50 protein-coding genes and 1 tRNA gene (1 of these 51 running past the window's edge) are annotated in these 57,671 nt (G+C 57.8%); 32 read left to right on the top strand and 19 right to left on the bottom strand.

The features are described from left to right. A protein-coding gene (locus GOB86_RS03705; RefSeq protein ID WP_194301062.1) for a YqgE/AlgH family protein crosses the window boundary here: on the top strand, positions 1–283 show its end. It extends 326 nt beyond the left edge of the window; 283 of the gene's 609 nt are visible here — the last part of the coding sequence; the start codon falls outside the window, past its left edge; the stop codon is at positions 281–283. Between the two features lie 60 nt (positions 284–343). Here the strand turns inward: GOB86_RS03705 and rapZ are convergent, their stop codons facing one another. Then, positions 344–1,315: an RNase adapter RapZ gene (gene rapZ / locus GOB86_RS03700; RefSeq protein ID WP_165991035.1), complete on the bottom strand. Its 972-nt coding sequence runs from the start codon at positions 1,313–1,315 to the stop codon at positions 344–346. Positions 1,316–1,558: 243 nt separating this feature from the next. Here rapZ and GOB86_RS03695 point away from each other — a divergent pair, with 243 nt between their 5' ends. After that, positions 1,559–1,957, top strand: coding sequence for a RidA family protein (locus GOB86_RS03695; RefSeq protein WP_165991034.1), 399 nt, complete (start codon positions 1,559–1,561; stop codon positions 1,955–1,957). Positions 1,958–1,978: 21 nt separating this feature from the next. On the opposite strand, the gene GOB86_RS03690 is transcribed toward GOB86_RS03695, so the two are convergent. Further along, complete coding sequence (locus GOB86_RS03690) at positions 1,979–3,760, bottom strand: ATP-binding protein (protein WP_165991033.1); 1,782 nt, start codon at positions 3,758–3,760, stop codon at positions 1,979–1,981. Positions 3,761–3,769: 9 nt separating this feature from the next. Beyond that, the gene (locus tag GOB86_RS03685) at positions 3,770–4,486 is read right to left on the bottom strand and encodes a response regulator transcription factor (RefSeq protein WP_086646319.1); all 717 of its coding nucleotides are present in this window, start codon (positions 4,484–4,486) and stop codon (positions 3,770–3,772) included. A gap of 190 nt (positions 4,487–4,676) precedes the next feature. Between GOB86_RS03685 and GOB86_RS03680 the strand changes: the two genes are divergently transcribed. From GOB86_RS03680 to GOB86_RS03640, 9 genes are all read left to right on the top strand, one after another. Next, positions 4,677–5,258 carry a nucleotide exchange factor GrpE gene (locus tag GOB86_RS03680; protein WP_165991032.1) on the top strand — a complete coding sequence of 194 codons (582 nt, stop codon included), beginning with the start codon at positions 4,677–4,679 and terminating at the stop codon, positions 5,256–5,258. 193 nt (positions 5,259–5,451) lie between these two features. Further along, on the top strand, positions 5,452–7,362 hold the full coding sequence (dnaK, locus tag GOB86_RS03675; RefSeq protein WP_165991031.1) for a molecular chaperone DnaK: 1,911 nt from the start codon (positions 5,452–5,454) through the stop codon (positions 7,360–7,362). 155 nt (positions 7,363–7,517) lie between these two features. After that, a complete protein-coding gene (gene dnaJ, locus GOB86_RS03670; protein WP_165991030.1) occupies positions 7,518–8,654 on the top strand; it encodes a molecular chaperone DnaJ in 1,137 nt (378 codons plus the stop codon). A 5-nt stretch (positions 8,655–8,659) separates the two neighbouring features. Next, positions 8,660–9,439, top strand: a complete 780-nt coding sequence (gene dapB / locus GOB86_RS03665) for a 4-hydroxy-tetrahydrodipicolinate reductase (RefSeq protein WP_165991029.1) — start codon at positions 8,660–8,662, stop codon at positions 9,437–9,439. Positions 9,440–9,627: 188 nt separating this feature from the next. Beyond that, entirely contained in the window at positions 9,628–10,815 is a 1,188-nt protein-coding gene (gene metK, locus GOB86_RS03660; protein ID WP_165991028.1) for a methionine adenosyltransferase, read from the top strand. Positions 10,816–10,833: 18 nt separating this feature from the next. Then, complete coding sequence (gene trmB, locus GOB86_RS03655) at positions 10,834–11,568, top strand: tRNA (guanine(46)-N(7))-methyltransferase TrmB (protein ID WP_165991027.1); 735 nt, start codon at positions 10,834–10,836, stop codon at positions 11,566–11,568. 95 nt (positions 11,569–11,663) lie between these two features. Then, on the top strand, positions 11,664–13,241 hold the full coding sequence (gene purH / locus GOB86_RS03650) for a bifunctional phosphoribosylaminoimidazolecarboxamide formyltransferase/IMP cyclohydrolase (protein ID WP_165991026.1): 1,578 nt from the start codon (positions 11,664–11,666) through the stop codon (positions 13,239–13,241). Positions 13,242–13,360: 119 nt separating this feature from the next. Then, a complete protein-coding gene (locus GOB86_RS03645; protein ID WP_165991025.1) occupies positions 13,361–14,119 on the top strand; it encodes an OB-fold nucleic acid binding domain-containing protein in 759 nt (252 codons plus the stop codon). A 122-nt stretch (positions 14,120–14,241) separates the two neighbouring features. Beyond that, positions 14,242–14,418, top strand: coding sequence for a DUF1328 domain-containing protein (locus GOB86_RS03640; protein WP_025826588.1), 177 nt, complete (start codon positions 14,242–14,244; stop codon positions 14,416–14,418). Positions 14,419–14,521: 103 nt separating this feature from the next. Here the strand turns inward: GOB86_RS03640 and glyS are convergent, their stop codons facing one another. Both glyS and GOB86_RS03630 read right to left on the bottom strand, forming a co-directional pair. Continuing rightward, entirely contained in the window at positions 14,522–16,582 is a 2,061-nt protein-coding gene (gene glyS, locus GOB86_RS03635) for a glycine--tRNA ligase subunit beta (protein ID WP_165991024.1), read from the bottom strand. Positions 16,583–16,586: 4 nt separating this feature from the next. Next, positions 16,587–17,471 carry a glycine--tRNA ligase subunit alpha gene (locus GOB86_RS03630; protein ID WP_165991023.1) on the bottom strand — a complete coding sequence of 295 codons (885 nt, stop codon included), beginning with the start codon at positions 17,469–17,471 and terminating at the stop codon, positions 16,587–16,589. A 233-nt stretch (positions 17,472–17,704) separates the two neighbouring features. Here GOB86_RS03630 and GOB86_RS03625 point away from each other — a divergent pair, with 233 nt between their 5' ends. Beyond that, the gene (locus GOB86_RS03625) at positions 17,705–18,466 is read left to right on the top strand and encodes a DUF2076 domain-containing protein (protein ID WP_165991022.1); all 762 of its coding nucleotides are present in this window, start codon (positions 17,705–17,707) and stop codon (positions 18,464–18,466) included. 101 nt (positions 18,467–18,567) lie between these two features. On the opposite strand, the gene GOB86_RS03620 is transcribed toward GOB86_RS03625, so the two are convergent. The 4 genes from GOB86_RS03620 to GOB86_RS03605 form a co-directional block, all read right to left on the bottom strand. Next, positions 18,568–19,080: a helix-turn-helix domain-containing protein gene (locus GOB86_RS03620; protein ID WP_165991021.1), complete on the bottom strand. Its 513-nt coding sequence runs from the start codon at positions 19,078–19,080 to the stop codon at positions 18,568–18,570. A gap of 135 nt (positions 19,081–19,215) precedes the next feature. Further along, a complete protein-coding gene (gene lnt / locus GOB86_RS03615) occupies positions 19,216–20,886 on the bottom strand; it encodes an apolipoprotein N-acyltransferase (RefSeq protein WP_242012486.1) in 1,671 nt (556 codons plus the stop codon). Positions 20,887–20,971: 85 nt separating this feature from the next. After that, positions 20,972–21,817, bottom strand: coding sequence for a GNAT family N-acetyltransferase (locus tag GOB86_RS03610; protein ID WP_165991019.1), 846 nt, complete (start codon positions 21,815–21,817; stop codon positions 20,972–20,974). Then, positions 21,814–22,305 carry a transcriptional repressor gene (locus GOB86_RS03605; RefSeq protein WP_165991018.1) on the bottom strand — a complete coding sequence of 164 codons (492 nt, stop codon included), beginning with the start codon at positions 22,303–22,305 and terminating at the stop codon, positions 21,814–21,816. Before GOB86_RS03605 ends, GOB86_RS03610 begins: the two co-directional genes overlap by 4 nt. Positions 22,306–22,466: 161 nt before the next feature. Here GOB86_RS03605 and GOB86_RS03600 point away from each other — a divergent pair, with 161 nt between their 5' ends. Further along, positions 22,467–22,751 carry a sulfurtransferase TusA family protein gene (locus GOB86_RS03600; RefSeq protein WP_165991017.1) on the top strand — a complete coding sequence of 95 codons (285 nt, stop codon included), beginning with the start codon at positions 22,467–22,469 and terminating at the stop codon, positions 22,749–22,751. A gap of 49 nt (positions 22,752–22,800) precedes the next feature. Here the strand turns inward: GOB86_RS03600 and rho are convergent, their stop codons facing one another. Next, positions 22,801–24,099 carry a transcription termination factor Rho gene (rho, locus tag GOB86_RS03595; protein ID WP_165991016.1) on the bottom strand — a complete coding sequence of 433 codons (1,299 nt, stop codon included), beginning with the start codon at positions 24,097–24,099 and terminating at the stop codon, positions 22,801–22,803. A gap of 249 nt (positions 24,100–24,348) precedes the next feature. Beyond that, positions 24,349–25,497, bottom strand: a complete 1,149-nt coding sequence (locus GOB86_RS03590) for a magnesium transporter CorA family protein (RefSeq protein ID WP_165991107.1) — start codon at positions 25,495–25,497, stop codon at positions 24,349–24,351. A gap of 268 nt (positions 25,498–25,765) precedes the next feature. Here GOB86_RS03590 and trpB point away from each other — a divergent pair, with 268 nt between their 5' ends. The 10 genes from trpB (at position 25,766) to GOB86_RS03540 (ending at position 38,497) form a co-directional block, all read left to right on the top strand. Further along, positions 25,766–27,010, top strand: coding sequence for a tryptophan synthase subunit beta (gene trpB, locus GOB86_RS03585; RefSeq protein ID WP_165991015.1), 1,245 nt, complete (start codon positions 25,766–25,768; stop codon positions 27,008–27,010). Continuing rightward, complete coding sequence (trpA, locus tag GOB86_RS03580) at positions 27,007–27,840, top strand: tryptophan synthase subunit alpha (RefSeq protein ID WP_165991014.1); 834 nt, start codon at positions 27,007–27,009, stop codon at positions 27,838–27,840. The genes trpB and trpA overlap by 4 nt, the downstream gene beginning before the upstream one ends. 19 nt (positions 27,841–27,859) lie before the next feature. Beyond that, on the top strand, positions 27,860–29,119 hold the full coding sequence (locus tag GOB86_RS03575) for a TIGR03862 family flavoprotein (protein WP_165991013.1): 1,260 nt from the start codon (positions 27,860–27,862) through the stop codon (positions 29,117–29,119). Continuing rightward, positions 29,116–30,597 (top strand): ATP-binding protein, encoded by a 1,482-nt coding sequence (locus tag GOB86_RS03570; protein WP_165991106.1) that lies wholly within the window; start codon positions 29,116–29,118, stop codon positions 30,595–30,597. Before GOB86_RS03575 ends, GOB86_RS03570 begins: the two co-directional genes overlap by 4 nt. A 51-nt stretch (positions 30,598–30,648) precedes the next feature. Then, on the top strand, positions 30,649–31,833 hold the full coding sequence (locus GOB86_RS03565) for an ATP phosphoribosyltransferase regulatory subunit (RefSeq protein WP_165991012.1): 1,185 nt from the start codon (positions 30,649–30,651) through the stop codon (positions 31,831–31,833). Between the two features lie 69 nt (positions 31,834–31,902). Continuing rightward, a complete protein-coding gene (locus GOB86_RS03560; protein ID WP_165991011.1) occupies positions 31,903–33,192 on the top strand; it encodes an adenylosuccinate synthase in 1,290 nt (429 codons plus the stop codon). Positions 33,193–33,443: 251 nt separating this feature from the next. Continuing rightward, positions 33,444–34,139 (top strand): phosphate regulon transcriptional regulator PhoB, encoded by a 696-nt coding sequence (gene phoB / locus GOB86_RS03555; RefSeq protein ID WP_165991010.1) that lies wholly within the window; start codon positions 33,444–33,446, stop codon positions 34,137–34,139. Between the two features lie 32 nt (positions 34,140–34,171). Continuing rightward, a complete protein-coding gene (locus GOB86_RS03550) occupies positions 34,172–35,431 on the top strand; it encodes a sensor histidine kinase (protein ID WP_165991009.1) in 1,260 nt (419 codons plus the stop codon). 177 nt (positions 35,432–35,608) lie between these two features. After that, positions 35,609–36,595, top strand: a complete 987-nt coding sequence (gene pstS, locus GOB86_RS03545; protein ID WP_242012484.1) for a phosphate ABC transporter substrate-binding protein PstS — start codon at positions 35,609–35,611, stop codon at positions 36,593–36,595. 159 nt (positions 36,596–36,754) lie between these two features. Next, entirely contained in the window at positions 36,755–38,497 is a 1,743-nt protein-coding gene (locus GOB86_RS03540; RefSeq protein ID WP_165991007.1) for an OprO/OprP family phosphate-selective porin, read from the top strand. A 239-nt stretch (positions 38,498–38,736) separates the two neighbouring features. Here GOB86_RS03540 and GOB86_RS03535 read toward each other — a convergent pair whose 3' ends face one another. Continuing rightward, positions 38,737–39,186 (bottom strand): glycine zipper family protein, encoded by a 450-nt coding sequence (locus tag GOB86_RS03535; RefSeq protein ID WP_165991006.1) that lies wholly within the window; start codon positions 39,184–39,186, stop codon positions 38,737–38,739. Positions 39,187–39,325: 139 nt separating this feature from the next. Further along, positions 39,326–40,648 carry a hemolysin family protein gene (locus tag GOB86_RS03530; RefSeq protein ID WP_194301060.1) on the bottom strand — a complete coding sequence of 441 codons (1,323 nt, stop codon included), beginning with the start codon at positions 40,646–40,648 and terminating at the stop codon, positions 39,326–39,328. 234 nt (positions 40,649–40,882) lie between these two features. Between GOB86_RS03530 and acuI the strand changes: the two genes are divergently transcribed. The 6 genes from acuI to GOB86_RS03500 all read left to right on the top strand — a co-directional run bounded on the left by acuI (position 40,883) and on the right by GOB86_RS03500 (position 48,698). Continuing rightward, on the top strand, positions 40,883–41,857 hold the full coding sequence (gene acuI / locus GOB86_RS03525) for an acrylyl-CoA reductase (NADPH) (protein ID WP_165991005.1): 975 nt from the start codon (positions 40,883–40,885) through the stop codon (positions 41,855–41,857). Between the two features lie 438 nt (positions 41,858–42,295). Further along, entirely contained in the window at positions 42,296–43,957 is a 1,662-nt protein-coding gene (gene cydD, locus GOB86_RS03520) for a thiol reductant ABC exporter subunit CydD (protein ID WP_165991004.1), read from the top strand. Beyond that, positions 43,954–45,699 carry a thiol reductant ABC exporter subunit CydC gene (cydC, locus tag GOB86_RS03515; protein ID WP_242012483.1) on the top strand — a complete coding sequence of 582 codons (1,746 nt, stop codon included), beginning with the start codon at positions 43,954–43,956 and terminating at the stop codon, positions 45,697–45,699. Before cydD ends, cydC begins: the two co-directional genes overlap by 4 nt. A gap of 39 nt (positions 45,700–45,738) precedes the next feature. Next, a complete protein-coding gene (locus tag GOB86_RS03510; RefSeq protein WP_165991003.1) occupies positions 45,739–47,334 on the top strand; it encodes a cytochrome ubiquinol oxidase subunit I in 1,596 nt (531 codons plus the stop codon). Positions 47,335–47,349: 15 nt separating this feature from the next. Next, positions 47,350–48,486, top strand: coding sequence for a cytochrome d ubiquinol oxidase subunit II (gene cydB, locus GOB86_RS03505; protein WP_165991002.1), 1,137 nt, complete (start codon positions 47,350–47,352; stop codon positions 48,484–48,486). A 14-nt stretch (positions 48,487–48,500) separates the two neighbouring features. After that, positions 48,501–48,698: a hypothetical protein gene (locus tag GOB86_RS03500; RefSeq protein WP_165991001.1), complete on the top strand. Its 198-nt coding sequence runs from the start codon at positions 48,501–48,503 to the stop codon at positions 48,696–48,698. A 271-nt stretch (positions 48,699–48,969) separates the two neighbouring features. On the opposite strand, the gene GOB86_RS03495 is transcribed toward GOB86_RS03500, so the two are convergent. Together GOB86_RS03495 and argC are read right to left on the bottom strand one after the other, a co-directional pair. Then, positions 48,970–49,701: an SDR family NAD(P)-dependent oxidoreductase gene (locus GOB86_RS03495; RefSeq protein ID WP_165991000.1), complete on the bottom strand. Its 732-nt coding sequence runs from the start codon at positions 49,699–49,701 to the stop codon at positions 48,970–48,972. A gap of 32 nt (positions 49,702–49,733) precedes the next feature. Further along, complete coding sequence (gene argC / locus GOB86_RS03490) at positions 49,734–50,654, bottom strand: N-acetyl-gamma-glutamyl-phosphate reductase (RefSeq protein WP_165990999.1); 921 nt, start codon at positions 50,652–50,654, stop codon at positions 49,734–49,736. A gap of 137 nt (positions 50,655–50,791) precedes the next feature. Between argC and mazG the strand changes: the two genes are divergently transcribed. Further along, the gene (gene mazG, locus GOB86_RS03485) at positions 50,792–51,703 is read left to right on the top strand and encodes a nucleoside triphosphate pyrophosphohydrolase (protein ID WP_165990998.1); all 912 of its coding nucleotides are present in this window, start codon (positions 50,792–50,794) and stop codon (positions 51,701–51,703) included. Between the two features lie 69 nt (positions 51,704–51,772). On the opposite strand, the gene htpG is transcribed toward mazG, so the two are convergent. Then, entirely contained in the window at positions 51,773–53,653 is a 1,881-nt protein-coding gene (htpG, locus tag GOB86_RS03480) for a molecular chaperone HtpG (protein WP_165990997.1), read from the bottom strand. Positions 53,654–53,791: 138 nt separating this feature from the next. Continuing rightward, positions 53,792–54,736, bottom strand: coding sequence for an N-formylglutamate amidohydrolase (locus GOB86_RS03475; protein ID WP_165990996.1), 945 nt, complete (start codon positions 54,734–54,736; stop codon positions 53,792–53,794). A 66-nt stretch (positions 54,737–54,802) separates the two neighbouring features. On the opposite strand from GOB86_RS03475, the gene GOB86_RS03470 reads away from it, so the two are divergent. After that, a tRNA-Val gene (locus tag GOB86_RS03470) sits at positions 54,803–54,877 on the top strand. A gap of 3 nt (positions 54,878–54,880) precedes the next feature. Here the strand turns inward: GOB86_RS03470 and GOB86_RS03465 are convergent. Next, positions 54,881–56,047, bottom strand: a complete 1,167-nt coding sequence (locus tag GOB86_RS03465; protein WP_165990995.1) for a tyrosine-type recombinase/integrase — start codon at positions 56,045–56,047, stop codon at positions 54,881–54,883. Positions 56,048–56,172: 125 nt separating this feature from the next. Here GOB86_RS03465 and GOB86_RS03460 point away from each other — a divergent pair, with 125 nt between their 5' ends. Further along, the gene (locus GOB86_RS03460; protein WP_165990994.1) at positions 56,173–56,322 is read left to right on the top strand and encodes a hypothetical protein; all 150 of its coding nucleotides are present in this window, start codon (positions 56,173–56,175) and stop codon (positions 56,320–56,322) included. 526 nt (positions 56,323–56,848) lie between these two features. Here GOB86_RS03460 and GOB86_RS03455 read toward each other — a convergent pair. After that, entirely contained in the window at positions 56,849–57,118 is a 270-nt protein-coding gene (locus GOB86_RS03455; protein WP_165990993.1) for a HigA family addiction module antitoxin, read from the bottom strand. Between the last annotated feature and the right edge of the window lie 553 nt (positions 57,119–57,671).

Below are 57,671 nucleotides of genomic sequence, written 5' to 3'. Positions count from 1 at the left end.
TAGCCTGCGGATTACAGATAACGTGGCCCTTACATCCAGTATGGATGTGTTGCAGGACATTGCCCAAGGCGCTGGCCCGCAGGATGCGCTGCTGGCTATGGGGCATGCGGGGTGGTCCGCAGGGCAGCTTGAGCAGGAAATTCTCCAGCATGATGCATGGCTGGTTGTGCCTGCTACGCGGGAGCTGATTTTTGGCATGGATCATACCGTAAAATGGCGGCGGGCTCTGGCCTCCATTAACATCGATCCCGCACGGCTGAGCGGGCAGACCGGCCACGCCTGAGCGGATTTCTGGCATGTTTTTAAGAGGCCATGCCAGAGTGCGGTATGGCCTTGGCGTGGCTCAGTAAGGTTCTATCCGTGTGGGTTCGGTCGGTTTTCTGGCCCAGCGCCAGGCACTTATGCCTTGGCGGGCCAACTCACGGTGCATGATCATGATCGGCCATTGGCCAGAGCCTTTGTAATGCCCCATGCCATCGGGGGCGGACAGGCGAGTGGCCAGTGCTTCCACAAGTGTGACCGAGCGGTGCCTGCCGCCGGAGCAGCCAATGGCAATGGTGGCGTATTTTTTGCCTTCCTGCACAAAGCGCGGCAGCACAAGCTGGAGCATGGCATGGATCTGGTTGAGAAAAGGCAGGTAATCCGGGTCGTGGGTTACGTAGGTCGCAACATCTGCGTCCAAGCCGGTTTTTGGGGCCAGTTCTGGCACGTAATGCGGGTTACGCAGGAAGCGGGCGTCAAACACAATATCCGCCTCCCGCGGCAGGCCCGCAGGGTATGCGAAGGACATCAGCGTTACGGTCAGCCCCTCGCCTGCGCCGCCCACCCATGGGCTAAAGCGGCTTTCCACAAACTGCCGCAGGTCTGGTGGCGGCATATCGGTTGTATCAATCACCAGATCAGCTGCGGCCCGTAGGGGGGCGGTCAGGGCCACCTCGGCCTCTATACCTTCCTTTACGCTGCTATGGGGGGCCAGTGGGTGCCGCCGCCGGGTGGCTGTGTAGCGGCGCAGGAGCACGCTTTCGTCCGCCGTGGCGTAAATCAGCTCCACGCGCAGGTGGGGGTTAACCCGCAGGCGGGCCAGCGCTGCGAGCACGGCGGATGCGTCAAACCCACGGGTGCGGGAATCGACCCCAATGGCAACAGGCCGCTCCGCGCGGGCGACAATATCGTCCAGCATGTGAAGGGGTGGGTTGTCGATCACCTCATGGTCAAGGTCTTCCAGAATCCGCAGAATGGAAGACTTGCCCGCCCCGGACAGACCAGACACCAGCAGAATGCGGCGCGGAACCGACGTATCATCCGCCATATGCATGGACGGCTCTTCCTTTTTACTGTCCAGATAGATGCACGCACCGACCGGGCGGTTGGTGGCATATGGTGTGCACTTCGGATGCGGCGTGAGTTTAAAGCAGTTTTATAGAGTAAGAGAAGGCGTTCTGCTCAGACCAGCTATACCGGATGTTAACAAATATGGCCCATAGGCCGATGCTGGTGCATTTGTTACGAAAGGGAAAATTGCGGTTCCCTGCCCTCTGCCTTACATCATCATTCCGTGATGAAAGATAAAACCCTGACACGGAACGCACGTTCCGTCGCCAGTCGCCCGCGTGTCGTGCAAACGACGGGCGGCTTTGTGCTTGCCGGGCTCCATGCCCCCCAGTTCCGGGGTATGGAACTGGCCGATCAGTGCCGGATCGCCTTTGAGGAAGCCGTCACCTTGCTAAAGGCCCATGACCTGAGCTTGAGTGATGTCAGCCGTATTGTCTGCCACATTGCGGACGCGGATGAGTTTCCCGCCAGTTTTCCGGTATTTCGCCAGTTTTTTCCCTCCACATCACCGGGTATGACCATGATGTGGGTTAAAGACGCACCCTCTTCCGTGCCCAAAATCGTGGTTGATCTGATCATCACGTTGCCAGAAGTGGAAGATGTCGGCGCAGACGCCGGGTTCTGAGCGTACAGTGCCGGGTCACGCCTAGCGTGGCGGCAGGCTGAGAACGCGGGGGAGTTCGATCATAAACTGGGCTCCCGTGATATGCCCCTTATGGTCATGCAGGTTTTCCACAGCAATGCTGCCATGCAGGGCCTCTACGATCTGGCGGCTGATGGACAGGCCAAGGCCGGAATGTTGGCCAAAGTTCTCGTTTTTGGGGCGTTCCGAATAAAAACGGTCAAAAATGGAATCCAGCTTGGCCTGCGGAATCCCCGGCCCTTCATCCGACACGCAAATCCGGACCATCTTGCCATTGGCCGCGGCATGCAGGGTGATCTGCCCCTCGGGGGGAGAGAACGATATGGCATTGCCGATCAGGTTGCGGAGTACCTGCACCAGACGGTCTTCCACAGCCAGCGCGGTCAGCGGGTGTTCGGGCGTGTCATCCTGCACGTCAGTCACAATAACCGGCTGACCGTCCTGACGTGTTGCCTGATGGATCTCGGCTAGAACAGCCAGAAGCGGGCCAATGGCCACGGGCCGTGCCTTGGCACGCGACATTTCCGCGTCCAGTCGGCTGGCGTCGGAAATATCGGTAATCAGTCGGTCCAGCCTGCGCACGTCATCATTAATAATGGTTAGCAGGCGGCGTTGCTGGTTCAGGTCCTCTATGCGCAGCAGGGTTTCAATAGCTGAGCGGATGGAGGTGAGTGGGTTCTTGATTTCGTGGCTGACATCCGCAGCAAAGCGCTCAATGGCATCCATGCGTTTCCAGAGTGCCTGAGCGCTGGCCTGCAAGGCGCGGGCGACATCGCCAATTTCGTCCCGGCGGGCGAGCAGGCGGGCAGGCACCGTGCCTGTGCGCCCCGTAGTGTCGCGCATGACCTGAGCAGAGGCCGCCAGACGCAGCAGTGGGCGGGCAATGGTGAGCGAGAGATACCACGAGAGCAGGACCGTGAGCACCAGTGCCAGAAAAAAGAGCGAGAGAATGGTCGAGCGGATGGCGAACAGGGAGCGGTCCACCTGTGAGGCCACGCGGGTGAGCTGGATAACGCCTACTGTCCACCCATCACGCATGACGGGTTCGGCAACCGTAATAATCAGTCTGCCGCGCGCGGTGCGGCGGATGTAGGGCGGGGCTTCGGGTGGGGGATGGTCGGTGCCGTCGAGCAGTTGGGGGTGGGCCGGGCGGTCAGGAATGTCTTCCTCGTCGGTATTGAGGGTAACAATACCGGGGTTATGGCCCGACCACAGCCAAGTGAGGAACCGCTCATAGATGCCGGGCTGGAACGCGGGTGGAAAAGGAATGGTGTGGGAGCGGAAGTGGTGGGGTTCTGGCGGGGTGTCCAGCGTGTCCGCCACATCAATCAGGTTGTCGGCCACAAGCCGCCCGTCGGGGCCAAACAGCCGCGCATGGGCGTTGGGGCTTGGTTCGGTCAGGCGTTGGAGCAGCGGGCGTGCCAGAGCTGCTTCCAGCTCGTACCCCCGGTCCTGCAATTGGGCAGCATGGGGGTGGGCTGCGCGCACCGCACTCTGGCCCAGCGCTCCGGCGTAAATGCGGGCCTGTTCACGCAGGGCCGTAACCTCGGTTGCCAGCAGACTGTTGCGGAACTGGTTGAGGAACAGCACCGTAAGCCCCAGCAGGGCCAGCGGCAGAATGTTAACCAGCAGCACACGGCGCATAAGAGGGGAGACCAGCCGGGTGCGGGAGGCCTGATAGGCCGCCGTGGCTTCCACCCCGCCATTGTGCGGGCGCTGGCCGGGTATGCGCAGGCTGCGGGCCCGTGCAAACAGGTGCGCCAGCAGGGGGGGGCGGTTGGTCATGCCCTTGGGTCAGTCTTCCTTGTAGCGGTAGCCAATGCCGTACAGGGTTTCGATCTGGTTGAAGTCATCATCCACCTGCCGGAATTTTTTGCGCACCCGCTTGATGTGGCTGTCGATTGTCCGGTCATCCACATACACGGTGTCCCCATAGGCGGCGTCAATCAACTGATCGCGGGATTTGACCAGACCGGGGCGCTGCGCAAGGGTTTTGACCAGCAGGAACTCGGTTACGGTCAGGGGAACGTCCTCCCCTTTCCATGTGCATTTGTGGCGCAGTTCATCGAGTGAGAGGTTGCCACGGGTGAGCGCGCCACCACCTGTTGGTGCGCCGTTGGCTTCCGCGCGGCTGACCTCGTTCCGGCGCAGCAGGGCGCGAATACGCTCCAGCAGCAGGCGCTGGGAGAAAGGCTTGGTAATATAGTCATCCGCTCCCAGCCGCAGGCCCATGAGCTGGTCGACTTCCTCATTCTTTGAAGACAGGAAAATGACAGGCAGGTTAGAGCGCGTGCGCAGGCGCTGCAAAAGCTCCATGCCGTCCATGCGCGGCATTTTAATGTCCAGAATGGCCAGATCGACCGGGTAGGCCGTTAGTCCCTGTAATGCCGACTCGCCATCCGTATAGGTGCGGACGTTAAAGCCTTCCGCCTCCAGGGTCATCTGAACCGATGTCAGAATATTGCGATCATCATCAACCAGCGCAATTGTCTGCTTGGTGCGCTCTGTCATCGTTTGTGTGTTCCTTCCCTTGCCATCAGCGCAAGCTGTTTAGCTTAGGCGCCGCAAGCTTCCAATGCCAAGAGGGGGAATGGTGTAACGGACGCTTTTTTCCGGCCAATGGCTGCCGTGCGCAAAATCCTGCATTGCAGGGGGCCAACGGGTCTTGTCGGTTGGAGCGGTGTTGCCTACTTCTTGCTACATGACCCATGATACAGAACCCACACAGGTCGAGACCCCGGTAGATCCGGCTCCGGCCGAACAGGCGGCCCCCCAGCATGAGGGTGCTGCCGAGAGTGCAGCCGATGCACGCGTGCATGACCTTGAGCGCTCCGTTACGGAGTTCAAGGAAAAGTGGCTGCGTGCGGAAGCCGAAAACCAGAACCTGATGGCCCGCGCCAAGCGCGACGTGGATGATGCCCGCCAGTACGCGGTGCAGAAGTTCGCCCGGGATGTGGTGGAAGCCGCTGAAAACCTGCGCCGGGCACTCGACAGCCTGCCCGCCCCGACCGAGGGTGAGGATACGGTTGTGACCAAAATGCGTGAGGGGATTGAAAGTACGGAACGCTCCTTCCTGTCCATTCTGGAACGGCACGGAATCAAGAGCGACAACCCCGCGGGCAAAGCGTTTGACGCCAATCTGCATCAGGCCATGGCCGAACAGCCCAGCACCGAGCATGCGCCCGGTACGGTCATGCAGGCATGGACACCAACGTGGACATTGCATGGCCGCCTGCTCAAGCCCGCCATGGTGGTTGTGGCCAAGGGTGGCAGCGCGCAGTAACACTTGACCGGCGGGAGATAAAAAACCTTCCCGCCGAGTGGTTTTTCCTCCTTGAAAAAGGGAAAACCGCACCATACATCAGGCTTGTCATTCTGGTTGCGCCCCGACGTTGGTCCGGGCACAGTCGGTTACGATAAAAAAGGGCTTTATCTGATGCTTCGGGTCGGATGAGGTCGCTAAAAGGAGCACGAAATTGAGCAAAGTCATTGGTATCGACCTCGGCACCACCAACTCCTGCGTGGCCGTGCGCGAAGGTAACGAAACAAAAGTCATCGAAAACAGCGAAGGCGCACGCACAACGCCGTCCATGGTCGCTTTCACCGAAGGGGGTGAAATGCTGGTCGGGCAGGCTGCCAAGCGTCAGGCTGTTACAAACCCCACCAACACGCTGTATGCCGTAAAGCGCCTGATTGGCCGCCGTTTTGACGATGCGACCGTCCAGAAGGACAAGGGCATGGTCCCCTACACCATTGTCAAAGGTGACAATGGCGATGCATGGGTTGAGGCACGCGGCACAAACTACGCTCCCTCCCAGATTTCCGCCTTCATTCTGGGCAAGATGAAGGAAACCGCAGAAGCGTATCTGGGCGAAAAAGTCTCGCAGGCTGTTATTACCGTTCCTGCTTACTTTAACGACGCCCAGCGTCAGGCAACCAAGGACGCAGGCCGTATTGCCGGTCTGGAAGTGCTGCGCATCATCAACGAACCGACCGCTGCGGCTCTGGCTTACGGGCTGGAAAAGAAGAGCGGCGGCACCGTGGCAGTGTATGACCTTGGTGGCGGTACGTTCGACGTTTCCGTGCTGGAAATTTCTGATGGCGTGATCGAAGTGAAGTCCACCAACGGGGATACGTTCCTGGGTGGGGAAGACTTTGACAACCGCATCATCGGGTTCCTGGCGGACGAGTTCAAGCGTGAACAGGGCATTGACCTGCGTTCCGACAAGCTGGCTCTGCAGCGCCTGAAGGAAGCCGCGGAAAAAGCCAAGATCGAGCTGTCCTCCTCCAAGGAAACCGAAATCAACCTGCCGTTCATCACGGCCGATGCTTCCGGTCCCAAGCACCTTGTCGTCAAGCTGACCCGTGCCAAGCTGGAAAGCCTTGTGGATGATCTGATCAGCCGCACGCTTGAGCCTTGCAAAGCAGCGCTGAAAGATGCCGGTCTGTCCGCTTCGGGGATTGATGAAGTCATTCTGGTCGGCGGTATGACCCGCATGCCCAAGGTGATCGAAACGGTTAAGGAATTCTTTGGTAAGGACCCGGCCCGTAACGTGAACCCAGACGAAGTGGTCGCCATTGGTGCCGCCATTCAGGGTGCCGTGCTCAAGGGTGATGTCAAAGACGTTCTGCTGCTCGACGTAACGCCGTTGTCCCTGGGGATCGAAACGCTGGGTGGCGTGTTCACCCGCCTGATTGATCGCAACACCACCATCCCGACCAAGAAGAGCCAGGTGTTCTCCACGGCCGAAGACAATCAGGGCGCTGTGACCATCAAGGTCTATCAGGGCGAGCGCGAAATGGCGGCTGATAACAAGCTGCTTGGTAACTTCGACCTGACCGGTATTCCCGCAGCACCGCGTGGCGTGCCTCAGATTGAAGTGACCTTTGATATTGACGCCAACGGCATTGTGTCCGTTTCCGCCAAGGACAAGGCAACTGGTAAGGAACAGCAGATCAAGATCCAGGCATCTGGTGGTCTGTCGGATAACGACATCGAAAAGATGGTCAAGGACGCCGAAGCCAACGCAGCAGCCGACAAGGCCAAGCGTGAGCAGGTGGAAGCCCGCAACAGTGCGGAATCCCTTGTGCATCAGGTCGAAAAGTCTCTGTCCGAAGTGGGTGACAAGGTTCCTGCGGCTGACAAGAGCGAAGCCGAAGGCGCTATTGCCGCTGTTAAGTCCGCTCTGGAAGGCACGGATGTGGAAGCACTCAAAAGTGCAACCGAACGTCTGACGCAGGCCGCCATGAAGGTGGGTGAAGCCGCCTACAAGGCCGGTCAGGAAGCCGAAGGTGCGGAAGGCGGTGCCGCCGCTGGCGCCAAGGCTGATGAAAAAGACATCGTTGACGCCGACTTTGAAGACGTGAACGAAAACAAGAAGTCCTGATCGGACGCATGCAGACTATGGGGCCATGTAAGCAACATGGCCTCAGTGCATCATTTTTCTGGCGTCCGTGCTTTTTATAAGGCGGACGCCTTTTTACATTTTACAATCTGGACAGATGCTGTGCTCACGCAAGAGGCAGCCCCAAGAGGACTTTCATGGCTACTCAGCTTGATTACTACGAAATTCTTGAGGTAACCCGCACGGCCTCTGGTGAGGACATTAAAAAAGCCTACCGCAAGATGGCCATGAAGTTTCATCCCGACCGCAATCCGGGGGATGACGCGGCGGAGGCCAAGTTCAAGGAAATCAATCAGGCTTACGATGTGCTCAAGGATGAGCAGAAGCGCGTCGCCTACGACCGCTTCGGCCATGCCGCGTTCGAAGGGGGCGGCCCCGGCCCCGGTGGGTTCGATTTTAACGGATTTGGTGGCGGTGGTCTGGGCGATATTTTCGAACAGATGTTCGGAGATATGATGGGCCGCCGAGGTGGGCAGGCCCGTAGTGGCAACGACATCCAGACCCATGTTGAAATCACGCTGGAAGAAGCGTTTGCAGGTGTTGAAAAAGATGTGCGGGTTATTACCCGTGTGGCCTGCGAATCCTGTCACGGCACCGGCTCCAATAGTGGGGCTTCGGGGGTGGAAACCTGTCCAAGCTGCCATGGTGCGGGCAAAGTGCGTGCCCAGCAGGGATTTTTTGTGGTGGAACGGGCCTGCCCAACCTGCCATGGTGCGGGCCGCGTGGTCAAAGACCCCTGCAAGGCCTGCCGTGGGGAAGGTACCGTAGAGCAGGAACGCACCATAAAAGTGCAGATTCCCGCAGGGGTGGAAGATGGTACCCGCATCCGCCTGACAGGCGAGGGTGAGGCCGGTGGAAATGGCGTGCCATCAGGTGACCTGTATGTGCATGTCTCTGTTTCCGAACACTCCATTTTCCAGCGCGACGGGGCGAATGTATATTGCCGTGTGCCCCTACGCATGGCGCAGGCGGCACTGGGCACCGAGATTGAAGTGCCTGTGATTGATGGGAGCCGCACCAACGTTAAAATTCCGGCAGGCACCCAGACGGGGGCGCATTTCCGCCTGCGGGGCAAAGGCTTCTCTGTCCTGCGCTCCAGTGCGCGGGGGGATATGTACATTCAGGTCACGGTGGAAACACCGCAGGTTCTGACCAAACGCCAGCGCGAACTGCTGGAGGAATTTGAGAAAGAAGCGGGCGAGGACATCAAGCACAGCCCCGAGCACACCGGATTTTTCCGCCGTGTGCGTGATTTTTTTGAAGGATCGGAATAAATTACATGCGCATTGGTATCGCAGGAATTACAGGCCGCGTTGGACGTTTGCTGATTGAGGAAGTGCTTGCCGCGGGTGCAACCGTGGCAGGGGGCACAACGCGCACGCCTGAGCAGGCTGTGGGCCTGCCTGCGGATATCCCTCTGTTCAAAACCATGTCCGAACTGGCTGAAGAATGCGATGTGGTGATCGACTTCACCCACGCGGACACGGTTGTAAACAGTGCGAAGTCTCTGGTCGGTACGGGCGTTGCGTGGGTGCTGGGCACAACAGGTTTGTCCGCACTCCAGACCAAGATGCTGCAAGAGGCATCGGGCTACGTAACTGTGGTGCATGCCGCCAATTTTTCGCCCGGTGTAACGCTGGTGCAGCGTCTTGCCCAGATGATGGCGAGTGCCTTACCCGCAGATTCCTATGATGCGGAAATTCTGGAAATGCACCACAGGCAGAAAGTGGATGCACCTTCTGGCACGGCGCTCGCCATTGGTCAGGCTGTGGCGCGTGGCCGTGGCGTAGTGCTGGCCGATGTGCGTGAAAGCGGGCGCGATGGTCTTACCGGCCCCCGCAAGCCCGGAGCAATCGGCTTTGCCGCCCTGCGTGGCGGGCAGATTGTGGGCGAACATGACGTTCTTTTCACGTCGGCGGATGAGCAGATCACCCTGTCACACCGTGCGTTTGACCGGCGCATTTTTGCGACCGGCGCCGTGCGGGCCGCATTGTGGACAAAAGGGCGGGACGTCGGCCTTTACAGCATGGAAGACGTGCTGGGCCTGCCCCCGCTTTAAGCCCTGCTAGGGCGCGTTGGACCGTGCCCCGCGTTGGATGCAGGGCTGAAAACAGGGGCTTGTCTAGCGCGCTGGTGGCGTATGGCCCTTGACCATTACTTTCTATGACGCCATAGGATGCCGTCCCCTTTTTTTGGGGATGGTTACCTGTTTTCTTTTTTCACTGGCGTGGGGCGAACGGCACCATCATGCGTAAAGACGGCGATTTTCTGTTTACTTCAGAATCAGTTTCTGAAGGTCATCCCGATAAAGTTGCTGACCGGATCAGCGATACCGTTTTGGACGCGTATCTGGCAGCAGACCCGGAAGCCCGCGTGGCGTGTGAAACGCTGGTAACGACCAACCGTATCGTTCTGGCTGGCGAAGTGCGTGGTCCCGATTCTGTTACCTCCGAGCAACTGATCCATCTGACCCGTGAAGCCGTGAAGGACATCGGGTACGATCAGGCTGGCTTCTCCTGGCGTCATGCCGAGGCTTCCAACTATCTGCATGCTCAGTCCGCTGACATTGCCGTTGGCGTGGACAGCACATCGGACAAGGACGAAGGTGCGGGCGATCAGGGCATCATGTTCGGTTATGCCTCTAACGAGACAGACACCCTCATGCCTGCGCCGCTGTATTATGCGCACCGCATCCTGCACACCATCCGTGACCTGCGTCGCGCTGGTGACCCGCGCGTTGCTGGCCTGCAGCCGGATGCCAAAAGTCAGGTGACACTGCGTTACGTCAATGGTCGTCCTGTTGGCGCCACCTCTGTTGTGATCTCCACACAGCATGATGAAGGTGCCGACCAGACCGCCCTGCGTGACCGTCTGTTGGACGTGACCCGTGGCGTGCTGCCCGAAGGCTGGATGCCGCCGGAAAACGAATTTTACGCCAACCCGACCGGCGTGTTCGTTATTGGTGGCCCCGATGGGGATTGCGGTCTGACAGGCCGTAAGATCATTGTGGACACCTATGGTGGCGCGGCCCCGCATGGTGGTGGTGCGTTCTCCGGCAAGGATCCGACCAAGGTTGACCGCTCCGCGGCCTATGCCTGCCGTTACCTTGCCAAGAACGTTGTGGCTGCTGGTCTGGCTGACCGTTGCACCATCCAGCTCTCCTATGCCATTGGCGTGTCTCATCCGCTCTCCGTTTACGTGGATCTGGATGAAAGCGGCAAGGACGTGGACGAAGCCCGTCTTGGTGAAATCCTGCGTGAAGTCATGGACCTCACACCGCGCGGTATTCGCAAGCATCTGCGCCTGAACCGTCCGATCTATGCAACGACATCCGCCTATGGCCACTTTGGCCGTACGCCGGACGATAAGCTGGATACCTTTACGTGGGAACGCGCCGATCTGGTGGACGCCCTGCGCAGCGCCCTTAAGCGCTAATATAAAGGGCGCGTGTTCATGACGGAGGCAAAAGGTCAGGTCGCTGGCCAGCCCGAAGCAGTGGATGTAAAGCCCCCGCCGGAAAGGCTGTATGGCCGCCAGCGTGGGCATCCCTTGCGCCCCCGTCAGGAACGCCTGCTGGACGAAACGCTGCCACGCCTGCGGTTTCCGCTGGATAAGGCAGCGAACCCAGCCTCTGTTTTTGGCCATGCGCCAGAACAGATCTGGTTCGAGGTTGGCTTTGGTGGGGGCGAGCATGTGCTGGCCCAGACCAAGGCACACCCCGAAGTAGGCTACATAGCCTCCGAAGTTTTTCATAACGGTCTGTGTTCGCTGCTGAACAAGCTTGTGCCTGTTGAGCAGGAAGCCACCGCCCCACTGCCGGATATGCTCCGTTTGTGGGATGATGATGCAAGGCTGGTGCTGCGGGCCTTGCCCGATGCCAGTCTGGACCGTCTGTTCCTGATGTTCCCCGATCCGTGGCCCAAGGCCCGGCACGCCAAGCGTCGTTTTGTGCATCCGCAGAATGTGGCGTTGTGTGCCCGTGTGCTCAAACCCGGTGCTGTCTGGCGTGTTGCCAGTGACGATCCGACCTATCAGGCATGGGTGCAGGAAGTCATGTCCGCCCAACCGTATTTTGAGGCTCCTCCACCGGCTACCACCCGGCCTGATGGATGGTTCCTCACCCGGTATGAGGCCAAGGCCATAGCCGCTGGCCGCCAGCCGCTTTACTGGACGTTTACGCGCCGTTAGGCCGCGTCCATCTTCTTTGTTTCGGCTGGTTGCCTCCGCGCGGCATGTTGGCTAATCAGCCGCATTACGTTTTTTGCCGTGCGAAAGGTCCACCCATGAGCCAGACGACGCTTCCTATCCGTCGCGCCCTTATTTCCGTATCTGATAAAGCCGGTCTGCTTGATCTGGCCCGTGCCCTTGTGGCGCAGGGGGCGGAAATCCTGTCCACGGGCGGTTCCGCCAAGGCCCTGCGCGATGCCAGCGTGCCAGTTACGGAAGTGTCGGATTACACGGGTTTTCCCGAAATTCTGGATGGTCGGGTTAAAACACTGATGCCCAAAATCCATGGGGGTATTCTTGGCCGCCGTGACCTGCCTGCCCATGTGGCGCAGATGAAGGAACACGGCATTGGTCCGATCGATCTGGTCGCGGTTAATCTGTACCCGTTTGAAAAAACGGTCGCCTCTGGTGCTGACGCCGAAACCTGCATTGAAAATATTGATATTGGCGGTCCGGCCCTGATCCGTGCTGCCGCCAAAAACCACGCGCATGTGGTGGTGCTGACAGACCCGGCCCAGTACGAAGGGCTGATTGATGCACTGGGCGATGGTGGCACCACGCTGGAGACACGCCGGTTTTATGCCGGTGCGGCCTATGCTCGGACTGCTGCGTATGACGCGGCCATTGCGGCATGGTTTGCAGCGCAGGCGCAGGATGCGTTCCCCGAGCGGTTTGCCCTGGCTGGCCAGCGGGCCGAAATCCTGCGGTATGGTGAGAATCCCCACCAGCAGGCCGCATTCTACCGCGATGGCACCACCCGCCCCGGTGTAGCCACCGCTGTGCAGGTGCAGGGCAAGGCGCTGTCTTATAACAACATCAACGATACGGATGCCGCTTTTGAAGCCGTAGCCGAGTTTGATGAGCCCGCAGTGGTTATTGTCAAACATGCCAATCCTTGCGGGGTTGCGGTTTCTGGCGATCTGACGACCGCATGGGATCAGGCACTACGGTGCGACCCGGTTTCCGCCTTTGGGGGGATTGTTGCCCTGAACCGTCCGTTGGACGCAGCAACGGCGGAAAAAATTTCCACAATCTTTACCGAAGTCATTGTAGCCCCCGATGCAGCGGAAGATGCCAAGGCGCTGCTGGCGCGCAAAAAGAACCTGCGCCTGCTGCTGACAGGTGGTCTGCCTGACCCGACCGCTGCTGGTACGGTTGTGCGTTCGGTCGCGGGGGGCTTTCTGGCTCAGACGCGTGATAACGGGCGGGTCGCCCCCGATGCCCTGAAGGTTGTGACCAAGCGCGTTCCCACGGAACAGGAAATGCAGGATCTGATCTTTGCCTTCCGCGTGGCCAAGCACGTTAAATCCAACGCCATTGTTTATGCCAAGGATTGTGCAACGGTGGGTATTGGCGCGGGGCAGATGAGCCGCGTGGATTCCGCGCGTATTGCTGCCAGCAAAAGTGGAGAAGCCGCAAAGGCTGCTGGCCAGTCCACACCGCTCACGCAGGGGTCGGTTGCGGCGTCCGATGCGTTCTTCCCCTTTGCCGATGGGCTGGAAACCATTGTGGCAGCAGGCGCGACCGCAGTTATTCAGCCCGGTGGTTCCATCCGCGATGATGAAGTGATTGCCGCAGCAGATGCCGCGGGAATTGCCATGGTGTTTACTGGTATGCGTCATTTCCGCCACTGACGCGCTTTTCCCGCTCTTGCGGGAATGGCCCTAAATGGCAGACTATGGCCACGAGTCTCACGCATTGCCGCGCCCTGCCCGTGTTCGGGTGGGGTGCGCCTGTCCTTAGTGGTTGTTTCATGCGCTCTTTGCTTAGTTTGTCTGCTCTGATTCTGGCATCTTCCGTTGCGGTGGCAGCCCCCGCCCATAAGGAGGAGCCAACCCAGAGCACCACCTTTGCCTCCCGGCAGACAACAACGGAAAAACAGGCGACAGGCGTGTATGACCTGTCGGTCCTGCCGGTGTTTACGGGGAGTGTGGTGCAGTTCCTGCCCGCACCCCATGGCGGCATTGTTGGTTTTGTGCTCAATGATGGCACGCAGGTTTTTGTCTCCCCCGAACAGGCTCATACATTTGCGGGCCTGATCAAGGTGGGCGACAAGGTGAATATTCGCGGGATCAAGGGACAGGTCCTGCCGATTATCCGCGCGTTCAGTGTTTCCAGCCCGCGTGGACGTACCGTGCAGGACAGCTTTATTGAAATGCCGCTGCACTCCCCCGAAATGATCGCAGGTCCTGACCTCGTACTCCACGGTGAGGTCTGGATGCCTCTGTACGATGCTGGGGGCCACCTGAGTGGCGCTGTGCTCAAGGACCATTCGGTCATTTACCTGTCTCCGCGTGAGGCCGGGCGTGTGGCCAGCCTGTTACAGGCCGGGCAGACGATTTACGCGGTTGGTGGTGGCAGCAGTGGTGATCTGGGCATCGCGATTGATGCGCGTGAGATTGGACCGGCTGCGGACAAGCTTATTGGCATAGCAGTTGGCAATGTGCCTCCGCCCGGTCCTGCGCCGGGGAGCCCGGGTTATGACCTTATTCCCGGAGCTGATGAGCACTGATCGCCAGAACACAAAGTGTCATGCCAAAATGGCGACCACAGAACCGTGGTCGCCATTTTGCGTTAAACCCTCATGGGATCATGAAACACTCATGGCATGAGCGTGGATGACGGGAGGCCATAATGGCGTTGATACGGTGGATTATTGTTTTTCTTATTTTTGCTCTTCTGGCTTCCCTGTTCGGATTTAGCGGTGCTGCATCCGGGTTTTCGGAAATAGCCAAGGTGTTGCTGTTTGTTTTTGTTGTGTTGCTGATTATCAGTCTGTTTTTTGGCGGGCGTTCGCGTTCGGGACCATAAAAGCGCAAAGGGTTCGTACGGTCTGACCGTGCGAACCCTTTGCTTTGCAACTCAGGTTTTTATATCCCCCATTTTTCCGGAACCGGAAGGTGGGGGATTTTTTTTAGCCTTCAATCTGGCTGAAGTCGGCAATCAGCCGCATCATGCGCACAAGGCGGGACAGGAGTTTAAGCCGGTTCTGGCGTAGTGCAGGCTCTGGTGCGTTCACCGTCACGCCTTCAAAAAAGCGATCAAGGGGTTTGCGCAGGCTGGCGGCAGCGCGCATGGCATCGGCAAAGTGCTCGGCAGCAAAAGCCTGTTCCACGGCTGGTTCCACCGTTTGCAACGTGGTGTAAAGCGCCCGCTCTTCATCCTGAGCGAACAGGGCGGGGTCTGGCGCGCCCTCATGCGGGCCATCCTTTTTGTCCTCAATGCGCAGAATGTTGGCGGCACGGCGGGTTGCCGCCAGCAGGTTCTTGCCGTCTTCGGTTTCCAGCATCGTCTGCAACGCCTGTGCACGGGCGAGCAGGCGCACAATGTCCGTATCTTCATTATCGACCGAGATTGCTGCAAGGCAATCATGCCGTGCCCCTTCGGCACGAACCTGCACGCGCAGGCGCTCGGCAGTAAACTGGGGCAGCAGGGCCAGATCGGGTGCATGGCGCAGGGGTTCGGGCAGAGCCTGTGCGGCCAGCACAAACAGTTTGGCCAGATCCAGCCGTAGCCCGTTTTCACGGATCAGGCGGATAATGCCAAGGGCTGTACGGCGCAGGCCAAACGGGTCGCCCGAGCCGGATGGTTTTTCGCCCGCGGCAAAAAAGGCGGTCAGCATGTCAAACCGGTCCGCAAGGCCCAGCACGACGGAAACAGGGGCCACCGGCACCTCATCCCCCGGGCCGCGGGGGGTGTAATGCTCGCTAATAGCCTGAGCTACATCGGCATGTTCGCCGTCATGGCGGGCATAGTAACCGCCCATGACACCCTGCAACTCGGGGAATTCCCCAACCATGCCGGTCGTCAGGTCGGTTTTGCTCAATTCTGCCGCGCGTTCACACTGGTTTCTGGGTGCGCTGGTCATGTCGGCCAGAAGGCCTGCAAGGCGCACCATGCGCCGGGTACGGTCCCCCTGTGAGCCAAGTTTGGCATGGAAGGTAATGCTGTTCAGCCCTTCCACGCGGGAGGCAAGGCTGTGTTTGCGGTCAAGGTTCCAGAAGTGCCGTGCATCGGCAAAGCGGGCGCGTAGCACACGTTCGTTCCCGCTAACAACCAGCGTGCCATCATCGGTGGGAATAATGTTGGCTACAAAAGCAAAACGTGGAGCTGCCGAGCCATCGCTGTTACGCAGGGCAAAGTAGCGCTGGTTGACGCGCATGGACACCTGCATGACCTCGGGGGGGAGGTCCATGAAGATGGGGTCAATCTGACCAAGGAAGGGCACGGGCCATTCGACAAGCCCCGCCACTTCGTCCACCAGCCCGGCATCGGGCACAATGCTCAGCCCTTCGGCCTGTGCAAGGGCGTTCAGCCCCGTTGTAATGCTCTGGCGGCGTTCGGCGGCATGCACCATCACATGGCGTTCATGTAACCCCTGCTGCCATTGCGCGGCACTGGTCACTTCCATTGCGCCGGGGTTGAGGAAGCGGTGTCCCTCGGTCTGGTTGGAAGCATTCAGGTTGTGGCCGTTATCTTCCGCCGTGGCCATCGAGAATGGTACAATCTGGCCATCTAGCAGGCAGATGATCCGTCGCAGGGGGCGTACCCATGTCATGGCGTTACCAGCACCCCAGCGCATGGATTTGGGCCAGGGGAAGCGGCGCAGCAGGTCGGGCATAATGGCGGCAATGTGTGCTGCGGCCCCAATCGGGGCTTCCTCACGTTCGAGCATCCAGAAGCCGTTTTGCAGGGTTAGCGCATCCTTGCTCACACCATGCTTGCGGGTAAAGCCTTCCAGTGCTTTTTCCGGCGCACCCTCACGCGGGCCACGTTCGGAAACAGTGCGGCCGGGCACCATTTCGTCCAGATTCAGGGAGGCGGCAATGCGGCGCGGGCCCGTGTAGCTTCTGGCATCGACCGGGTTGAGTGGGGCCAGTGCCTCACTGAGCAGGCGGAGCAGGGTATCCCCTGCCTGTTGCTGCATGCGGGCTGGAATTTCTTCGGAAAAAAGTTCAATCAGCAATTCGGGCATGGTCTTATTTGTCCTCGCCTGCCAGCCAGGTTTCGCAACACAGTTTTGCCAGTGTGCGCACCCGGCCAATATAGGCCGCGCGTTCGCTTACGCTGATGACGCCGCGCGCATCAAGCAGGTTGAACAGATGGCTGGCTTTCAGGCACTGGTCGTAGGCGGGCTGGGCAACGCCTGCCTCGGCAAGGGCCACACTTTCCTTTTCCGCATCGCTAAAGTGCTGGAACAAAAGGTCCGTATTGGCCAGTTCAAAATTATGGCGCGAGTAGTCCTGCTCGGCCCGCAAGAACACGTCGCCATAGGTCAGGCCCGCGCCATTGTAGTCCAGATCATAAACATTCTCGACACCCTGCACATACATGGCCAGACGTTCCAGCCCGTATGTCAGCTCCGTGGAGGGCAGGGTTACGGGAATGCCGCCAACCTGTTGGAAGTACGTAAACTGCGTAACTTCCATACCATCGCACCAGACCTCCCAGCCCAGCCCCCAGGCACCTATGGTCGGGTTTTCCCAGTCATCTTCCACAAAGCGGATGTCGTGCTTGTCGGGGTCAATGCCGATGGCGCGGTAGCTGTCCAGCAGGAGCTTCTGGCTTTCCTCCGGAGTGGGTTTGAGCAGGACCTGATACTGGTAGTAATGCTGGAGGCGGTTTGGATTTTCTCCATACCGGCCGTCGGATGGCCGGCGGCAGGGCTGCACGTAGGCGGCCTTCCAAGGCTTGCTCCCCAAAGCCCGCAACGTGGTGTGGGGGGAAAGTGTGCCAGCACCTATTTCCTGATCATAGGGCTGGAGAATGGCGCACCCCTGTTTAGACCAGAACTGGTGCAGGGTCAGGATAAGATCCTGAAAGGAAAGGGGCCGCTCTGTGGGGCGGGGAGACGCCGGGTCCATGATAGGGATGAAACTCCGCAATATGACGGTCAGGTTGAATGTGCGCAGGGCACGCTTGGCCACACCATACAGCCCCGCGCGCCAGACCGAAAGAGAAGGCGGGCCTTATGGCAGGGTTTCCTTCGTGGCGTACTCTCTTGTAACAGGCTTGTGGGCGCGCCACATCTTGGCCAGAGTGTTCTGGCACAAAGCTCTGGTGCTGTAATTGGCCCGTCAGGGCGGGAAGGTATGGAATGACAAACGAAGAACGCGACCTTATTGAAAAATTTATGGCCCGTGTTGGCGGTGCTGCTCAGGGCGGCTTTGGCAGCGTGCCGGGGAGCCAGCCCAACCTGCCTGCAATTGACCAGCAGGCAGACCAGTTTATTGCGCAGGAATTCCAGAAATACCCCGAAGCCCGCTACCGCGTGACCCAGATGGCCGTGGTGCAGGAAGCCGCACTGGTGCAGGCGCAGAATCGGATACAGCAGCTTCAGTTCCAGCTCCAGCAGGCGCAGCAGGCTTTGCAGGCTGCCCAGCAGCAGAGCAATGCCGGGCAGCAGAAGTCGGGCGGATTTTTTGGTGGTCTGTTTGGTGGTGGCCAGTCCGCCCAGCCGCAGTCTGCCCCGCCTCCGGGCTGGGGTGGCCGGCCAGCCATGCCTCCGCAGTACCAGCCGCAGCCCATGCCCTATGGCATGCAGCCTTCCTCCTTTTCTGGTGGGTCGGGCTTTTTGGGCAGTGCGCTTACAACGGCCACGGGTGTTGCTGGCGGCATGCTGGCGGCCAACGCCCTGACCAGCCTTTTTAGCGGCCACCATGATGGCGGTATGGGGGATGGCGGCATGGGTGGTGCAACGACCAACGAAACCATTGTGAACAATTACGGAGACACAGGGGCAGACCCCTTTGCCGGAGCCGGTGTGCAGGCCGATCAGGGGTTTGACGCAGGTGGTGGCGATTGGGGCGGAGATGCCGGTGGCGGAGACTGGGGTGGTGGAGACGATCAGAGCTTCTGATCTTCGTTTTTTTCCAAAACGGTCAATGCCAGAAGGGGCGGTACGCAAGTACCGCCCCTTTTTATGTATGCTGGATGGAACTGGTGGGGAGGTGTCTGTTTTCAGTCCGGAGTGCTGGCGCGCGCCATGGACTGGATGAGGTCCAGCATTTTCTGCCGTAAAGCCTTGTCCGGTATCTGGTAATAGGCGCGGACCAGATCCAGCGTTTCTTTTCTGGCCAGCAGGCTCTGTTCGTCCGTCATGGTCTGCATGGCGGTGGAGGCTGGCGGAATGGGGGAGGGGGCAGGCGCGCCAAAAGGTTTGCGTGTTTCGGCAAAGCCTCTGTTGGTCATGCTCCCTGTAGGGGAGGGTAGCATATCATCAAAAAAGAAGCTGATGGGCACGTCCAGTGCGGTAGCAATGTCATACAGCCGGGACGCGCCAACCCTGTTGGTGCCACGTTCATATTTTTGAATTTGCTGGAACGTGACCCCAAGCGCCTCCCCCAGTTTTTCCTGCGATAGTCCCAGCAGTGTTCTGCGTAGCCGGATACGTTTGCCAACATGGGCATCTATCGTTTCGGCATGGGTGGATATCGTGGAGGCTGGATCCGTCAGAGGCTCGGTTTTGCTCACGACTGGGTTTTTTCCCGCGGCTGTGAAGGCTGGAACAGGTGGACGGATAACATGTAATCTTAACGTTTCATAAAGGAAAATTGGTAATGTTCCAGAAAAACGTTGGATAATGCCACCATAACAATGCCTCCCTTTTTAGGGCTGTGTTGTGCTGTTGGGGGATTGCAGGCGGTTACGGCGGGGTATGCAGGCCAGCGTCAGGAGCATAACGCACAGGGCCAGCGGAATGGATTGTCCCATCAAGCCAAACAAGGTTGGCGGAAGTGAGGCAGGGAGTGCCACGGTGAGTACTCCAGCCTTGCCCCAGCCCAGATGGTCCAGCATATGGCCCATACCGTCATAGGCGATGGAAATACCGGTATTGGCGGCGCGAGCCACGGGAAGCCCCTCTTCCACCGCGCGCAGACGCACGGAGGAAAGGTGCTGGCGTGGGCCAGCACTGTTCCCGAACCATGCATCATTCGTCACATTGGCCAGCCAGCGGGGGCGGTCATGCCGATCAACCACATCGCCTGAAAAAATAACCTCGTAACACACAAGGGGACCAACGGCGGGAATGTCGGCCAGATGCCACGTCTGTGGCCCCGGCCCTGCCGCCATGCCACCCTGTGGCACAATCTGGAGGGGAATGAACGGCGGTTGATATTCGCCAAAAGGCACAAGCCGGGCTTTGTCATACACAGCCTGTATGGCCCCGTCCGGGGCCAGAGCCACAACGGAGTTGCGGTAATGCCCGCCAGTATCCATGCGCAATGCGCCAATAATACCCGCATCTGCCCCAACGGCCCATTCCATAATGGCCTGCCGTGCCCGCGGGCTATCCTGTATCAGGTCGTAACCGGGAAAAGATGTTTCAGGCCAGAGGAAAACAATGGGCCGGAAGTGCTCCCCCGGCTTGCGCTGTGTGGTCTGCAACGCCTGTGCGGCCTGCACGCCCTGTGCGGTCAGCCCCAGGTAACGCATGAAAATATCTCGCGGGGTCTGCCGTCCGATTTTTTCGGATTCAGGCACATTCCCCTGCACGATCACGGCAATGGGGCCGGGCTCACCTGTTGGATGGACTGTGCAAAGCCGTAAACCGCCAGCCGCACACCAGACAAGAACACCCGCCACCGAACAGGCAAAAACACGCAGGCGCAGGAAAGACAGGCACGGAGCCGGTGTGCTACGGGGCACAGCTATTTGGCTGGCCCAGCGCGCCAGAGGTGTTTGTTCAAGCAAGGTTGCGCCACAGAGCGTGGACAGCAGGATCAGGGCAAGGGTCAGGCCATCTTCTCCCACCCATGCGGCGGGCTGGATAAGCAGACTGCCCACAGAACCGGGAATGGCAAAGCTGCTGCCTAGCGCGTTCCACGTAAAACCACTGAAGATGAACGTGCGCCCCATATCAAACAGGGTCCACAGGGCGGCAAAAGCGCTCAGGCGGCGCATGCCAGCGGGCAGAAAAATGCACAATGCGGCAGGTACGGCCACAGTGGGGGCCAGAATAAGCGCGCAGCCAAGGGAGGGAAACGGGACAAACCACCAGAACTCATCCGCGCGAATGAGAACTGCGTTGACCAGCCAGTAAAGACCGGCGGTATAAAACCCGAACCCGAACAGAGCGCCCGCCCATGCCGCGCGCCGCCAGCTCTGGGTTGTGTTGAGTATATGCCCGAACAGCCCAAAGGTCAGGAGCAGCACAGGGAGAGCGTGAAGAGGCGGTAATGCCAGAGTGGATACACCCCCCAAGCCCAGCAGGAGAGCAGCAAAACTGAGAGTTGCCCGTTTTGGACAAAAGCGGGACAACACGGTTTTTGGGGGCATTGGGGCGCTCATGGCACAGGCGGGACGCCCGCCCGCCTGATGGATTCGTTAAAAATCAGGGCAGCAGCCTGCCGCCGTGCGCGACTTAGTCCAGAGCATCGCGCAGGCGGCGTTCGTAATGACGGTAGTATTTGTCCGCCAGAAGTTCGCTTTTAACCAGAATGGCAACGTCCGTGGTGTTAAACTGCGGGTCAATAACCGCGCCATCCCCCACATAACCGCCAAGGCGCAGATACCCTTTGATAAGGGGCGGCAGGCCGACAAGGCAGCGGCGTACGTTCAGCGTATGCGGGTCCGTGCGCAGCATTTCAACCCGGCGGCTTTCCAGTGCGCTAACACGCAGGGCGGGGGGAGCCAGATGGTTGTGGTAGAGATAGGTCAACTCATCCGCGATCTGGTCCGGGTCTGTGCAGGGCAGGCTAGCGCAGCCAAACAGCAGATCAATGCGGTGCAGGAAGATGTAGGAGGCAATGCCGCGCCACAAAAGCTGCATGGCCGCCCGGCCACGGTAGTTCTTGTCCACGCAGGAGCGCCCGACTTCGAGCAATCTGCCGGGGAATTCCTTGAGCGGGGTAATATCGTATTCGTTGGAGGAGTAGAATCGCCCGATCTTTTGGGCCGCATCGCCCTGCACAAGGCGATAGGTCCCCACAACACCGCGTGCGTCCGAGGCAATGGCGTTGTCGATGACCAGAAGATGGTCGGCAACACTGTCAAACTCGTCAATATCACGCTTCAGGCGCAGGGTTTCGGCGCTGGGGTGGGCTCCCATTTCCTCGTAGAAAACGCGGTAGCGAAGGGCCTGGGCCGCATCGCGCTCATCGTCTGTTTCGGCAATGCGGACACTCAGGCTACCGCCATGCAGTTCGGGAAAGCGAGACCGGTCCAACTCCAGCGCCGAAAGGCCGCCCGTGGTTTGTGTGGAACTCATGTCTGGTCTCCCTTGCGGCGTGAACGGGGCGTTGTTTTGCCGGAGGAAGCATTTGCGGGCTGGCGTTTTTTACCAAACAGCTCCAGCCGCATGGAGACAAACTCGAATCCAAGTCGGTCCGCCACCTTCATCATGAAGGCCTCATGTTCCGGGTCCTCAAACTCGATCACTTTCCCGTTATCAACGTCGATCAGGTGGTAATGGTGCCGACCATGTTCTGTTGCTTCGTATCGAGCACGTCCGCCGCCAAAGTCCCGGCGTTCCAGAATGCCTTTTTCCTCAAGCAGCCGCACCGTGCGATACACGGTTGCCACCGAAATGCGGGAGTCCAGCACTGCCGCACGGCGGTACAGTTCCTCCACGTCCGGGTGGTCGTCTGCTTCGGAAAGAACACGTGCGATAACGCGCCGTTGTCCGGTCATTTTCAGGCCGTGTTCGATACACAGCTGCTCAATCCGTGATTCTGCCGCTTGTACCTTCAAGGTCACAAACCCTGCCTAGTGTTATCATCTCTGCGTTCGTCTTTCAGGTAGCCGAAATCAGAGGTGTTTGTCCAATTTTACACCATCATACAGTTTTTTTATGGTGTGTATGCCTGTCTGTATGATGCTGGCCTGTCGTTTTTCCCCTCGAAAGGAGGAAAGTCTGCATGAATGATACCCTGATGCCGGGACGGGAGGACGGTACCTGCCCGGCGGTTCTGGATATTACAGGGGAAAAATGCCCCATGACATTTGTTCGCACCCGTCTGGCGCTGGATGTGCTGCCACCGGGTAGTCTGCTGGTGGTGCGCCTGATAGGCGAGGAGCCGCACCGCAATGTCAGCCGCTCCGTGCAGGCGTTGGGCAACATCATTCTCGCCGATGTGCCCCAGCCTGATGGTAGTGTGCTGCTGACGATCCGCAAAAAGGAGGCCGCATCCGCTTCAGCCTGATAGAGGTTTAAGCAAATGCGGCCTGCTCCAAGGGCTAACTGTAGTTAGTCTAGTTGTTCATGGCTTCAAAGAAGTCATTGTTCGTTTTGCTGTATTTGAGCTTGTCGAGCAGGAAGTCCATGGCGTCCATGGTGCCCATGGGCGCCAGAATCCGGCGCAGCACCCACATTTTGGACAAGGTGGAACGGTCAACAAGCAGTTCTTCCTTACGCGTGCCGCTCTTGGTGATGTCGATAGCGGGGAAGGTGCGCTTGTCTGCCAGTTTGCGATCAAGGATAAGCTCGGAGTTACCCGTGCCCTTGAATTCCTCAAAGATCACTTCGTCCATGCGGCTGCCAGTGTCGATCAGGGCGGTGGCGATAATGGTCAGGGAGCCACCTTCCTCAATGTTACGGGCCGCACCAAAAAAGCGCTTGGGCCGCTGCAGGGCGTTGGCGTCCACACCACCGGTCAGCACCTTGCCCGATGAGGGCACGACCGTGTTGTAAGCACGCGCCAGACGGGTAATGGAGTCGAGCAGGATCACCACGTCGCGCTTGTGTTCAACAAGGCGTTTGGCTTTTTCGAGCACCATTTCGGTTACCTGCACGTGGCGGTGTGCCGGTTCGTCAAAGGTGGAGGCAATAACTTCGCCGCGTACGGAGCGGGCCATGTCCGTGACTTCCTCGGGCCGTTCGTCAATGAGCAGCACGATCAGGAAGACTTCGGGGTGGTTGGCCGAAATGGAGGAGGCAATGCTCTGGAGCATGACCGTTTTGCCCGAACGCGGGGGGGCGACGATCAGGGCGCGCTGGCCCATGCCAATGGGGGAGACAAGGTCGATCACCCGTGGGGTGAAGTCCTTCTGGGCTCCCTTTTTGTTTTTGTCGCCCTTGGGTTCGGGGGCTGTGGCCTGACTTTCCACTTCCATCTGCAAGCGGCGCTCGGGGTAGAGCGGGGTCAGGTTATCAAAGTTGATCCGGTGGCGAACCGCGTCGGGAGACTCAAAATTGATCGTGTTGATCTTGAGCATGGAGAAGTAACGTTCGCCATCCCGTGGGGCGCGAATCTGCCCTTCAACCGTATCCCCCGTGCGCAGGCCAAAGCGGCGGACCTGTGTGGGGGAGATATAAATATCATCCGGGCCGGGGAGGTAGTTGGATTCGGGCGCACGCAGGTATCCAAACCCGTCATGCATGATCTCAAGCGTGCCTTCGCCATAAATGGCCTGATCATTGTCCGCCAGTGTTTTGAGGATGGCGAACATCATGTCCTGCTTACGCAGGGAGGACGCGTTTTCGATATTCAGGTCTTCAGCGCAGGCCAGAAGGTCGGCTGGGGACTTGGCCTTGAGTTCCGCAAGATGCATCTAGAAATGCCCTGACTGGCAAGAGAAGTTCAAAAGGGGAAGGTCACGGGTCGTTCCATGCACGGCAGAGCCGGTCGGGGGGACCGGAAAGCAAGCATGCCTGATAAGACATGTCCGAGCCAGAAGGAACCTGACGGGAGGGATACCGCTGGGCAGGTGAAGTCAGCCAGCGTCTGGGGGCGGATGATACCTGCGGCGGATTTGATCGTCAACACAGGATATGGGGCATGGCGCGGTTGTGCGCGGGGGCTACTTGATGCCCCCGAGCCAGCCTTTTTTCCAGAACCAGAGCAGGGGCAGCACAATGGTCGTGGCCATGAGCCCGAGCGAGTACCAGTAGCCAAAAGACCAGTCCAGTTCCGGTATGTATTTGAAATTCATACCATAAATGCCAGCAATCAGGGTTGGCGCCACCCCAATGAAGCTGACCACGGTCAGCACCTTCATCACCCCGTTCTGTTCAATGTTGATGAACCCCAGTGTTGCATCAAGCAGGAACTCCACCTTGTCCTGTGATTGGGAGACATAGGCATCGAGCGAGGACAGGTCATGGCTGACCGATGTTATGCGCGCGCGCAGAACGCCAGACAGGGCATAGGCTGCGGTGACCTTGCCGTCTTCATCCGGTGCGGGGGTGGCAAGGGATGTGGGGGGGGATGAGCGGGGCGTGCACAGGGCAACCCCCGTGACCGGAAGGGAGGATGCGGTTTTCCGGCTTTCACTCAGGAACAGGGCTATGCGTTCCATCCCCAGTAGTGTGTCCCGCATGCGCGAGCACAGATTGCCTGCCTCTCCCACCCGCTGGAGCAGGTTGCGCTGCCACACGGCCACGTTGCGGATGGGGGTCTGTTGCGTGCGTGCGCGAAAAATATCGTGCGAGAGGGTATCGAGCAGGTTGCCCATGCTTTCCAGAATATCGGCCAGTCGGTCCACAATGGCTTCGATCAGCGCCACCAGTATTTCCCCCGAATGGAGCAGGGTTTCGTGCTGGGGGGGGATCTCGGTTGGCGGGGGTTGTGTTGTCTGGCGATCGGGCGTGGTGTGCGGGGGCGGCATGGCGGAGGCCACACAGTCCGCCACAAGCTGGGCGACCGTCTCGAACGCCAGATAGAACTGGAAGCGGATGGTAAAGAGCCGTTTTTCGGTCAGGATAAAACCGACGGGCATGGTCTGGAAGTCCGACCCGCTCTTGCGCAGCAGGGGGGAGGACAGAAAAGCCGCTCCATTGCGCACGCTGATGCGGGAGGAACTTTCGATGGCACTCAGGTCATCAAGTGTGGGAATGGGCTGGCCGCAGAGTTTTTCCGCCAGTTCCAGTTCCTGTGGAGTGGGGTTGAGAAGATCCAGCCATACAGCGTTTTTGGCATCGTCTTCCGTTTCAACGGCGCGAGCAGGCATACCGGGCCTGTGGGCCAGAAACATGCGATTCTCCCAGTTTTTGCCCTGTGGGCACGCGCACCTGTATTCCGGTTCTGGCGGTTGCCCCCCCCCGGAGCATGTGCGTGGCGTAAGTATGACGCCTTTGTTCGGTTTATGGCAAGATGACTGCACGGGACCGTGCAATGCGGTAGCACTTCTGGTAAGCCATTTTGCCAGTTGAAAAGATAAAAACATGTGGCACCCCACAGGGCACGCCATGGGGTTATAAGGAGCGGCAGGACGAATAATGGCGAACCCGATCGAACACGGCGGCGCGGCGGCGCAGAGCAATTCCTTCAGGCAGCAGCCTGACGAACATGGTCATTTTGGTGGCCGCTATGGTGGCCGCTTTGTGGCGGAAACGCTCATGCCCCTTATTCTGGAACTGAACGAGGCGTACGAGGCAGCCAAGGCCGACCCCGCGTTCCACAAGGAGCTGGTGTACTACCAGACCGATTATATTGGCCGCCCCAGCCCGCTCTGGTTTGCCCGCCGGATGACCGAGGCGTTTGGGGGCGCAAAAATCTACCTCAAGCGTGAGGAGCTGAACCATACGGGTTCGCACAAGCTCAACAACGTCATGGGGCAGATCCTGCTCGCCCGCCGCATGGGGCGTACCCGTATTGTAGCCGAGACCGGGGCTGGACAGCATGGTGTGGCCACCGCCACCGTATGCGCCCTGTTTGGCATGAAATGTGTGATCTACATGGGTGCCACCGATGTGGAGCGGCAAAAGCCCAACGTGTTCCGCATGCGCCTGCTGGGGGCGGAGGTCGTGCCCGTAACCGCAGGGGCAGGCACGCTCAAGGACGCCATGAACGAAGCCATGCGGGACTGGGTGGCCAATGTGGCCGACACCTACATGCTGATCGGCACCGTGGCTGGCCCGCACCCGTACCCCGCCATGGTGCGTGACTTCCAGAGTGTGATCGGGGAGGAAACCAAGGAGCAGATGCGCGCCGCCGAAGGTCGCCTGCCCGACGTGGTGGTCGCAGCCATTGGCGGTGGCTCCAACGCCATGGGTATTTTCTACCCGTTCCTGGATGATACGTCCGTGCGCCTGATTGGCGTGGAAGCGGCAGGCCACGGGCTGGATAGCGGCAAAACGGCTGCCTCCATTGAACGCGGTCGCCCTGGTGTGCTGCACGGCAACCGCACTTACCTGTTGCAGAATGCGGACGGGCAGATTGATGAGGCCCACTCCATCAGCGCCGGGCTGGATTACCCCGGCGTTGGGCCGGAACATTCTTGGCTGAATGACATCGGGCGTGCGGAATATGTGGGTGCCACCGATACCGAGGCGCTGGATGCCTTCCAGCTCTGCACAAAGCTGGAGGGGATTATTCCCGCCCTCGAATCGGCGCATGCTGTGGCCTACGCGGCCAAAATCGCCCCCACCCTGCCCAAGGATACATTGCTGGTGGTCAATCTGTCCGGCCGGGGGGACAAGGACATCTTTACTGTTGCCGAGCATCTGGGAGTTACGCTGTGAGCCGTATTGCCGCCCGTTTTAAAGCCCTTGCTGCCGAAGGCCGTGGTGCGCTCATTCCTTATCTGGAGGCGTATGACCCCGACCGGGCGACTTCGCTGGAGCTGTTCCGCGCCATGCCAGCAGCCGGTGCCGACCTGATCGAGGTTGGTATGCCTTTTTCCGACCCTTCGGCCGATGGTCCGGTTATTCAGGCCGCGGCTCTGCGTGGCCTCAAGGCGGGTGCCACGCTGGTCGGTGTGCTGGATATGGTGGCCGAGTTCCGTAAGGATAATGACGAAACCCCGGTTATTCTGATGGGCTATGTCAATCCGGTGGAAGCCTATGGTTACGAACGCTTCTGCAAGGATGCCGCCGCCGCCGGGGTGGACGGGCTTATTCTGGTTGACCTCCCCCCCGAGGAAGGTGCGGTTATTGCCGCTCCCGCGCAGGCCGCGGGGCTGGATATTATCCGTCTGGTAGCCCCGACCACGCCCGATGCGCGTCTGGAGTATGTGCTCGCGCATGCATCCGGCTTTGTTTATTATGTGAGCATTGTCGGCATTACGGGCACCCGCTCGGCCAGCGCGCATGATCTTGCTGGTGCCATTCCCCGCGTGCGGGCGGCCACCGACCTGCCCATAGCCATTGGTTTTGGTGTGCGTACGCCCGAGCAGGCCGCGCAGGCGTCCAGCATAGCCGATGGCGCGGTGGTGGCCTCCGTCCTGCTGGCCACACTGGCCGAAACGCTGGACGAGCAAGGGCGCGCCACGCCCCAGACCGTACCGCGTGTGCTTGAGCAGATTGGTGGTCTGGCGCAGGCTGTTCGTGCGGCAGGCCAGAAACCTGAATGACACACGCCTTTAACTGCCCATGACCGATCAACCGCGTATTATTGTTGTGGGTGGTGGTCCGGCAGGGCTTGCTGCGGCCGAGTATCTGGCCGGGGCGGGCTGTGCCGTGCAGGTTATGGAGCGCATGCCAAGCCTTGGCCGCAAGTTCCTTATGGCCGGGCGGGGTGGGTTGAACATCGCCCATTCGGAGGACCATGCAGCAGTGCTGGAGCGGTATGGTCCTGCCAGTTCATGGTTGCAGCCAGCACTGGACGCATGGACCATGCCCGACATCCGCGACTGGATGGCAGGGTTGGGGCAGGAAAGTTTTATAGGCTCCTCCGGCAGGGTCTTCCCTGTGGGGATGAAGGCTTCCCCCCTACTGCGCGCATGGCTTGCCCGTTTGAATACCACAGGCGTTACTTTCCAGACCCGTGTGGAGTGGCTGGGTTGGGGGGAGGACCAGAAACTCCTTTGTAGTAGGCATCGGGCGGGGGATGCGGTGGCGCATCAGGCCAAGGTGACGGCGGATGCCGTTGTGCTGGCCCTTGGTGGGGCAAGCTGGCCCCGGCTGGGTAGTTCTGGCGGCTGGGTGCCTCTGCTGCAACAACGCGGGGTTGAGGTTGCGCCACTGGAGCCTGCCAATTGTGGGTTCCTTACCCAGTGGTCGGCCCTGTTTGCCGAGCGTTTTGCGGGAACCCCCCTCAAGCCGGTTGCCCTGACCTTTGAAGGCAGGCGTGTGCGTGGCGAAATTGTGGTGACCCGCACAGGGCTGGAAGGGGGCGCGCTGTATGCCCTCTCCCGTACTGTGCGGCAGGCCATAACCGCGCATGGCCAAGCGACGGTTCTGTGCGATCTGCGCCCCGACCTGAGCGAGCAGGACCTGCTGGACAGGCTACGGGCCACCCGTGTGCGGGAGAGCCTGAGCAACCGTTTGCGCAAGGCTATCAGGCTCGCACCCGCAGCTATTGGTTTGCTGCGTGAGGTCAGTGCGGAGGTGCCGACAGACCCGCGCGGGCTTGCTGCTCTGATCAAGGCCCTGCCACTTACTTTTTATGCGCCCGAACCGCTGGCCCGCGCTATTTCCACGGCCGGAGGGGTTACGCAGGCAGCATGTGATGACGCCTTCATGCTCAAGGCTCTTCCCGGTGTGTTTGTCGCAGGGGAAATGCTGGACTGGGAGGCCCCGACCGGTGGCTACCTGCTCCATGCCTGCCTTGCCACGGGCCGGGCCGCGGCAAAGGGGGTGGAGGCATGGTTGCGCAAGGGTGGGGCAAGGCGGTATCTCCTCCAGTCATGAACAATATGATCACAATGGGGGACGTGCCGGGGGGTGGTCCGGCACAGATGGACCTTGGCGAACTGCTGGCCACGCGTCTTCTGGTTCAGGGGAATTCCGGTTCTGGCAAGTCGCACCTTCTGCGGCGTCTGCTGGAGCAGTCCGCCCGTATGGTGCAGCAGGCCATTATTGACCCCGAAGGGGACTTTGTCAGTCTGGCCGAAAAATTTGGCCATCTGGTCATAGACGGGGCCGATCACTCGGAAATGGCCCTGCATGCGGCGGGCGAGCGCATGCGCATGCACCGTGCCTCCGTTGTGCTTAATCTGGAAGGGCTGGACGCGGACCAGCAGATGCGCTGGGCGGCGGCTTTTCTGGGTGGTATGTTCGAGGTGCCGCGCCAGCACTGGTACCCCGTTCTGGTAGTGGTGGACGAAGCCCAGCTTTTTGCCCCTGCGGCAGCGGGCGAGGTCTCGGACGAAGCGCGCCGTGCCTCCCTTGGGGCCATGACCAACCTGATGTGCCGTGGACGCAAACGTGGTCTTGCAGGCATTATTGCCACGCAGCGTCTGGCCAAGCTGGCAAAGAACGTGGCGGCGGAAGCCTCCAACTTTCTGATGGGCCGCACCTTTCTCGATATTGATATGGCGCGCGCAGCCGACCTGCTGGGTATGGAGCGCAGGCAGGCCGAAGCGTTCCGTGACCTTGCACGCGGCACGTTTGTGGCTCTTGGGCCAGCGCTCAGCCGCAGGCCGCTCTCGGTCCGTATTGGCACGGTGGAAACAGAAAGCCGTTCGGCCGGGCCGGTGCTTGCTCCGTTTGAACCGCCAACCGCTCCGGTGCACGAGCTTATTCTGGCCCCCGTGCCGGTGCATGAACTTCCCTCCCGCCAGCGCAAGGCTCCAGCACCCGCCGCACCAGACCTGCTCACCCAGCTTGCAGCCCACGGCGAGGCACAGGCCAGTGTGCAGTCTGAGCCGGATGGCACGGAAGACACGGCCGAAACGCAAGGTGAGCGCGAAGCCCGCATGACCGCTATTTTGCGGGATATGATGGAGGATGAGGATTCGTCCTTCAGGCCCGTGCCGGTTCTGTATCAGGACTTTCTGGTGCGGTGCCGCATTGCAGGGCTGGGCCGCAATGCGCTGGACCTGCGGCGCTTCAACCGCGCGCTGGCCACAGCCCGCAGCGGTGTAAGTGAGGATATGTCCACCTCCACCGAATGGCAGGAGGCCGAATCCCGCGCATCGGCTCTGCCGGAGGATTTGCAGGCGGTCTTTCTGTTTCTGGCCCGTGCGGCCATCGAGCGCGCTCCATGCCCGTCCGATGCGCAGATAGCAAAGGTGTATGGCACGGTCTCCAAGGGGCGGGCGCGCCGCCTTCTGGCCTGGTTCGAGGACCAGAATCTGGTCGTGCTGCGGGCCGATGGCGTGGGGCGGCGGGTGCTGACCTTTATAGGAACAGGGTGGGAAACACTGCCCGGCGTGGCCGACGGCTGACCCGCGAGCCGTTTTGTATGGCAAAAGGCGCAAAAGAACACACCCGCGGGCATGACGGGCGGAGCGGGGAGTGCTATAGCCCGAGGCATGACGGACGACCCGCCCTTTAGCCCGGCCCTGCTGCCTGCTGGCTTTGTAGATCTGCTGACCCCCGATGCCCGAACGGAAGCGCGGGGTGTGGCCACTCTTATGGATGTGTTTGCCTCCCACGGCTACGACAGCGTCCGCCCGCCTCTTATGGAATTTGAGGAGACCTACCTTGCCGGTGCGGGGGTGGCTCTGGCGGAACAGTGCTTCAGGGTTATGGACCCCGATACACGGCGCATGATGGTGCTGCGCCCCGATATTACTCCCCAGATCGCCCGTATGGCCGCGACTCGTGTTGCCGGGCTGCCGCGCCCGCTCCGTGTCTCCTACGCCGGACCCTGTGTTGTGGTGGCGCCCGTTGCCGCGGAAGAGAGCAGCCGCCAGATCATGCAGACCGGCATTGAGCTGATCGGCCCGGATTCCCCCGAGGCGGATGCCGAGGTCATGTCCATTGGTGCCGAGGCGCTGATGCGTCTGGGCGTCAAGGATGTCTCTTTCGACCTGACCATGCCGCCCTTTATTCCCGCTTTACTGGAAGAGGCGGCTGTGCCCGCAGCCCAGCGCCCGGCTCTTATGCGCGCACTCGACCGCAAGGATGCAGCAGCCGTGGCCCAACATGGTGGCGCACTGGCGGCAACACTTATTGCCCTGCTGGACGCCACGGGAGCTGCTGAGCACACTGTGGCGCAACTGGCGGAACTGACCTTGCCCCCCAAGGCCCGCATTGTTCTGGATCGGCTGATTGATACGGTTGCCGCCCTGCGCGAAATCTGCCCGAGCCTGCGCATGACCGTGGACCCGGTAGAGTTCCGGGGCTGGAAGTACCATACAGGGGTGTGCGTCACGCTGTTTGCCGTTGGCCGCTCGGAAGAGCTGGGCCGAGGTGGGCGCTACATCTGCAATGATAACGAACCGGCCTGCGGGCTAACCCTGCGCCCCGATGTGCTGTTCCGCATGATCCCGCCCGCGCCAGCTCGTGCGCGTGTGTATCTGGCGGTGGACGCCAACCGGCAGCAGGCTGCGGCCCTGCGGGAGCAGGGCTACGCCACCGTGCGCGGTTTTGCCACGGGTGCCGAGGCCGAGGCCGAGGCGCGGCATCAGGGGTGTAGCATTGTCCTTTCAGGCACCCAACGGGTGGACCTTGCCTGAGGGCTTGCCCTTGGGTGTGACTTTTTCTTTTTTGACCAGCAGGCAGTTTTTTTCAGGAGCAGACCGTCTATGTCCAACGTAACCGTGATCGGCGCCCAGTGGGGCGATGAAGGCAAAGGCAAAATTGTTGACTGGCTGGCCAGCCGGGCTGACGTGGTGGTGCGTTTTCAGGGCGGTCACAATGCGGGCCATACGCTGGTTGTTGGTAATCAGGTTTACAAGCTGTCACTGCTGCCTTCGGGTGTGGTCAGTGGCAAGCTGGGCATTATCGGCAATGGCGTTGTGGTGGACCCGCAGGCCCTGCTGGCCGAAATTGCCCGTATTGGCGAACAGGGGCTGAAGGTGACGCCCGAAACCCTGAAGATTGCGGAAAATGTTCCCCTTATCCTGCCCGTGCATGGTGCGCTTGACCGTGCGCGTGAGGCCGCGCGTGGTGACCGCAAGATTGGCACCACTGGCCGTGGCATTGGCCCCGCCTATGAGGACAAGGTTGCCCGCCGCGCCATCCGTCTGTGCGATCTGGCCGAGCCGGAAACGCTGGACTGGAAGCTGGATGAACTGCTCCTGCACCATAACACGCTGCTGGCAGGTCTTGGCGCGCCAACCTTTGCCAAGGAAGAATTGCTGGCGTTCCTGAGCGATGTTGCCCCCAAGGTACTGCCCTTTATGGCTGCAACATGGGACATTCTGGACGATGCCCGCCGCAATGGCCGCCGGATTCTGTTCGAAGGCGCGCAGGCGGTCATGCTGGACGTGGACCACGGCACCTATCCGTTTGTAACCAGTTCCAACACGGTAGCTTCCAATGCAGGCACGGGGTCTGGCATGGGGCCGTCGGCTGCGGGGTTTGTGCTGGGTATTGCCAAGGCATACTGCACCCGTGTGGGGGAAGGGCCATTCCCGACCGAACTGCATGATGGTATTGGCCGCCGCCTTGGCGAGCGTGGGCATGAGTTTGGCACGGTTACGGGGCGTCCGCGCCGCTGTGGCTGGTTTGACGCGGTTCTGGTCCGCCATGCCGTGCGGGTTGGTGGTATAAACGGGCTTGCTCTGACCAAACTGGACGTGCTCGATGGTCTGGACGAGATCAACATCTGCGTCGGGTATGAACTGGATGGCCAGAAGATAGAGCGCTTTCCCTCGGGTTCTGCCGCGCAGCAGCGTGTTCGCCCGGTCTATGAGACGATCGAAGGCTGGAAGGAAACCACGCAGGGTGCGCGCCGCTGGGCCGACCTGCCCGCGCAGGCCATTAAATATGTCCGCCGGGTGGAAGAACTGGTTGGCGCACCTGTAACGCTCCTGTCCACCAGCCCGGACCGCGATGACACCATTCTGGTGCGTGATCCGTTTGAAGACTGATTAATGACGGTTATATGACGTAACCCTTAAAGCCCCGGCCCCTGTGCCGGGGCTTTTTTGTTGGTCATCTGTTATTTTAGCACTTGGGTCATAAAACATTCATAAAGCCGTTTTTGCCGTGTGAGCGGCGGCTTTTATGGATATGTCATGGACCATAATGCTGTTTGCATAGGGTTTGGGGCAGACTGGCAGTTGTTTTTTGTCATCCGCGCGTCATATCCTAGAGGCAGGTTTTTAAAAGGCATTCTGGTATGCACAAGGCAGATCTTCTGGTTGTTGAGGACGATCCGGCACTCGCCCGGCTTGTTAGCTACAATCTGGAAAAACAGGGTTACATGGTACGCCACGCGGCGGATGGAGAGGCTGCCTTGGAATATGTCCGGCAGCGTCGACCGGACCTGGTTCTGCTGGACTGGATGCTCCCCGGCATTTCCGGGCTGGAAGTCTGCCGCCGTTTGCGCGAGCAGGCCAGAACAGCCGCTTTACCGATTATCATGTTCAGTGCACGGGGCGAGGAAGCAGACGCCATTCGCGGGCTGGATACCGGGGCGGATGACTATCTGGTCAAGCCCTTTAGCATGGATGCGCTGTTTGCCCGCGTTAAAGCCATTCTGCGCCGTGCGCCCCCGGCGGATAAGACCTTGCGGTTTGATACGCTGGTCATGGACCGGGTCAGCCATAAAGTGGAGCGGGATGGTCGCCTACTCTCGCTTGGGCCTACGGAATACCGTTTGCTGGAATTCCTTATGCTCCACCCGGCTCAGGTTTTCTCGCGCGAGGAATTGTTGAAACACGCGTGGGAGCGCAGTTCCTTTGTGGAGTTGCGCACAGTGGATGTGCATATCCGCCGCCTGCGGCAAACCCTGAACGAAGGGGGCGGGACGGATCTGATCCGTACCGTGCGGGCCCGTGGTTATGCGCTGGATAAAGTGCAGGATCAGGACTAAGCGACACACACCGCAAAAAGGGGCGGCTGATCATGCATGCTTGGCTGGCGGCACTCTGCGGTATGGCAGGGGGCGGCGCATTGGCGGCTTTGCCGCTGTTTTTCGCTCGCTCGGACCGCTTTGAACCGATGCCTGACGATTCCGAAAGGCAGAAAAACCGCGCAGGGCGGGACGCGGCCTCCACGGTTACGCTGGACGAGGTCATGGCCTGCCTGCCAGCGGCTACGCTGGTTTTAAACGACACGCGGCTTCCATGTGTTATTTCGTCCGAGGCCAAACGGCAGTTTACCAACAGTATTGGCAGTATCATCCGCCACCCGGCTTTTCAAAGTGCTGTGGACAGACTGCTGGCGCAAAAAAAAGACGATCCGCTGCCAGCGGAGGCGTTGATTGTGCTGGATATTCCCCACTACCGGATCGTGCGGGCGTGGTTGCAAAAAAGAATCGTGCCCGACGTGTTCCTTTCCGAAGGGTACCGTAAGGGTGGGGGGGCGTTTTCGTCCAAAACAACACTGGTTTTTGTTGCTCTGCATGACGAGACCGAGGCCGTGCTGGCCGAGCGGCAGCATACGGATTTTGTGGCCTTTGCCAGCCATGAGTTGCGTACGCCTCTGGCCTCCCTGCTGGGGTTCATAGAAACACTGCAAGGTCCTGCGGCGGATGATCCGGTTATTCAGAAAGAGTTTCTGGGCATTATGTCCGAGCAGGCCAAGCGTATGCAGCGTTTGCTGGACGGGCTGCTTTACCTCTCACGCGTGCAGATGCAGGAACACCACCGGCCCAAAGAGACAATAGGTATTGCCGAACTGCTCAAACGTCTGTCGGACGAGGCATCGGGGCTGATTGCAGGCAAGCCTGTCCGTTTTCAGGTGCAGGCGGATGGTGTGCAGGAACTGTGTGTGCAGGGGGATGAAGCCCAGCTTTTGCAGGTGCTGATGAACCTGGTGGAAAACGCGCTCAAATACGGCCTGTTTGATCGTGGCAAGCGTAATGATGAACCACTGGGTATTACGGTTGCCTGCGCGCGTGCCGCCAAAAATGTGGGTTGGCCGACCGAACCCGGTCTGGTGCTCAGCGTTACGGACACGGGGCCGGGCATTCCCGCGCGGCATCTCAACCGTCTGACAGAGCGATTTTATCGCGTGGCTAAAACGGCTGCCAGCGTGCAGGGCAGTGGGTTGGGGCTGGCTATTGTGCAGCAGATTCTGGCCCGCCATGACGGACGGTTTGTTGTGGAGAGCACTGTGGGGGAAGGGACAAGCTGCCGCATTTGGCTGCCGCTGCTGAGCTAGGATTGCAGTGTCATAAAACCGTCATCCAATTGTCCTGAAAGCATAATACCATTTTGCTCTGACTTACTTTAACCCAGAACAGCACGGCACATTTTTGCTGCCGTAAGCTTTTGCAATTGGCTCAGGGAAAAAACCAACATGCGTTTTTCAGTCAGGTCTGGAATGTGTCTGGCCGTCATGACCACCTTCCTTACGGCACTTCCAGCAGCATCTCGGGCCGAGAGCGTGACCGGTGCAGGTTCCAGCTTTGCCGCTCCGATCTATGAAGGCTGGGGTGCGGTCGCAAAATCCGCCACTGGCGTGACCGTCAACTACCAGAGCGTTGGTTCCAGCGCAGGCCAGAACCAGATCGTGGCTGGCACGGTTGACTTTGGTGCATCCGATGCGCCCATGGACGCGCAGAAGCTTGAAACCAACCATCTGTTCCAGTTCCCCACGGTTATGGGTGGCATTGTTCCGGTTGTGAACATCCCCGGCGGCATCAAGCCCGACACGATCACGCTGAGCGGTGACGTGCTGGCCGAGATCTATGCAGGTACCATCACCTCCTGGAACGACCCCAAGATTGTTGCTCTGAACCCGGACGTTAAGCTGCCGGAAGTTGCCATCGCACCTGTGCATCGTGCGGATGGTTCGGGCACGACCTTTGTGTTTACGTCCTACCTTGCCGGTTCTTCCTCCTCCTGGAAGGGAAACTACGGTGCAAGCACGTCCATCAGTTGGCCCGGTGGGCTGGGTGCGCGTGGGAATGACGGCGTTGCCGCAACCGTGCAGAACACCGAAGGTGGCATTGGTTACGTGGAATACGCTTATGCAAGCCGTAACCACCTGACCACCGTGCGCCTGCGCAACCACGCTGGTGCAAGCGTTGCCGCTGGCATGAATAGCTTCTCCCACGCCGCACAGGCTGCCGACTGGGGTCATGCATCCCACTTTGCAGTGAACCTGCTGGATACGGATGGCAAGGAAGCCTGGCCGATTATGTCTGCAACCTACGTGCTGGTCCCAGTGCCCGCCCGTAACGCTGACCGTGATCAGGCCGTGCAGAAGTTCTTTAGCTGGAGCTTCAACAACGGTGATGGCATTGCCACCAAGCTGGATTACGTCCCGCTGCCCAAAACCGTTAAGGACAGCATTATGTCCGCTTGGAAAAACGGTAAATAATAAGCGTTCCACTAAATTTTACTGCGTATTTGAGCTTATCGGAAAGCGGCCCGGAAACGGGTCGCTTTTTTTCATAATTCCGTAACGAAACCATCACCGAAGCATCACGCACAAAAAAGTTATGGCGGGTTATTCACTCCTCATCGTTCTTATCATGGAATGGCCACAATGCGCTGTAACTCGCTTTTTTCTTCTGTTGCTCTAACGTCTTTTATGTTGGCTGGAATCGCTCCTGTGGCCGAGGCGGCTTCCACTGAGGATTCCGAGATTCGCCTGCTGCGTGCCGAAATGTCCCAGATGCGTCGGGACATGCAGCAGCAGATCGTCACCCTCAAGCATCAGCTAGCTAAAAGCGATGCGACCTCCACACGAGGCCACATGGGTCAGGCGGCTGGCCACGGCCGCAACGCCATGCATGTTGCCGATGGGAACTACGACCCGAACGTTCAGTTCGGCGAGCAGGAACCCCTCAAAAAAATTGCTCCCCTGTCCGGCGTAGGCACTCCTCCGTCTGACCGTGGTGACACAATGTCCTGGAAGGACTTCAAGGCTGCTACGGCATCTGACGAAGAAGTTCGCGTTGGTGGCATGATTGTCGGCTTCCCCAAAGGCCGCTTCACCGTTGCTTCCGAAGACGGCGCTTATGGTTTCTCCGTTGGTCTGTCCTTCCACGAAGACTTCGGTGGCTTCCTCGGTGGTGGCCAGCGCGCAGGGAATTCCAATGGCGACTTTGGTGGCTTTACAGAAAACGCCCGTCGTATCCGTATTCCTTTCACCTTCCGCTACAAGGACTGGGTTGCAAACGTAACACCTGATCTTGGTGCAGGTAACGTTGATGGTAACTCCACGGATCAGGGGCTGTATGAAGCGAACCTGAACTACACTGGCTTCCGCAATACCATTCTGACAGTTGGTTACTTCCAGCCTCGCGTGACGGAAGAAGATTCCGAAAGCTCGAACGATTTCGAAATGATGGAACGTCCCGCCATCACCGATGCCGTGCGTAAGATTGCAGCAGGGGATGCGCGCTTCAGCTTTGGTGGTCTGCATTACGAAAAACGTTGGTGGATTGCTTCTTACTTTACGGGGCAGACCTACGGCGACCGTAAAGGCAATACTAGCTCGACTAGCAATAGTACCAGTTATTATTCTGGGGTTGGTAATAGCCAGACAGGTACAACTTTCCGTGCTGCTGGACGGCCATATGTATCGAAAGATATTGATGTCCATGTCGGGATTTCGGCAATTAGTGCATTCAAAGTCAAAGAAACGTGCACTGATTCGTCAGCGGGTTCCACTTGTAAGCGTTCTTACGGGCTCAGCCAGTCTCCAGAAGTTAATCTGACCAGCACAAACTTGGTCAGTGCGACGATTGGTAATGCATCTTCGATTTGGTCTGCAGGCCCAGAACTTGGCTTCCGCTGGAAGAAAATGGTTCTTAAGGGCGAATATTACAATATTGGTGTGAACCGTGGGAATAACCCAGGTAGCTTAGGGGCTGAGGGTCTTAAGACCGTTCATATGCAGGGCTATTATGGTTCTGCTAACTATACCATTTTCGGTAAGGGTCGTGAGTATAACATCAAAGAAGGTGCCTTTGGCGCACCTGGTGTTGAGCACGAATTTGATCCCTCACGCGGTCACTGGGGTGCTCTGGAAATCACAGGTCGTTACAGCGTAACCGACTTCAGCGATGTTTCAGCTGATATCCGTGGTGGTCGCCAGACTGTGTGGTCCGGTGGTATCAACTGGTATCCCAACCGTCACTTCCGCTTCATGCTTGACTTCAATCACTTCATTGTTTCCCGGACATCTTCTGAAGGCGGGAACACTATGTCTTCATGGAACGAACATGGCCGCGATGGTAACTCCTTCGCTGCTCGTGTGCAGGCTGCGTTCTAAAGCATTCTGCCTCTGGCTCTGGTCAGATATTCAGTGTGAAAAAGGGCCATTCGAAAGAATGGCCCTTTTTTTATGCATGGGGCGTGATCGTAAAAGCCGCACTGTTTGAATGGCCTGTTTGTCTTCCCAGTGTTACCGGCAGGTATTTACAGGTTGAGCGTAATGGAAGTGTTCCAATATTGTTACCTGTGAGGCCAGTCTTGCCCAAACCCTGATGGTTACAGGGGCTGGGCTGTTTTTTAGCGTGCGTATCCGTAACCATAAGCGGGCTGGGGTGCGGGCAGGACGTTCTTGTAAGCGATCATGCACGCTACGTACGCATTGTTATACTGCGTTTGAATGCCGCCCTGCTGGCTGTTGGAGTAAAGGCTGCCCCCCAGACCACCGCCCATGGCTCCGGCGGCGGCTCCAATGCCAGCGCCTGCACCACCACCGGCGGCAGCGCCAAGCCCTGCACCCAGTGCTGTTGCTGCCAGGCCACCATAAATGGCTTTATGGTTCTGGTGTTCAGCCTGCCCCTGCACGGCAGCGGAGGCCTGAGCGCGGCAGAAGTTCTGTTCCTGCAGGAACTGTCCATAGTCCTTGCCCGGGCCAGGAAGAACCTGCGCGGTCGGCCCCATAGGGGTTTCCGCACAGCCTGCCAGTAGAAGAGCAGGCAGAAAAGCCATGGAAAGCGTCGTAAACTTCATCTCACTTTCTCCAAGTTATATTGGATGATGTTAAAGTGAGAGGACTATGTCATTTTTTTTGAAGTAGAGGAATAATAGAAAAAAGGGGACAAGGCCGCTATGCTTTGCTGGCCTTGTCCCCTTTTTTCTACACCTGTGCTCAGGGTGTGGCGTTCAGCCGAGTAACCAGTAGCTGGTTGATGCGGAAACCTTCCACGTCCACCACTTCAAACCGGAAGCCCGAGGCATCCACCCTGTCGGTTTTGCGCGCCATGCGGCGCAGTCGGTGCATGATAAAGCCGCTGATCGTGTCAAACTGCTCATGGTCGGGCAGGTTGGCAATATCCAGTTCACGCATGACTTCCCCAATGGGGGCGGCGCCATCGACCAGCCAGGAATTGGCGTCACGCTGAACAATGGCCTGTTCCTCAAACGGGCTGGCCAGACCGTCCATCAGCACACCCATAATGTCCTTGAAGGTGATCAGCCCTACAACCAGTCCGTATTCGTTAACCACCAGCGCAAAGCCTACGCCTGATGTGTCAAACTGGGCCAGTGTGTCCCATAGGTTCAGCGTTTCGGGCACGGAGGGTACGTCACGCCGCATGCGGGCAATGGGGTTGGAATGCGGGCGACCAGATGGGGCAATGGATGGGTCCACGACCGAGGCCAGAACGTCTTCCGCACGGATGGAGCCAATAACCTTGTCCAGCCCACCATTGCATAGCGGGTAGCGCGAATAGGGTTCCATCCGCACTTTTTCATGGTTGTGTTCGGGGGTGTCCTGAATATCGAGAAAAATAATTTCGTCCCGTGGCGTCATGGCGGATGTAACCGAGCGGTCCTGTAGGCCCAGCACGTTCTCGATCATCTGGTGCTCCTGCTGGAGCAGGGCACCGGAGGCCGTGCCTGCGGCCAGAATGGCGTGCAGGTCCTCTGGTGTTACGGGTTCCACTGCGGAGGCTGCGGGAATTTTGAGCGCTTTGAGCACCACATCGGAAATTTTGGAAAAAATCCAGACAACCGGGTAGAGAATCCGCAGTGCCAGCCGAGGGAACCAGCCCACAGCCAGAGCTACCTTGTCCGGGTTGCTCATGGCGACCCGTTTGGGCAACAGGTCGGCAAACAGGACAAACATGCCGGTTACAAAAATAAAGCTGAGCGTGGAGGCCAGATTTTGCGCCCACCAGTCAGAGAGATTCCATTGGGTAAAAAAATCGGCCAGTGGGGGGGACAGCATCTCGGAACTGACAATACCGCCCATAATGCCCACCCCGTTCAGGCATATCTGGATAACGGTTATAACCTGCCCGCTGTTGCGGCGGAGCGCCAGAAAAGCCTGGGCTCGCGGGTCTCCTGCTTCTGCGCGGCTGCGGAGCCTGACTTCTCGTGCGGCGGCAAAGGAGATTTCGGAAAGCGCGATCAGGATACTGATCGCGATAAGCAGAACAAGGGTCAGCAGACCCATTATGAACAGGAGCAAGAGAACGTCCGCTATACTATTATGATGCCACAGTATGAACAAAAAGTGAGCCGCTGACCAGCACGATTCCAATTGTATTTTTTATGTCACGCATAAAATACGCAGCACTTCAAAACTCTGTCAGGTCGGGACGCGGGGGCTTTGCAGGCGTTGGTTAAGGACTAGCGTGCTGTGCCGCTCCCGCGGATAGTCATGTTTTTGACTGTTTACTCAGTCCTGCCGGATGAAAACTGAATGTTTGATGCGCTCTATCTTGAAAAAGCAGGCCAGATGGCCACACTTCGGACCCTGCCAGAAACGGCCTTGCCCAAGGGGGAGGTCACAGTCCGTATTCACTGGTCGGGCCTGAACCACAAGGATGCGCTGGCCATTACCGGGCGCGGCCCTGTGGTGCGGGCGTGGCCTATGGTGCCGGGTATTGATTTTGCCGGTGTGGTTGAGTGGTCTTCCAACCCTGATTTTGTGGTTGGGCAGCAGGTCATGCTGAATGGCTGGGGTGTGGGTGAAAAACACTGGGGCGGTCTTGCGCAAAAAGCCAGCGTGCCCGGAGCATGGTTGTTGCCCCTGCCGCAGGGGCTGACAGGCCAGCAGGCCATGGCGCTGGGCACTGCGGGGTTTACGGCCATGTTGTGCGTGCAGGCGCTGGTACGAGAGGGCGTGGCCCCAGAGCATGGCCCTGTGCTGGTAAGTGGAGCCACGGGTGGGGTGGGTAGTGTGGCGGTCATGCTGCTGGCCAGAATGGGGTATGAGGTCGTGGCTCTGACAGGTCGTCTGGAGGAGCAGCCTTACCTGCACCGACTTGGCGCCTCGGAGGTGCTGGCGCGCTCGCATTTTGAAATGCCATCCCGACCATTGGAAAAAGCCCGTTGGGCCGGAGCGGTGGATGTGGTGGGGGGGCAGGTTCTGGCCTCTATCTGTGCCGCCATGAAGCCGCAGGGTGTTGTGGCCGCCTGTGGTCTGGCGGGAGGAATGGATTTTCCCGCAACTGTGGCCCCCTTTATTTTGCGAGGCGTTACTTTGGTGGGGATAGATAGTGTGATGTGTCCAGCAACTGTTCGGCAGGAAGCATGGGACCGTCTGGCGGCGTTGGTCAACAAAGCTCTGCTGGCGGATATGACGCGGGTTATCCCCCTGTCTGCGGCACCAGAGGCGGCGATGGATCTGCTGGACGGAAAAGTAAGAGGTCGTGTTGTTGTTGAAGTGCCCTGACCAAAGACAATTCGGTTCGAGGACGGTGGCGGAAGCCATTTTTTGGACATGCAATAGTTTATAAAAAAATGCAAGTGTGTGATTGGTGTAAAAGAGATATTGATTTAAAAGTTAGGAAAAACATAAAGGAATATGGAAAAATAAAATTCAAATGTTAGAATAACTTAAATATAAACAGAAAAAACAATCAATATAAAATTATTTCATTCGCAAAAATAGACAATTTTAATAATTTATAAATGAAATTGTGAAAATAATATCAAGTATGTGCAAATTTATTTTTGCATTTACATGTGATTTCTGATGTTGAGAAAATTCTTAACATCATATCTCTCTTGACGAAACTTACATGAAAATATAATTAAACATAATTATTAATTAAATAATGTAAGTATAGGGATCATGGAATCCACATCCGCCCAACCTCACGGCGTAGATATGACCAAGGGATTGGCCCGCATTGCGCGTGGCTGGTTGCTTGGTTCCGTGGTGGCGGGGGGTGTGTCGGCTGTTCTGCTGGTGTGCCAGTTTATTCTTCTGGCCCATGTGGTGGATGACATGGCTTTTCATGGGGCTGGGCTGACTGCGCAAAGGCATACGTTTGGGCTTATCCTTGCCTGCCTTGTGGGGCAGGTGGGGGCGCGTTTTGCATCCGACATTCTGGGCACACGGGCCGGGTTGCGGGTTGCCCGCCATGTTCAGTGGCAACTGCTGGCGCATCTGTTTGCTGCGGGGCCGGTAGTCTGCGCTGGTGTACCAGCGGGGGAGGTCGTCACCACCGTTACGGAGGGTGCGCAGGCGCTTGTGCCCTATTTTGCCCGATATGTGCCCTCTGCCGCCATGATGGTGGTTCTGCCGCTGCTTATTCTGGCAGTGGTGGCGGGGGTGGATGGATGGAGCTTTTTTGTTCTGGCATGTACCGGCCCGCTTGTGCCGGTATTTATGGCTTTTGTGGGCTATGGTGCTCAGGCTGTTATGGAGCGGCGGTGGCGTGAACTGTCCCTGCTTGGCGGCAGTTTTCTGGATGCGTTGCGGGGGCTGAAAACACTGCGGCTGTTCGGTCGTACGCAAGATAGCCTGGACCGTATTGCCTATCTGGCGGACGCGCATGGGCGGACAACCTTGTCTGTTATGAAGGTGGCGTTCCTGACCTCTGCGGCACTGGAGTTTTTCTCCAGCCTTTCCATTGCGCTGGTTGCAGTTGTTTTTGGCTCACGCCTGCTGGCGGGTACGGCGGATTTTCGGTCTGCTTTTCTGGTGCTGCTACTTGCTCCAGAGTATTTCATGCCCTTGCGCACATTCTCCGCCAGCTATCATGCCCGGCAGAATGCGCGTGCCGCCATGGACCGTATGGGCACCTTGTTTGCCTTGCCCGCTCTGGCGCGGCGCTATGGTGCACAAACGGCATATGCAGGTGGTGTGGCCCAGAGCCTGACCTGCACAGGGTTGGACGTGCATAGCCCCGACGGTACCCCCATTTTGCAGGATGTAACCTGCCATTTTACCCGGAACCGCCTAACGGTCGTAACCGGGGTAAGTGGTGCGGGTAAAACCACACTGCTCAATACCCTATTGGGTTTTTTGCAGCCGACGGCTGGCAGGCTGGACGCTTGCGATGCATCCGGGCGGTCCATACCGCTGGACTGCCTGCGCATGGCCTGGGTTCCACAACGCCCGCTTATGGTTTTTGGAACCGTAGCGGACAACCTGCGGCTTGGCATGCCCGGAGTGGATGACCAGAAGTTGCGGCAGGCTGCGGAAACAGCCGATGCGCTAGGTTTTATCGAGGCGCTGCCTTGCGGGTTTGATACGCATATAGGCGAGCGGGGTAGCAGCCTGTCTGGTGGGCAGGTGCGCCGTCTGGCTCTGGCGCGGGCACTACTACAAAACCCGGATGTTCTGGTGCTCGATGAGCCCACGGCTGGTCTGGACGTGGCCAGTGCCATGCATGTGGCCAATGCCATCCGTCGTTGTGCTGTGGGGCGCATTGTTGTGGTCGCAACCCACAGGCAGGCATTGGCTGCTCTGGCCGATGTGCTGGTGCATGTGGCTGACGGCACGGTGGAAATGCTGCCCACACAAAAGGAGACCGTAGCATGACCATGCCACAAAATCCTTTGGGTGGCACCCACGTGTTGAACGGTGCGCGCGGGTTTTTCCGCCTTGCGGAGGGCTTGCGCTGGCGCCTGGCCCTTGGTGTGGGGCTTGCCAGTGCTGCGGCTCTGGCAAGCTTTGGTCTGCTTGTACTGTCGGGATGGCTGTTGGCCGGAGCGGCCGTTGCGGGGCTTGGGGGACAGGCTGCCGCGCGAGCGTTCAATATTATGCTGCCAGCAACGGGGGTGCGTTTTTTTGCTCTGGTGCGCATTTTGGCCCGGTATCTGGAGCGGGTCGTGGCGCATGATGGTGCGCTCCGTCTGGGGGGGCGTTTACGTGGGTGGGTTTATGCGCGCCTTGCGCCACTTGCTCCTGCCGGGCTGACCAGTATGCAGGGGGGAGATCTGCTGGGGCGTTTTGTCTCGGATACAGACCGGGTTGCTGCGTATTATACGGATGTGGCTCTCCCTTTTTGCCGGGCACTGCTCTGTAGTGTGGTTTTTGTTGGGGTGTTCGCCTGTGTTCTGCTCTCCGCAGCGCTCGCTCTGGCCGTAGGGTTGCTGCTCGGTGGTGTGCTGGTGCCGTTAGTGGTCGGCCCCGCCATGGACCGGCTGGTGCGCCTGGCCGCGGAAAAGCAAAGTTATGTTCAGGTGGAACTGGCACAAACACTCCAGAATATGGGGGAATACCTGCTGTGGGATGGAGCCAGAAGCCGGACCAGACACTGGCATGCCCAGCAGGCGGTTGTGGATGGTGCCCGCTGGAAGCTCGATGCACTGGAAAGTGCCGCGCGTGGCCTGATAGGTATGATAACATTTGTAACGGTTCTGGGTGTGCTGGTTCTGGCCGCCAGCGCCTGTCAGGCCGGGCAATTGCATGTTGCGGAAATTCCCATGCTAGTGCTGGGAGTTCTGGCTGCGTTTGATGTGGCGGTGCCGCTGCCTATGGCGCGACAGGCTGGGGCAGAGGCAAGGTTTGCGCTTACGCGGCTGGAGACATCAAGCGCTCCTGCTCCTGCTCCTGCTCCTGTTGCTGTGGTGGGGGAGGCACACAAGCCACATGCACCGTATGATCTGGAAGTGCAGGGGATTAGTTTTGCATACCCCAACACCATTACGCCTGTTTTTCAAAACGCTAGCCTGACCATCCGGCAGGGGGAACATGTGGCGCTGGTCGGGCCATCCGGTATTGGTAAAAGCAGCCTGATCAACCTGCTGTTTGGTTTTTATGCGCCCCATAGTGGCTGCATATGTTTTGGCGGCGTGGACGTAAGCACGTTGCGGGCGGAAGACATGGCGGCATTTATTAGTGTTGCCACACAGGACTTTCATCTGTTCGCAGGCACATTGCGCGACAACCTGCTGCTCGCGGCACCCCAGGCAACAGATCAGGAACTTGCGGATGTGTTGGAGGCAGCACAACTGACAAAATTTATTCAGTCTTTACCACAAGGTTTGCAAACATGGGTTGGTAATGACGGTCTGCGTCTTTCTGGTGGGCAGGCGCGCAGGGTGGCCGTGGCTCAGGCTCTGTTGCGCGGAACCCCATGGCTGGTTCTGGATGAACCAACCGAAGGACTGGATGCCCCTCTTGAACAGGCCCTTATGGCAGCGTTGGTGCGGCGTGGCACCCGGACAACCATTTTGTGTATGACCCACCGTCAGGCGGTGCTGCCGTTCATGCACAGGGTTGTCAGGGTAGAGGATGCCTGTTTTCGCCCCGGAGGAGGGAGCGACATGAAGAACTGAAAGTGAAAAACACTTTTATTCTGTAATAAGGTTAAGAAAATGGACTTGATTAATCCTGCGGTCGTTGACCTTTCACGCTTTCAGTTTGCGTTGACGGCTCTTTACCACTTCATGTTTGTCCCCCTGACGTTGGGACTGACCTTTATGCTGGCCGCCATGGAAACGGTGTACGTTGTGACCGGCAAGCAGATCTACAAGGATATGGCCCTGTTCTGGGGTAAGCTGTTTGGCATAAACTTTGCTCTGGGCGTGGCAACAGGCCTGACCATGGAGTTTGAGTTCGGCACCAATTGGTCCATGTATTCCCGCTTTTTTGGCGATATGTTTGGAACACCTCTGGCCATAGAGGGGCTTATGGCGTTCTTTATGGAATCTACCTTTGTGGGGCTTATGTTTTTTGGTTGGGACCGTCTGAGTAAGCCCGGGCATCTGGCCATTACCTATCTGGTTGCACTTGGTTCCAACCTGTCTGCCTTGTGGATTCTGGTCGCCAATGCCAGCATGAACATGCCCAACGGTGCGCACTTTGACCCAGAAACCCTGCGTATGACGTTTGATAGTTTTGTCGGCGTTGTTTTCAACCCCGATGCGCAGGCCAAGTTTGTGCATACATCGGTTGCAGGGTATGTGGCCGCGTCCATGTTTGTCATGGGGATTAGTGCGTTCTACCTGTTGCGCAAACAGCACCGAGAGTTTGCCGCGCGATCATTCCGTATGGCCGCCCTGTTTGGTATTTTTTCTACCGTTGCGGTTATTACGCTGGGCGATGTGCTGGGGCGGCTGGACTATGAGCACCAGCCAACCAAGATCGCGGCCATAGAGGGGCTGTGGCACACAAGTAAACCCCCATATGAGCCATGGATTGTGGCCGCCCTGCCCAATGATGCAAAGCAGGAAAGTTCGTATGAAATTGGGGTACCCTTTGTGCTCACTCCCCTGATTACGCACAGCTTTGACACCCCCATTACCGGCATGATCGAACTGGAAGAGGCCGCCGCTCCCCGTATTGCCTCTGGCATTACAGCCGTTAGCGCTTTGCGGCGCTACGAGGAAAACCATCAGGCCGCTGATCTGGAGCTCTTCCGTGCCCATCAGGATGATATGGGTTTTGGCCTGCTGGCGACCCGCCATGCGCCCAATCAGGACGTAACCGCCATAGAGCCCGAGCAGCTCCAGAATGTTATTGAGCAGACAAAACCCGATATTCTGCCAAATGTTTTTGTAACATTCTGGTCGTTCCGCCTTATGGTATTTTTGGGAATGTTCTTTTTCGTGCTGTTCGCAATGGCCTCCTACCTGAGCCTGAAGAACCAACTGGAGCGTAACCGCCTGTTCCTCAAACTGTGTATGTGGTCCATTCCCCTGCCGGTTCTGGCCACTGAGTTTGGCTGGATTACGGCCGAGGCCGGTCGGCAGCCATGGACCGTGTTTGACCGCCTGCCAACCTTCATGTCCGCTTCCACGCATGGCGTGTCCTACATGCTGTTCTCGCTGGCCGGGTTTACTGTGCTTTACAGCATATTTATCGCGGTCGAACTTTATCTGATGTTCAAGTTCGCCCGACTGGGGCCGGAGGCGCATGCTCCGCATGATGACCATGCAGACCCCGCGCACCTGTCCGTTGTGGCGCACTAAGGAGGCTCTAGCATCATGGATATTTACGTTGTTCTCAAGCTTGTTTGGGCTGGCCTTTTGTGTGTGTTGCTGATCGGGCTTGGCCTGATGGTCGGTATGGATATGGGGGTAGGCACCCTGCTTCGCTTTGTGGGGCGGACAGATGGTGAGCGCCGCACGGCACTCAACATTATCGGCCCGCATTGGGATGGTAATCAGGTCTGGTTTATTCTGGGGGGCGGTGCAATTTTTGCTGCGTTTCCTACCCTGTATGCCACATCCTTTTCCGTGTTTTATGTGGTTATGATCCTGCTGCTGTTCAGCATGATCCTGCGGCCAGTGGCGTTTGAATACCGCTCCAAGGTGGATGCCCGTCTGTGGCGCGCCAGTTGGGACTGGGTTTTTCTGCTTTCGGGCTTTTTACCCATGTTTGTGTATGGCGCAGCCTTTGGTAATATTCTGCAAGGTGTGGGTTACCATTTTAACTGGACCGGGCAGTATTTTCAGGATGGCTCGTTCCTTGCTTATCTGCTGAACCCCTTTGCCATTCTGTGTGGCCTCATGGCTGTCAGCCTGAGTGTTATGCAAGGGGGTGTCATGCTTATGATCCGTTCGGACAACCCTATTCATGACCGTGCGCGGCGCTATGCCAGCCGTGCAGGCGTTCTGGCCGTTGTTCTGTTTCTGGCCGGTGGCGTATGGGTCCGGGGTATCCGGGGTTTTGTGCTGGAGCAGGGCGATCCCGCCATGCCAGCAAACCCCATGCAAGGACAACACGTAAGCATGCAGGTGGGAGCATGGTTGAATAACTATGCAGCCCATCCCGCCTTATGGCTTCTGCCAGTAATGGGTGTTGTGTCCATGCTTGCAGGCGTGGCCCTTGTTCTGGCCAATAGGCCCCGCGTGGCGTGGTGGACGGGGCTTGGCGCATGGGTCGGCACCATTGGCACGGTTGCTGCCTCCATGTTCCCGTTTTTTATGCCATCCACAACACGGCCGGATCAGAGCCTGACAATATGGAACAGTTCCGCCAGCCAGTACGGCCTGACCTGTATGCTGGCCGTGGCCACGATCTTTGTGCCGCTTATCCTATGTTACACATCGTGGTGCTATTACGTGATGCGTGGAAAAGTACATACGGCGGACATCATCAAAGATACGCATAGTTACTGAAAAGGAGAGAGCATATGATCATATTGCTGCGTTTTGCGGGGCTGGGTCTGGCTCTGGTGGTGGCCCTTCTGTTTGCTGTTTTTGTAGGGGATCAGGGGCCGTGGTACTTTGCGTGGGCGGTTGGCACGGTCATGATTATTCTGGTCGCAGCCGCAGGAGCCGTTCTGTTTGATGCACAGGTAGAACAGTATACGCCAGAAGGGGAGTTCTGAGCATGATGGGGGATCTGGAAGCAATTATATTTTTTGTGCCGTTTTTGTATTTATCGTTTTATATTATAGCTTTTTCTGTTATAAAGAAGATGTTTCCCTAGCCTGTAATTCTAACGTCAGGGAAGTCTCACAAAGGAACAGCCTGCATGCCACTGGTATGCAGGCTGTTTTGTCTTGTGCGTACATAAAAACCCCCGGTCATGTTCTGAACATGACCGGGGGTTTTTAAAAGCATTATTCCTTCAAAGGGTCTGAGGAATAATGGTCAGCTTCAGGCTTCCAGACCGCCATCAACAGGCAGGGCTGCACCGGTAATGTAAGAGGCTTTGGGGCTGGCCAAAAAAGCCGCCATGGCGGCAATGTCATCCACCGTGCCGTAAGTGCCTGTTGCCACAAAGCTGCTGATCAGGGCTGCACCTTCACCATCTTCGGGGTTCATATCCGTATGGATCGGGCCGGGTTCGATCACGTTGGCCGTAATGCCTCGGCTGCCCAGATCACGCGCAACGCCTTTGGCAAAACCACGCAGGGCGGCCTTGGTGGCGGCATAGAGCGAAATGCCGGGGAAGGGAGCCCGTGCGCCAAAAGCGGAACCAATGTAGATGATCCGCCCGCCGTCCTTCATGTGTTTTACGGCTTCCATGGTTTCCACCATAACGGCCCGCACGTTCAGGTTCAGAATGTTTTCAATCTGGGCGACCGTCATTTCGTCAATCGGGCCGTAGGGGTAGGTGCCTGCGTTGCAGACCAGCGCGTCAATCCGGCCAAAAGCGATCATGGTTTCGGCAATAACTTCGCGGTTGCCTTCGACCGATGCGCCGTTAGCCTTGATGGTCAACGCCTTGCGCCCAAGACCACGGATTTTTTCAGCAACTTTTTCCGCAGCACCCGAACTGCTGGAATAGGAAATGGCAATATCATATCCGTCTTTTGCCAGAGCTTCTGCAATGGCGGCTCCAATGCCCCGGCTACCGCCGGTTACAATAGCAACTCGATTGCTCATGATATCAAAACCTTTCAAAATTTAACCTGTTATCAGGCGTCGTTCAAACTCAGCATCAGGCTGATGTTCTGCAATGCAGCGCCCGAGGCACCCTTGCCCAGATTATCCAGGCGGGCACTCAGCAGGGCTTGTCTGGTCTGCGCTGTGGCATGCACGCGCAGTTCCATTCTGTCGCTCCCTGCCAGGGCTTCGGCAGAGAGTTTGGGCTCGTGCGGCATAACCCGCACATGCTCCTGTCCGGCATAGTGGTCTTGCAGAATGGTGTGCAAATCACTCCCGGTAATGTGGCCTTGCAGGTCATCAAGGTGCAGAGGGATGGAGACGATCATCCCACGGGCAAAATGTCCGACCGAGGGTACAAAAACCGGGCGGCGCGCAAGGCCTGCATGTTGGTGAATTTCGGGCACATGTTTGTGCTCAAGGCTCAGGCCATACAGTTCAAACGCAGGCCCGCCTTCGCGTTCATGCGCTTCGATCATGCTGCGCCCACCCCCTGTGTAGCCACTCACCGCGTTAATGCACACGGGGTATCGGGCATCCAGAACGCCTGCATCAATTAACGGGCGGAGCAGGGCGATCGCACCGGTCGGGTAGCACCCGGGGTTGGACACGCGCAGGGCGCTGGCAATGGCCCGGTCCTGCCCTTTGGCCAGTTCCGGAAAGCCATAAACCCATGTGGGATCGGTGCGGAAGGCCGTACTGGCATCCAATAGGCGGGGGGTGGCATCACCCAGTGTTGCGGCCATGTCCACCGCCTCGCGGGAGGCATCGTCGGGTAGGCACAGAACGACCAGATCGGCCGCGGCCATGGCGTCCTTGCGGGCGACCGGGTCCTTGCGCCGGGCAGGGTCGATTGAAAACAGCGTAACAGGCAGGGCCGAAAGCCGCTCGCGGATTTCCAGCCCGGTCGTGCCTGCTTCGCCATCAATAAAGATAACGGGTTTCTGTGTCATGCCTTCCTCTTCTGATTCTGGCGGTAGGTTAGGCTTTATGCCCGCAGGCGCATAGACGCGGTACAGGATTATGGCACAATGTTTAACACATAAAGACCCCGCACCCGCGTGACCGGCCACCAGAACAGGCAAATACCATGACCAATATAGCCCCCCCCACCGCAGCCTCCGCCACGGCTTTGGCGCAGAACAGGCAGAATGCCGCGCAAAACCTTGAGCGTCTGCTGGCTCTTATGGCGCGTTTGCGCGATCCGGAGGAAGGTTGCCCGTGGGATAGGGAGCAAACGCACCAGACCATAGCCCCCTATGCCATAGAAGAAGCCTATGAGGTGCTGGACGCTATTGAGCGGCAGGACTGGCAGGCTTTCCCCGATGAATTGGGCGATCTTTTGTTGCAGGTTGTCTATCAGGCCCAACTGGCGGAGGAGCAGGGGCGCTTTGCCTTTGCCGATGTTGCCCGGATTGTGACGGAAAAAATGATCCGCAGGCACCCGCATGTGACTTTTGGCAAGGATGTTCTGGGGGAGGTCAGACAACCCTCTTCCGCTGGGCCCAGTGCATCGGCCAGCGCCATGCCGGGGCAATGGGAGGCCATTAAGGAGCAGGAGCGCAAGCGCTTGGCGCAGGTGGGGGGAGTGGACGTGCCACGCCCCGGCGCGCTGGCGGGTGTGCCACCTGTTCTGCCAGCTTTGCTCCGGGCCTCCAAATTGGCGTCCCGCGCGGCGCGGGTTGGGTTTGACTGGCCAGATGTTGAAGGTGTTCTGGCGAAAGTGCATGAGGAAATAGAAGAGTTTTCGGTGGAGATGCAAAAAGGCGATCGTGAGAAAATGTGTGACGAACTGGGCGATGTCCTGTTTTCCGTCGCCAGTCTTGCGCGTCGCCTGAAGCTGGACCCCGAGGCCTGTCTGCGTCAGGCATGTGACAAGTTCACCCGCCGGTTCGAGGCGGTGGAAGTCCGTCTGGCTCAGGACGGACTGAGTATGCAAGATCAGAGCGTGGATAAGCTGGATGCGTTGTGGAACGCTGTAAAACAGACTGAAAAACGCTGAAAGAAAAACGGCTGGAGGGATACTCCAGCCGTTCGGTTCTGCCTGAGGTGAGGAGAGTTACCCTAGGGTTTACTGTGCGTTGGTGGTCAGCGCGCCACCGGCCAGATAATTCATAATCCGGTGAGAAAATGCGTTAACATCCTTGGGTGTTTCACCATTCTGGATGCTGGCCACATCAAGTAAAATGTGGGCCAGTTCATCAATCGTATCTCCAGCCTGCACTTTTTGCGCCAGCGTGTGGATAATCGGGTGCGCGGGGTTAAGTTCCAGTACAGGTGTTACGTCCGGTATGTCCTGCCCGCTGCGCTGCATGAGCTTGCGTAGTTGCAGGTCCGGCCCGCCTTCTGGCGCGCTGAGAACCATGGCGCTGGAGACCAGACGGTCCGTTGCGCGGATATCGGATACAGCATCCCCCAATGCGGTTTTCAGGGCTGGCAGCAATGCGTCCATGTCCGCTTTTTCGGCGGCATTGGCCTCGGGTGCGCCAAATTTTTCAAGGTCATTCAGGCCCTGAGCAACATTGCGCAGGCTTTTACCCTCATACGTGCCAAGGCGTTCGGGCCAGAAGGAATCCACCGGGTCGGACAGGAGCAGGACTTCCACCCCACGGGCTTTGAAGCCTTCAATCTGGGGGGAAGCCCCCAGCACGTCCACGTTATCGCCCGTTACGTAGTAAATGGCGTCCTGCTCCGGCTTCATGCGGGTTATGTAGTCGTCCAGAGAGGTCAGGCCCTCCACCGCGCTGGAACGGAAGCGGCTCAGGGCTGCAACATCGGTTTTGTAGGTGGGGTCGTCCCACATTCCTTCTTTGAACACGGGGCCAAAACTGTCCCAGAAGGTGGCGTAGTTTTCTGCTTCCTTGGCGCGGGTTTTCAGCTCATTCATGACCTTGGTGGTCACGGCTTTGCGGATGCGGGCCAGCACGGGAGTTGCCTGCAACATCTCGCGCGAGACATTGAGCGGCAGGTCCTCCGTATCCACCACACCTTGGACAAAACGCAGCCATGGCGGCAGGATTTGTGCATCGTCGGTAATGAACATGCGGCGGACATGCAGGCGTACCTTGCTCTCACGCATCTGCTCGCCAAATTCGAACGGGCGGGTTGAGGGAATGAACAGCAGGGCGGAAAACTCCATTGTGCCTTCCGCGCGCCAGTGCAGTGTATCCCACGGTTTGTCAAAGTTGTGGGTTATATGGCGGTAGAATTCCTCAAGCTGTTCTTCCGTTACGTCATTGCGGGACTTGCGCCACAGGGCCGTACCTTCGTTTGCGGCTTCTTCCTTGCCCTCACGCATAATGGTAACGGGCCATGCAATATGGTCCGACCATTTGCGAATAATGGCCTGCAAACGCCACGGGTCCAGAAATTCATCCGCGTCGGATTTGATGTGCAGCGTAATGTCCGTGCCTGCTTTTTCCCGCGTTGCGGGTTCTAGCGTGTAAGCCCCTTTACCATCGGATGACCAGCGCCATGCCTCATCAGATCCTGCCCGGCGGGAGACGACATCCACTTTGTCCGCCACCATGAAGGCCGCGTAAAAACCAACCCCAAACTGGCCGATCAGGCTGGGGCGGTCTTCGGGTTTGGCTGTTTCCAGCTTCTGGCCAAAGGCGCGGGTGCCGGAGCGGGCAATGGTGCCAAGGTTGGCAACCAGTTCGTCCCGGCTCATGCCCGACCCGTCATCGCTGATTGTCAGCAGGCGGGCGTCCTTGTCAGGGTTGATGCTGATTTTGGCGTTTTCGGGCAGGGCCTGCGCGCCATCTGTCAGGGCTTCAAAACGGCGGCGGTCGGTGGCGTCCGCTGAGTTGGCGACCAGTTCGCGCAGAAAAATTTCACGCTCGGAGTAGAGCGAATGCACAACCAGATCGAGCAGCCGCCCGACTTCCGCGCTGAATTCACGCGTTTCACTTCCCGGATGTGCCGTGGCGTTTGGGGCTGCTTCTGTCATGCTGCTGGTCCTGTCAGTTACTATAAAATCTGCTTGTGGGCAGTATATGCCATACACGTCGTGGTCGTGCATCCCTGCCTGTTATGGTTCAACAGATGTGGTGGAGTGGACCTGTTTTCAATATCTGCAACGGGCATGTCAGCCAGAAAAGTGCGTTGTGTTTTTCTGGCTGGGAAAATGGGCCAGAACCTGCTCGACCAGAATACTCAGCGCATCGGACAGAGGAGCAAATCCTTCGTGTGTGGTGCGCGTGGTTTCGTCCATATACAGGCCGCGCCGCATTTCTATTTGCAGGGCATGCATGTTGTTGGTGGGGCGTCCGTAATGGCGGGTAATGTAACCGCCTGCGTAAGGGTGGTTGCGAGCGGTTTTAAACCCCAGTCCCTGTAGGGTCTGCTCTGCAAGGTTGGTCAGGCGTTGTGTGCAGGATGTGCCGTAACGGTCCCCCAGCACAAAGTCGGGCGAGCCCGCCTGTGGCGCATCGGGCATGGAGTGCAGGTCCAGCAGAAGGCAAAAACCGTGCTGCGCATGGGCTGCTTCCAGCAGATCGGCCAGAGCCGCGTGGTAGGGCATCCAGTAATGGCGTATGCGCAGGGCCGCTTCCATAAAAGGGAGACGCTGCCTGTAAATAGGGCGGCGGTCGGCGACAATGCGGGGGATGGACCCCAGCCCCGCCAGCCCCCGGTCGGAGGGCGCCACAAAAGATGGAATGGCCCCGTGGAACATGCGGCTATCCAGGTCCCATGCCGCGCGGTTTACATCGCAGAACACGCGGGGAAAAGTGGCCTGAAGCAACGGAGGGCCCAGACTATGCGCCCCCTGTGCAAGCTCTTCGACGAAACTATCTTCGCCACTGCGAAGAATATCCAGCGGTTGGCGGGCGATGCGCACAAAGGCTTCGGGGTAAAAATGCCCTGAATGGGGAGATGCCAGCACAACGGGGCCGGCAGCAGGTGTGCCGGAGACCAGAACCGGGGCTGGAGCGGCCTGCCTGTCGGGTGTGTTCTCCCTGTGCGTTTCCTGCTGAAGCTGAAAAAAACGCTTCAAGCTGGGGGGAAACAGAGAGGACGCAAAATTTTTCATATTCCCACTATTGTGGGCTTGCGCTTGCAAGGCAAGGAGGATAAAAGGCCCACACACATCAGGAATGGGCGCATAGCTCAGCGGTAGAGCACTACCTTGACATGGTAGGGGTCACAGGTTCAATCCCTGTTGCGCCCACCATTCCTAGAGTGGCAGAAAACCAAGGTTTTCTGAGGCATCAGCAGTTGGCTCCTTACCTTCTGCATGATCGTCTAGCACGCGAATAGCACGCATATTGAGATTTACCATCGACTGGGTTGCAGCCCGGTCGATGGCGCTTGCGATTTCGTCAATAACCCTTCTGGCGTTGGTAAGATAGTCCGGTCCGACATGGACATAGCGTTCAGTTGTGCGGAGATTCGGCATGGAGTGACCCAGCAAGGTCGCAACCTCCATCGCAGGCACCCCACGGGTTATAAGCTCGGTCGCCATTGTGTGGCGAATTGTGTAGGGGACAATCTCCTCTGGTAGTCCGGCATTACGGCGCACAGCCCGCCAAGTTTTATTGATCTTGGCAATTGGTTTGCCATGATAGGTGATAAGGGAACCTGGTCCAGCCGCTTCAATGATTGGGCGAAGGAAATGTGCCATTGGTACACGTGGCCGTCGTTTTTTGGTCCGTTCGCGTCCGGGAGAATTGAGATCAATAATCCCATGAGTAAGGTCGCATTGCTCGCGTGTCAGCTGTAAGAGCGCTTCTGGTCGAGAGACTGTGCCAATCAGTAAAGCGACAAATACCCGCATGTGTGGGGGCATTTCGGCATCCCATAGTTGCGCCATTTCTTGTATCGTCATGATGCGTTGCCTCCCTTCCCCTTCAGGGGGCAAGGTAATTGGCATTTGTTTGTCTATCTCCCCATTTTTCCATGACCAGTTTAGAGCTGCTGCTGCGATACCCATCACTCTACGAGTGTAACCAGTAGATAAGCCATTTTTTTGCAGATGTGCCGCTACGCGTTTCTGCTCTACGAGCGTGTAATCCGAGACACAAAGGCCAGGAGTTATGGCGTCAAGTACTAACTCCAGAGCGCGTCGGTTCGGGCCAGAGCTGCGCGTGCTCTGCGAATGCTGAGAATAATACCGCAGAAAAACGGAGGCAATTGTCGTGTCCACCGCTGGTTCATTGCGTCGATGGGCGTTTTGAGTGACAAATGCAGCCAGCTTTATTTGGGCTTCCTGAAAAACTGTTGTGCCAAGAGATGCTCGCTTTGTCTGTCTGGTATGGGAGTCATACCAGCACACGTACCATGCATCCGAGTTGGGGCGTTTTCCAAGGAAGTGTTTCCCAATTCGGAAGATATGGTCGGGCATCGTTCATTTCTCAGCAAATAATCAGAAATATGAGTTTGTGTGTAGCGCACACGAAAACGAATTTTTAGATAGCCAATGCGACCATCTAATCTTTCTCGTCGTAAAGTGGAGATGGAAATGCCAAGATGAGCAGCGGCATCTCTTTCAGTAAAATAAAACATCCTCATCTAGTAAGCCTTACTAGTATGGAAAAAGATATATACATGGAAGGAGATAGTAGATCAGAAAAGAAATCTGGAGCTGCTATCAAAAATAAAATTCTTATTGCGGCATAAATTTTCTGATGACATTTTATTTTCTCCGTATCAAACAGCCCGTTCCATGGTTGAAATACCAGCTTAACCTAGGTACTATACTAACCAAGATGTCGGATCGCTTGAGTGGTTGTCAGCGGTTCGTCGGGGTTAAGTGCTTCTAACACTGAACTCCAACGGAAAAGGTCGTCATGTTTATGACGGCCTTTTTTGTTTCAATCAAGGTATTATTTTAAAAAAATGGAATAATCTATTTATATGATTTATATTTTTAATTATAGGTTTACCTCAACCGCTAATGAGCGGACCAATTAGATCCATAATTTATGAAGTGTTTATTTCATATAACAGTGCTTATATTTCCGGATAATTTTGTGTTCATAGATGATCATGTTTGAAGTTTTTAGATAGAACATTTTTCCCATAATCAGAGCATGCAGAACTATACGGCACAGTTCATTGATATAATGAGAGGCAGAGATTTAGCGGCTAAATTTTCAACGGTTTAGGGTTGCGAAAGACCTTATCGTGAATTTCATCAGAAGTACTAGATATCTCCAGCATTTATATGATGCCATTCATCATAAGCCGATTGCATTCTGTTCCAAAGGGTGGGGCCATTGCCGCAGAGCTTGCCAATACGAACAGCAACAACGGGACTGATCGGCTTGCTCTCTGACAAAACATCATGAAGGTGTTGACGGGAAATACCGAGTAACGCCGCAATTTCGCCTTTCGTTTTGCCAAGGGCCGGAAGGACGTCTTCCCGCAGTATTTCGCCTGGGTGTGTAGGACAGCGGTTAGGGGCGGGCCTCATCGAGTGCTCCTGATTGTTTTGTTGGATGTCGATAATAAAAGCATCTTGTGATGAAGATCAAAAGTGATGTGTGATTCTATCCGCATACACTGAAGATCATGACGGCTCATTGACTATTTTTTGCCCTTAGTGGGGGCGAGATTTAGTGTCTCAGTTTTAGCGGCTAAATCTTTTCTAGCGTTTTACGGCGGTAGCCGATGCTCCGCAGGACAAGACCCCGTTGAGCGTTTGCGCGAATAAGGGTGTGGTGTGGACCCTCGGCTTGCCGTGGGTCCACACCACCTGTCTTGCCCAGCCTTAAGGCTGTTTTTAAAGCCATTTAACGATCCTGAACTCGGGCAAAACCGATAAAAACCTGCGTTTATCGAAATTTTGTGCAAAAAAAGACCAGCAAAAGCCGCGTTTATCCGTCAAAGCAGCACATAATGACGCATACAAAGTTAGTGTCTGACCGAAAATGAGTTGAGTGATTTCAGTGGATTATGATTCATGGGTTTGCGATAACCTGATGAGATCAAGATGGCCTGGACTGAAATCACCCGCGCGCAGTATC

The organism is Acetobacter lambici, assembly GCF_011516885.1.
GTDB classification, from domain to species: Bacteria; Pseudomonadota; Alphaproteobacteria; order Acetobacterales; family Acetobacteraceae; genus Acetobacter; species Acetobacter lambici.
Note: the sequence above shows the minus strand (reverse complement) of the source record. Positions and strands in the feature narration are given on the sequence as shown.

Bases quoted from the DNA above. Each gene is read 5' to 3' on its own strand.
- rapZ (WP_165991035.1), bottom strand. From the start codon at position 1,315: ATGCATATGGCGGATGATACGTCGGTTCCGCGCCGCATTCTGCTGGTG.
- GOB86_RS03695 (WP_165991034.1), top strand. From the start codon at position 1,559: ATGAAAGATAAAACCCTGACACGGAACGCACGTTCCGTCGCCAGTCGC.
- GOB86_RS03690 (WP_165991033.1), bottom strand. From the start codon at position 3,760: ATGACCAACCGCCCCCCCCTGCTGGCGCACCTGTTTGCACGGGCCCGC.
- GOB86_RS03685 (WP_086646319.1), bottom strand. From the start codon at position 4,486: ATGACAGAGCGCACCAAGCAGACAATTGCGCTGGTTGATGATGATCGC.
- GOB86_RS03680 (WP_165991032.1), top strand. From the start codon at position 4,677: ATGACCCATGATACAGAACCCACACAGGTCGAGACCCCGGTAGATCCG.
- dnaJ (WP_165991030.1), top strand. From the start codon at position 7,518: ATGGCTACTCAGCTTGATTACTACGAAATTCTTGAGGTAACCCGCACG.
- dapB (WP_165991029.1), top strand. From the start codon at position 8,660: ATGCGCATTGGTATCGCAGGAATTACAGGCCGCGTTGGACGTTTGCTG.
- metK (WP_165991028.1), top strand. From the start codon at position 9,628: ATGCGTAAAGACGGCGATTTTCTGTTTACTTCAGAATCAGTTTCTGAA.
- trmB (WP_165991027.1), top strand. From the start codon at position 10,834: ATGACGGAGGCAAAAGGTCAGGTCGCTGGCCAGCCCGAAGCAGTGGAT.
- purH (WP_165991026.1), top strand. From the start codon at position 11,664: ATGAGCCAGACGACGCTTCCTATCCGTCGCGCCCTTATTTCCGTATCT.
- GOB86_RS03645 (WP_165991025.1), top strand. From the start codon at position 13,361: ATGCGCTCTTTGCTTAGTTTGTCTGCTCTGATTCTGGCATCTTCCGTT.
- GOB86_RS03640 (WP_025826588.1), top strand. From the start codon at position 14,242: ATGGCGTTGATACGGTGGATTATTGTTTTTCTTATTTTTGCTCTTCTG.
- glyS (WP_165991024.1), bottom strand. From the start codon at position 16,582: ATGCCCGAATTGCTGATTGAACTTTTTTCCGAAGAAATTCCAGCCCGC.
- GOB86_RS03630 (WP_165991023.1), bottom strand. From the start codon at position 17,471: ATGGACCCGGCGTCTCCCCGCCCCACAGAGCGGCCCCTTTCCTTTCAG.
- GOB86_RS03625 (WP_165991022.1), top strand. From the start codon at position 17,705: ATGACAAACGAAGAACGCGACCTTATTGAAAAATTTATGGCCCGTGTT.
- lnt (WP_242012486.1), bottom strand. From the start codon at position 20,886: ATGCCCCCAAAAACCGTGTTGTCCCGCTTTTGTCCAAAACGGGCAACT.
- GOB86_RS03610 (WP_165991019.1), bottom strand. From the start codon at position 21,817: ATGAGTTCCACACAAACCACGGGCGGCCTTTCGGCGCTGGAGTTGGAC.
- GOB86_RS03600 (WP_165991017.1), top strand. From the start codon at position 22,467: ATGAATGATACCCTGATGCCGGGACGGGAGGACGGTACCTGCCCGGCG.
- rho (WP_165991016.1), bottom strand. From the start codon at position 24,099: ATGCATCTTGCGGAACTCAAGGCCAAGTCCCCAGCCGACCTTCTGGCC.
- GOB86_RS03590 (WP_165991107.1), bottom strand. From the start codon at position 25,497: ATGCCTGCTCGCGCCGTTGAAACGGAAGACGATGCCAAAAACGCTGTA.
- trpB (WP_165991015.1), top strand. From the start codon at position 25,766: ATGGCGAACCCGATCGAACACGGCGGCGCGGCGGCGCAGAGCAATTCC.
- GOB86_RS03575 (WP_165991013.1), top strand. From the start codon at position 27,860: ATGACCGATCAACCGCGTATTATTGTTGTGGGTGGTGGTCCGGCAGGG.
- GOB86_RS03570 (WP_165991106.1), top strand. From the start codon at position 29,116: ATGAACAATATGATCACAATGGGGGACGTGCCGGGGGGTGGTCCGGCA.
- GOB86_RS03565 (WP_165991012.1), top strand. From the start codon at position 30,649: ATGACGGGCGGAGCGGGGAGTGCTATAGCCCGAGGCATGACGGACGAC.
- GOB86_RS03560 (WP_165991011.1), top strand. From the start codon at position 31,903: ATGTCCAACGTAACCGTGATCGGCGCCCAGTGGGGCGATGAAGGCAAA.
- phoB (WP_165991010.1), top strand. From the start codon at position 33,444: ATGCACAAGGCAGATCTTCTGGTTGTTGAGGACGATCCGGCACTCGCC.
- GOB86_RS03550 (WP_165991009.1), top strand. From the start codon at position 34,172: ATGCATGCTTGGCTGGCGGCACTCTGCGGTATGGCAGGGGGCGGCGCA.
- pstS (WP_242012484.1), top strand. From the start codon at position 35,609: ATGACCACCTTCCTTACGGCACTTCCAGCAGCATCTCGGGCCGAGAGC.
- GOB86_RS03540 (WP_165991007.1), top strand. From the start codon at position 36,755: ATGGCCACAATGCGCTGTAACTCGCTTTTTTCTTCTGTTGCTCTAACG.
- GOB86_RS03535 (WP_165991006.1), bottom strand. From the start codon at position 39,186: ATGAAGTTTACGACGCTTTCCATGGCTTTTCTGCCTGCTCTTCTACTG.
- acuI (WP_165991005.1), top strand. From the start codon at position 40,883: ATGTTTGATGCGCTCTATCTTGAAAAAGCAGGCCAGATGGCCACACTT.
- cydD (WP_165991004.1), top strand. From the start codon at position 42,296: ATGACCAAGGGATTGGCCCGCATTGCGCGTGGCTGGTTGCTTGGTTCC.
- cydC (WP_242012483.1), top strand. From the start codon at position 43,954: ATGACCATGCCACAAAATCCTTTGGGTGGCACCCACGTGTTGAACGGT.
- GOB86_RS03510 (WP_165991003.1), top strand. From the start codon at position 45,739: ATGGACTTGATTAATCCTGCGGTCGTTGACCTTTCACGCTTTCAGTTT.
- cydB (WP_165991002.1), top strand. From the start codon at position 47,350: ATGGATATTTACGTTGTTCTCAAGCTTGTTTGGGCTGGCCTTTTGTGT.
- GOB86_RS03500 (WP_165991001.1), top strand. From the start codon at position 48,501: ATGATCATATTGCTGCGTTTTGCGGGGCTGGGTCTGGCTCTGGTGGTG.
- GOB86_RS03495 (WP_165991000.1), bottom strand. From the start codon at position 49,701: ATGAGCAATCGAGTTGCTATTGTAACCGGCGGTAGCCGGGGCATTGGA.
- argC (WP_165990999.1), bottom strand. From the start codon at position 50,654: ATGACACAGAAACCCGTTATCTTTATTGATGGCGAAGCAGGCACGACC.
- mazG (WP_165990998.1), top strand. From the start codon at position 50,792: ATGACCAATATAGCCCCCCCCACCGCAGCCTCCGCCACGGCTTTGGCG.
- htpG (WP_165990997.1), bottom strand. From the start codon at position 53,653: ATGACAGAAGCAGCCCCAAACGCCACGGCACATCCGGGAAGTGAAACG.
- GOB86_RS03475 (WP_165990996.1), bottom strand. From the start codon at position 54,736: ATGAAAAATTTTGCGTCCTCTCTGTTTCCCCCCAGCTTGAAGCGTTTT.
- GOB86_RS03465 (WP_165990995.1), bottom strand. From the start codon at position 56,047: ATGCCCGACCATATCTTCCGAATTGGGAAACACTTCCTTGGAAAACGC.
- GOB86_RS03460 (WP_165990994.1), top strand. From the start codon at position 56,173: ATGAGCAGCGGCATCTCTTTCAGTAAAATAAAACATCCTCATCTAGTA.
- GOB86_RS03455 (WP_165990993.1), bottom strand. From the start codon at position 57,118: ATGAGGCCCGCCCCTAACCGCTGTCCTACACACCCAGGCGAAATACTG.